The following is a 52,718-nucleotide window of genomic DNA, read 5'->3' on the forward strand; positions in this document are numbered from 1 at the left end:
CGGGGGGGGGGGGGGGGGGGGGGGGGGGGGGGGGGGGGGGGGGGGGGGGGGCGGGGGGGGGGGCCGGCCGGGGGGCCCGGGGGGGGGGGGGGGGGGCGCGGAGCCGCGCCCGGACGGCCGACGGCGGAGCCGCCGCCCGTCTCCCGGGCGCAGCTCCGCCGCTGCACCAACTGTGACAGAGAGCGTGCGCGCACGCAACTAAAACGGGATCCGGCACCTGGGAAATCCCGCCGAACGCCCCTGACCTGCGGTGATGTCTATCCGATCGGCCGCGACGGCGGATAGGTTGGCCGTCCCGACCCCCCCGAGGAGCCGCCCGTGTCCGCCGACCGCCCCCGCCTGCTCTACGTCACCGACCTCGCCTACCCGGCCCGCGGACGCCGCTACTGCGACGAGGACATCGACCTCACCGCCCGCCTCCGCGACTCCTTCGACCTCGCCCTCTGCCACCCCCGCGACGCCGCCGCCCTCATGGACGCCTTCGACGCCGTCGTCGTCCGCAACAGCGGGCCCGTCCTCCACCACCAGGAGGCGTACGACCGCTTCCGCGCCCGCGCCGCCGCCCGGGGCACCCGCGTCTACAACCCGCTCCACGGCCGCGGCGACATGGCCGGCAAGCAGTACCTCCTCGACCTCACCGCCGCCGGGCACCCCGTCATCCCCACCGTCGACCGCCCCGAGGACCTCGGGCTCCTCCCCGAGTCCCCGCTCTACGCCGTCAAGCCCAAGGCCGGCGCCGACTCCATAGGGCTGCGCTTCCTCCCGTACGGGGAACTCGCCGGCCTGCCCGGGGACGGCAGCCTCCTCCTCCAGCCGCGGATCGACTTCGCGTACGAGGTCTCCTTCGTGTTCGTCGACGACCTCTTCCAGTACGCGCTCCACGCCCCCGACCCCGAGCGCCGCTGGGAACTGGTGCCGTACGAACCCACCCCGGAGGACCTCGACTTCGCGCGCGGCTTCATCGCCTGGAACACCCTGCGCCACGGCATCCAGCGGGTCGACGCCTGCCGCGCCCCCGACGGGCGGCTGCTCCTGGTGGAGCTGGAGGACCTCAACCCGTACCTCTCCCTCGACCGCGTCGGCGAGGACGTCCGCAGCCGCTTCACCGAGACCCTGACCCGCTCCCTCCACGCCTTCCTGGAGGCATGAGAAAGCGCCCCGTGTCCGTCCTCGGACACGGGGCGCTCGGTGGGCGCTCGGTGGGGGCGCTCGGTGGGGGTGCTCGGTGGGCGTGCTCGGTGGGCGTGCTCGGATCAGGCGGTACGGGGCCGGCGGCGGGCCGCCCGCTCCGCCGCGAAGACGTCCTCCAGGCGGAAGAGCTGCGCCCGCCCCGCCCGTCCCGCGGCGCGCAGATGGCCCAGCTGGACCCACTTGCGGATGGTCGCGGGGGCGACCCCCGCCTCCTCGGCGGCGAGCGGTCCCGGGATCAGCGCCGGGAGGTGGGGCGAGCTCAGCATGCGGTCTCCTCCGTGTCGTCCATCGCCGCCTCGATCTCCTCCGTACGGGCCCCGGAGGCTTCCGCGAGCTCCCGCCACGCGTCCTCCCGCCACAGGTGCCGGTAGGCGGGGTCGTCCTGGCAGCCGCACACCGGATCGACGCACACACAGGCGGGGTTCACGCACAGCACCGCCCGGCGGTCCGGGAAGGCGCGCAGCGAGACCGAGTCGCACCACGGGCAGCGGCCGGCCACCCGCACCACCGACTCCGCCTCGCCCAGCGTGCGCGCGCAGCGGCGGGCCATCCGCCGCACCTCGTCGCGCACGTGGCGGGCGAGGTCCGGGTGGGCCGCGATCCCGTCGAGGAGCCCGGCGACCCGGCGGAGCCGGTCGGTCACCCCGGCCCTGGGCGGGCGCGGCAGCCCGAGCCGGGCGCACACCGCCTCCTCCAGCTCCACCACGCCGTCGGTGACGTCCCGGATGCAGTCGGAGACGTGCAGCCGGATCGGCGCGGCGCCGTGCCCGGGGACGGCGAGGCCGTGCCGCTGCTCCAGGAGCAGCGCCTCCCGCCGCTCCTGGCGGAGGAGTTCGGCGTCGCCGGCGCGCGGGCCGGCGGGGGCGGTGCCCGCGGGGGAGCGGCGGCCGGGCGCCAGCTCCTCGGCGAGCTCGGGGAAGTGCCGTACGAGGGCGGCGGTCCAGAGCACGGCGTCCCGCAGGACGGCCTCGGCGGCGCTCCCGCTCACGCGGTCCCCCCGGGGGACGCAGCGGCGGCGAGCACGGCGTCGAGCTGCGCGGCGACGGTACGGGGGGTGAGCGGCTCCGGCCCCGGGTCCGGGCGGCCCGGGGCGAGGGGCTCTGGCTCCGGGCGGCCGGAGGTGAGCGGCTTCGGCTCCGGGCGGCCCGAGGTGAGCGGCTCCGGGTCCGGGCGGCCCGGGGCGAGCGGTCCGAGCGGGTCGGCGGCGCCCGGCTTCGCGTAGCGGGGGGAACGGGGCTTCACGGGGCGTCCGTTGCGCCAGAGGCGGCCCGCGCAGACGCCGTCGAACCAGCTCTCGGCGGGGGCGACGGCCGCCTCGCACTCGCGGGGGACGGGGCAGGCGGCGCAGGCCCGCAGGGCGGGGGCCGCCTGTCGCTCGCGGCGGGCGAAGACGACGGACGGGGAGAGGCCGGCGCACGCGGCGCCGGCCTGCCATGGGGTCGGGTCGGGCTGGGACAAGACGGTTCTCTCCACGGTCCGGGGCCGCCGGGCCGCCGGAGCGCCCCGAGGGGGCCCGGCGGCCGGGGCCGGCGAGTGCGGCGGGGAGCAGACTTACATGTTGCGTGCGAGCTCGCAACTAGCGATGTGGAGGGGTCTTCATCGATTCGACACGATTGCGTGCCCGAAAGCACGTAATTCCGTGCGCGCAAGCACGCTAGAGTGAGGGGCCCGGAAGGGTGGGGATGATGAGGGAGCGGTAGAGCATGAACAGTCAAGGGCTCGACGAGTTCGCCGGCTGGGTCGAAGGTCTGATGAGACGGCGCGGCTACGACATCGACAGTCCCCGCGGCGGCGGGAAGTCCCGGATCGCCGACGAGGCCGGGGTCCACCGGGCCGCGGTCACCCGCCTGCTCCAGCGGCAGAGCATGCCCGACCTGGAGACCATGCGCCGCATCGCCCCGCTCCTCGGGGTCTCGGTGCGCGACATGCTGATCCGCTCCGGCCGGGTCACCCCCGAGGAACTTCCCCTCGCGGCGGACCTGCTCCCGCCGACCGACTGGCAGCCCACCATGGAGGACTTCGCCCGCTGGCTCGGTGTCCCCGACGAACGCATGACCGTGTTCGTCAAGGTCGTCAGCCAGTTCCTGGAGCCCGACACCGGGGCCGAGGCCGAGGAGTCGCGCGCCGAAACCCGCCGTATCGCCCGCGATTGACAGCGGGCCCCCTCTGTGCTGTCCCGGGACGGGCCAAGATCCACCGTCGGCCCGTCCCGGCGGCGTGGGCTTTTCTTTTGACCGCAGTCCGTGCGATAGGTACGCTCATGCCTTGTGCCTGGGGTGTGCCTGGGCTCCTGTGCGTGTCCACAACCGCACGGTGAGTCCGACATCGGCCGCCGTGATCCGCGCCCCTTCCGCTTTCCGCGGAGGTCTGCCGGGTCCGACACACCCGACCGCGTGGGTCGGTGAATGTTCCAGGTTAGTAGTACTTACGGCACACAGAAACCGGAGAAGTAGTGCCTACGATCCAGCAGCTGGTCCGGAAGGGCCGGCAGGACAAGGTCGAGAAGAACAAGACGCCCGCTCTCGAGGGTTCGCCCCAGCGCCGTGGCGTCTGCACGCGTGTGTTCACGACCACCCCGAAGAAGCCGAACTCGGCCCTCCGTAAGGTCGCGCGTGTGCGTCTGACCAGCGGCATCGAGGTCACGGCCTACATCCCGGGTGAGGGACACAACCTGCAGGAGCACTCCATCGTGCTCGTGCGTGGTGGCCGTGTGAAGGACCTGCCTGGTGTTCGTTACAAGATCATCCGCGGTTCCCTCGACACCCAGGGTGTCAAGAACCGCAAGCAGGCCCGCAGCCGCTACGGCGCCAAGAAGGAGAAGTAAGAATGCCTCGTAAGGGCCCCGCCCCGAAGCGCCCGGTCATCATCGACCCGGTCTACGGTTCTCCTCTTGTCACGTCGCTGATCAACAAGATCCTGCTCGACGGCAAGCGCTCCACCGCTGAGCGCATCGTCTACGGCGCCATGGAGGGCCTGCGCGAGAAGACCGGCGCCGACCCGGTCGTCACGCTGAAGCGCGCCCTCGAGAACGTCAAGCCGGCTCTCGAGGTCAAGTCCCGCCGTGTCGGTGGCGCCACCTACCAGGTGCCGATCGAGGTCAAGCCCGGTCGTGCCTCCACCCTCGCGCTGCGCTGGCTCGTCGGTTACTCCCGCGCCCGCCGCGAGAAGACCATGACCGAGCGCCTCATGAACGAGCTCCTGGACGCCTCCAACGGCCTGGGTGCTTCGGTCAAGAAGCGCGAGGACACGCACAAGATGGCCGAGTCCAACAAGGCCTTCGCGCACTACCGCTGGTAGTCGCAACCCCCATCGAGACCGAGAGAAGACTGAAGCCTTATGGCTACCACTTCGCTTGACCTGGCCAAGGTGCGCAACATCGGCATCATGGCCCACATCGACGCGGGCAAGACGACCACCACCGAGCGGATCCTGTTCTACACCGGCGTTTCGTACAAGATCGGTGAGGTCCACGACGGCGCTGCCACGATGGACTGGATGGAGCAGGAGCAGGAGCGTGGCATCACGATCACGTCCGCTGCCACCACCTGCCACTGGCCGCTCGAGAACGTCGACCACACGATCAACATCATCGACACGCCGGGTCACGTCGACTTCACCGTCGAGGTGGAGCGTTCCCTGCGCGTGCTCGACGGTGCTGTCACCGTGTTCGACGGCGTGGCCGGCGTCGAGCCCCAGTCCGAGACCGTCTGGCGTCAGGCGGACCGCTACGGCGTTCCGCGTATCTGCTTCGTCAACAAGCTCGACCGCACGGGTGCCGACTTCTTCCGCTGCGTCGACATGATCGTGAGCCGCCTCGGCGCCACTCCGATCGTCATGCAGCTCCCGATCGGTGCCGAGGCCGACTTCGAGGGCGTCATCGACCTCGTGAAGATGAAGGCCCTCGTCTGGTCCGCCGAGGCGACCAAGGGCGAGATGTACGACGTCGTCGACATCCCGGCCGACAAGCAGGAGCTCGCGGACGAGTACCGCGCCAAGCTCGTCGAGGCCGTCGCCGAGAACGACGAGGAGCTCATGGAGCTCTTCCTCGAGGGCGTCGAGCCCACCGAGGAGCAGCTCTACTCCGCGATCCGTCGCATCACCATCGCCTCCGGCAAGGGCGGCGACACCACGGTCACCCCGGTGTTCTGTGGCACCGCGTTCAAGAACAAGGGCGTCCAGCCCCTGCTCGACGCCGTCGTCCGCTACCTGCCGTCGCCCCTCGACGTCGAGGCCATCGAGGGCCACGACGTCAAGGACGCCGAGCTCGTCGTCAAGCGCAAGCCGTCCGACGACGAGCCGCTGTCGGCCCTCGCGTTCAAGATCGCGAGCGACCCGCACCTCGGCAAGCTCACCTTCGTCCGGATCTACTCCGGTCGCCTGGAGGCCGGCACCGCGGTGCTGAACTCCGTCAAGGGCAAGAAGGAGCGCATCGGCAAGATCTACCGCATGCACGCGAACAAGCGTGAGGAGATCGACTCGGTGGGCGCCGGCGACATCGTCGCCGTCATGGGCCTGAAGCAGACCACCACCGGTGAGACGCTGTGCGACGAGAAGAACCCGGTCATCCTGGAGTCCATGGACTTCCCGGCGCCGGTCATCCAGGTCGCGATCGAGCCCAAGTCCAAGGGTGACCAGGAGAAGCTGGGTGTCGCCATCCAGCGTCTCGCGGAGGAGGACCCCTCCTTCCAGGTGCACTCGGACGAGGAGACCGGCCAGACCATCATCGGTGGTATGGGCGAGCTCCACCTCGACATCCTCGTCGACCGCATGCGTCGCGAGTTCAAGGTCGAGGCCAACGTCGGCAAGCCGCAGGTCGCGTACCGCGAGACGATCCGCAAGGCCGTCGAGCGCGTGGACTACACCCACAAGAAGCAGACCGGTGGTACCGGTCAGTTCGCCAAGGTGCAGATCGCGATCGAGCCCATCGAGGGCGGCGAGGCGTCGTACGAGTTCGTGAACAAGGTCACCGGTGGCCGCATCCCGAAGGAGTACATCCCTTCGGTCGACGCGGGTGCGCAGGAGGCCATGCAGTTCGGCATCCTGGCCGGCTACGAGATGACGGGCGTCCGCGTCATTCTTCTCGACGGTGCCTACCACGAGGTCGACTCCTCCGAGCTTGCGTTCAAGATCGCCGGTTCGCAGGCCTTCAAGGAGGCCGCGCGCAAGGCTTCTCCCGTGCTCCTTGAGCCGATGATGGCCGTCGAGGTCACCACGCCCGAGGACTACATGGGCGAGGTCATCGGCGACATCAACTCCCGCCGTGGCCAGATCCAGGCCATGGAGGAGCGTCACGGTGCCCGCATCGTGAAGGGCCTCGTGCCCCTGTCGGAGATGTTCGGCTACGTCGGCGACCTCCGCAGCAAGACCTCGGGTCGCGCAAGCTACTCGATGCAGTTCGACTCCTACGCCGAGGTTCCGCGGAACGTCGCCGAGGAGATCATCGCGAAGGCCAAGGGCGAGTAGACGCACCGCGTTCCACGCACCGCGTCCACACGCTTTAGGCTTGACACCGACCGGTGGGGGGCCGTCCCGAGAGGGATACCCCCTGCCGGGCGGCACCCCAGCAAAGATCACCTGGCGCCGATGAAGCAAGGCGTTCAGAACCACTCCACAGGAGGACCCCAGTGGCGAAGGCGAAGTTCGAGCGGACTAAGCCGCACGTCAACATCGGCACCATCGGTCACATCGACCACGGTAAGACGACCCTCACGGCCGCCATTACCAAGGTGCTGCACGACGCGTACCCGGACCTGAACGAGGCCTCGGCCTTCGACCAGATCGACAAGGCTCCCGAGGAGCGCCAGCGCGGTATCACGATCTCGATCGCGCACGTCGAGTACCAGACGGAGCAGCGTCACTACGCTCACGTCGACTGCCCGGGTCACGCCGACTACATCAAGAACATGATCACGGGTGCCGCGCAGATGGACGGCGCCATCCTCGTGGTCGCCGCCACCGACGGCCCGATGCCGCAGACCAAGGAGCACGTGCTCCTGGCCCGCCAGGTCGGCGTTCCGTACATCGTCGTCGCCCTGAACAAGGCCGACATGGTGGACGACGAGGAGATCCTGGAGCTCGTCGAGCTCGAGGTCCGTGAGCTCCTCTCCGAGTACGAGTTCCCGGGCGACGACCTTCCGGTCGTCCGTGTCTCCGCGCTCAAGGCCCTCGAGGGCGACAAGGAGTGGGGCGAGAAGCTCCTCGGCCTCATGAAGGCCGTGGACGAGTCCATCCCGCAGCCCGAGCGTGACGTCGACAAGCCGTTCCTGATGCCGATCGAGGACGTCTTCACGATCACCGGTCGTGGCACCGTCGTCACCGGTCGTATCGAGCGTGGTGTCCTCAAGGTCAACGAGACCGTCGACATCATCGGCATCAAGACCGAGAAGACCACCACCACGGTCACCGGCATCGAGATGTTCCGCAAGCTGCTCGACGAGGGCCAGGCCGGTGAGAACGTCGGTCTGCTCCTCCGTGGCATCAAGCGCGAGGACGTCGAGCGCGGCCAGGTCATCATCAAGCCGGGTTCGGTCACGCCGCACACCCAGTTCGAGGCCCAGGCCTACATCCTGTCGAAGGACGAGGGTGGCCGTCACACCCCGTTCTTCAACAACTACCGCCCGCAGTTCTACTTCCGTACCACGGACGTGACCGGCGTCGTGACCCTCCCCGAGGGCACCGAGATGGTCATGCCGGGCGACAACACCTCCATGACCGTCGAGCTGATCCAGCCCGTCGCCATGGAGGAGGGCCTCAAGTTCGCCATCCGTGAGGGTGGCCGGACCGTCGGCGCCGGCCAGGTCGTCAAGATCACTGCCTGATCTTGAACTGACCTGGTGGCTCCCAGGAGCCGCTGAGCAGTAGGGGAAGGCCCCGCACCGAGAGGTGCGGGGCCTTCTCGCGTACCCGGGCCTTTCCCGCGTACCCGGGCGCCTTCTCGCGTACCCGGGCCCGCTACGGACGCCAGGACCAGAGCCGGCCGTCCGGGCCGAGGCCCACCACCGTCACCCCGCGCGCGCCCACGTGGAGCGCCGTCTCCACCCCGGCCGGGCCGCCCGCGCGGGTACGCAGCCGCCCGCCCGCCCGGACGCACGGCCGCCCCGCGGCGTCCGTCCCCAGCAGCACCGTGCCCAGCTCCGCCGAACGCGCCGCCCGCACCTCCCCGAAACCGTCCAGGCCCGCGTCCGCGCCGTCCGGACCGACGAGCCGCGCCGAGGCCGGCGCCCGGTGGTAGAGACGCCCGCCGGCGCTCGCCACCGTCGACCCCGACAGCGGCTGCACGGCCGGCGCCTCCCGGCCGTCCACCCAGTGCCGTACGGACTCCCGGCCCGCCGCGTACACGTGCGTCCGCCCCGCCCCGTCCAGCGACACGGCGAGACCGTCCTGCACCACCCCGTCCCCCGGCAGCGCCCGCCACGGCCCCCAGCTCCCGTCCGGCTCCCGCACCCGCTCGGCCACGCCCCGGCCCGCGTCCCGCACGTAGAGCCGCACCCGCCCGTCCGGAGCCGCCACCGCCACCGGCGCGCCGAGCCGCCGGCTGCGCTCCGCCCCCCGGTCCGGGCCGCCGAGCCCCCGCCAGGCCAGGAACGGGCCGCCGGGGGAGCGCTGCTCCAGGAGCACCACCTCCCGCCGGTTCGGCCCGCCCCGCCCCGCCAGGGCCGCGAACCGCACCCCGAAGAGCAGCACCCGCCCGTCCGGCAGCACCGCCGAGCCGAGCGCGGGGGCCAGCGGGCCGCCGCCCAGGTCCTCGGGCCCGCTCCACACCCCGGGCGCCGTCTCCCGCCGCCGCACCGCCCGCAGCCCGAGCACCCCGTACGCGGCCAGCCGCCCGTCCGGCTCCTCGGCGAGCGCGAGCCCCGGTCCCGGCCAGCGGTGGTGGGTGGAGCGGACCCAGCCCTTGCGGTTGGTCAGCGGCCGGTCGCCGCCCACCCCGTAGTCGCCGCACCCCGAAGGATTCCCGCACCGCCAGGACGGGTCGCCGCCGTACGGCACCAGACGTGCCGCCTTCCCCGCGAGCACCGCCGGCGGCAGGTTCTTCGGCCAGTGCCGGTTGTAGTAGCCGCGGAAGGCGGTCGCCGTGAAGGCCGGTACCGGCGCCCCCGCCCGCACCTCCTCCGCCACCCAGCGCACCAGCGCCGCCCAGGCGAAACAGCCCGCCGCCGTGTGGTCCCCGTGGTCCGAGTACCCCGGCTGCTCCGAGTTCCGCCGGCGCGTCGCGTCGTCGCCCGGCTGCGCGTCCGGATCCGGGTCGAGCGTGTGCACCACGGTCGGCCGGTAGCGGCGCAGCAGCCCGGTCAGTGCCGCCACCAGACCCTCGTGGTCGTAAGGACCCGGACGGGAGACGGGGGAGCCCGCCGAGCGGTGCGCCGACAGCTCCAGCGCCCGGTCCTCCCACAGCGCGGGCAGCGCCATGTACCGGCGCGGGGTGTGCATCGGCAGGTCCAGGAAGACCAGCTCCACCCGGCGCCCGCCGTGCGCCAGGACGGCCCGCTCGGCCGTCCGGCCGCCGCCGAGCGCCAGCGCCTCGCGCCGCCAGGGCGCGAACAGCGGCAGCCCGAGCGCCGCCGCGTAGCTCTGCCGCAGGCCCTGGCGGCGGGCCGAGGAGTACGCGGCCCGGTCCGGCGGCGTCTCCGGCATGCCCTTGATCCGGTTGACGCCGGTGTGCTCCCCGGCCGTCACGTAGACGGAGACCAGCGGCACCCGGGCGTCGAGGAGGCGCTGCGCGTCCGGGTTCATGAAGTACAGGTCGTCGTCCGGGTGCGCCACGATCTGGAGCAGCAGCGCCCGGCCCGGCTCCCCGCCGGCGAAGGGCCTGCCCGGTGCCGGGTCCGCCGCCGGGGCGGGCCGGCGCGGAGCGGGTACGGAGCAGCCCGCGGTCAGCGCCGCGGTGACGGCGGCGGCCAGGAGCGTACGGCGGGACGATATGTGCACGGTGGACGGGCCTTCCCCGGGATCGGTCCCTGGCTAGACGCGCCCCGCGGGGCCGGGGTTGCCCACCGGGCGGGAGTCCGCCGCCGTCTCGTATGCCGTACGGGTCGGGGCCTTCTTGCGTAGCCGAGGCGTGGTGCTCTCGGCGAGCGCCGGTTTCACCCGGCAGGGTGACTGACAGTGCCTCTGCGAATGCGTAGGCTGCAACCGTGCGTTGCGAGAACCAAGCGCGCACACCGTGTTGCGTGAAAACCAAGCCGACACAGCAACGCTTTCGTTGCGGTACCAAACCGGGCAGGTTCCGTCCCGGCTGGTGTTGATCGTGTAGGAGCTGGCGGTCGCTGACCGGTAGCCGGCGTGAGCCAGGGATCCCTCTGCTCCAGCAAAGGGAGGGTTCAAATGGATGTAACACTGCGGTCGGCGCGGCGGTTCGCGTCGTTCATCCGACTCCGATCCCGGGGCCAGGTCCGAAGGGGCTGGGCCCCGGGGACGGTTCGCCAGGGTGAGACGTCTACAGACAGCCTCCCTCCCTCGGCCCCTACAAGGGCGGGCTGCGCTTCCACCCCTCGGTGAACCTCGGCATCGTGAAGTTCCTGGGCTTCGAGCAGATCTTCAAGAACGCCCTCACCGGCCTCGGCATCGGCGGCGGCAAGGGCGGCAGCGACTTCGACCCGCACGGCCGCAGCGACGCCGAGGTCATGCGCTTCTGCCAGTCCTTCATGACCGAGCTGTACCGCCACCTCGGCGAGCACACCGACGGCCCCGCCGGCGACATCGGCGTCGGCGGGCGCGAGATCGGCTACCTCTTCGGGCAGTACCGGCGGATCACCAACCGCTGGGAGGCCGGCGTCCTCACCGGCAAGGGCACCGGCTGGGGCGGCTCCGCCATCCGGCCCGAGGCCACGGGTTACGGCAGCGTCCTCTTCGCCGCCGCCATGCTCCGCGAGCGCGGCGAGGACCTGGAAGGCCAGACCGCCGTCGTCTCCGGCTCCGGGAACGTGGCCCTGTACACGATCGAGAAGCTCCTCGCCCTCGGCGCCAACCCGCTGACCTGCTCCGACTCCAGCGGTTACGTCTACGACGACAAGGGCATCGACCTCGACCTGCTCAAGCGGATCAAGGAGGTCGAGCGGGGCCGGGTCGCCGACTACGCCGAGCGGCGCGGCGCCTCCGCCCGCTTCGTGCCCGGCGGCCGGGTCTGGGAGGTCCCCGCCGACGTCGCGCTGCCCTCCGCCACCCAGAACGAGCTGGACGAGAACGACGCCGCCGCGCTGGTCCGCAACGGTGTCAAGGCCGTCGCCGAGGGCGCCAACATGCCCACCACCGCGGAGGCCGTCCACCTCCTCCAGGCGGCCGGCGTCGCCTTCGGCCCCGGCAAGGCGGCCAACGCGGGCGGGGTGGCGGTCAGCGCCCTGGAGATGGCCCAGAACCACTCCCGTACGTCCTGGTCCGCGGCCCGCGTCGAGGAGGAGCTCGCCGGGATCATGACCGACATCCACCGCACCTGCCACGAGACCGCCGAGCGGTACGGTGCCCCCGGCGACTACGTCACCGGCGCCAACATCGCCGGCTTCGAGCGGGTCGCGGACGCGATGCTCGCGCAGGGCGTGATCTGACCCGCGCGCCCGGGGGGATCCTCTTCCGGGATTCCTCCGGGCGGTGCCGGGGCCGGCCCAGAGGCGCCCCTGCGTGTACCCGTACGTGACGTGGGGTACAGTCTTCGACCCCGATTGGCGGGCGGTAGGGGCGGTATGGCAGACTAGCGGGGTTGCTCGGTTGAGTGCCGATGCTGCGCGCCTCCCGCCGGGAGGACCGGAAGCGAGTCCCACAGTACTCGTCGCCCCTTCTCAGGGGCGGACGTACGGGAATCTTCCGGGAAGCGTCAGCGGGGTACCAGCCAGGCGCCCGGTGGGTGTTCACCCCCGTTCCGCGGTCCTCGGCCCGCACCCCCTTGGTTGGGAAATCCTTCGGGACTTCTTCGTAGAGGGAGTGCGACACGCCCGACCGCGTGGGTCGGAGGAGAACGCGAACCGACCGGGTTCCAGAGCGTTAACAAAGAGACAGGACTACTGAGTAGCCATGGCGGGACAGAAGATCCGCATCCGGCTCAAGGCCTACGACCACGAGGTCATCGACTCCTCGGCGAAGAAGATCGTCGAGACGGTGACCCGCACTGGTGCGTCGGTCGCGGGCCCGGTGCCGCTGCCCACTGAGAAGAACGTGTACTGCGTCATCAAGTCGCCGCACAAGTACAAGGACTCGCGCGAGCACTTCGAGATGCGCACGCACAAGCGCCTCATCGACATCCTCGACCCCACGCCGAAGACGGTTGACTCGCTGATGCGTCTCGACCTGCCGGCTGGCGTCGACATCGAGATCAAGCTCTGAGGTGACGCGCGAGATGGCTAAGAACATCAAGGGCATCCTGGGCGAGAAGCTCGGCATGACGCAGGTCTGGGACGAGAACAACCGGGTCGTCCCGGTGACCGTCGTCAAGGCCGGCCCGAATGTCGTGACCCAGGTGCGTACGAACGACGTCGACGGCTACGAGTCGGTCCAGATCGCCTTCGGCGAGATCGACCCGCGCAAGGTGAACAAGCCCCTCAAGGGCCACTTCGCCAAGGCCGACGTCACCCCGCGCCGTCACCTTGTCGAGATCCGTACCGCCGACGCCGGCGAGTACACCCTCGGCCAGGAGATCACCGCCGAGGTCTTCGAGGCGGGCATCAAGGTCGACGTGACCGGCAAGAGCAAGGGCAAGGGCTTCGCCGGTGCCATGAAGCGCCACAACTTCCGTGGTGGCAAGGCTTCCCACGGTGCCCACCGCGTGCACCGCAAGCCCGGTTCGATCGGTGGCTGCGCCACCCCGGGCCGCGTCTTCAAGGGCATGCGCATGGCCGGCCGCATGGGCAACGAGCGCGTGACCACCCAGAACCTGACCGTTCACGCCGTTGACGCGGAGAAGGGCCTGCTGCTCATCAAGGGCGCGGTTCCTGGTCCGAACGGCGGCCTCGTCCTGGTCCGCACCGCGGCCAAGGGGGCCTGAGGATATGAGCACCATTGACATTCTGTCGCCCTCCGGCGACAAGACCGGGACCGTCGAGCTCCCGGCCGAGATCTTCGACGCCAAGATCAGCGTCCCGCTGATCCACCAGGTCGTCGTCGCGCAGCTTGCGGCCGCCCGCCAGGGCACCCACAAGACCAAGACGCGTGGCGAGGTCCGCGGTGGTGGCAAGAAGCCGTACCGCCAGAAGGGCACCGGCCGCGCCCGTCAGGGTTCGACCCGCGCCCCGCAGTTCGCCGGTGGTGGCGTCGTGCACGGTCCCGTGCCGCGTGACTACTCGCAGCGGACCCCCAAGAAGATGAAGGCCGCCGCCCTCCGCGGTGCCCTCTCCGACCGGGCGAACCACTCCCGCATCCACGTCGTCTCCGGCGTGGTCGAGGGTGACGTCTCCACCAAGGCCGCCAAGGTCCTGTTCGGCAAGATCTCGGAGCGCAAGAACCTGCTCCTGATCGCCGAGCGCTCCGACGAGGCCGCGTGGCTGTCCGCCCGCAACCTGCCCCAGGTGCACATCCTGGAGCCGGGCCAGCTGAACACGTACGACGTGATGCGATCCGACGACGTGGTCTTCACCCAGGCCGCCTTCGAGTCCTTCGTGTCTGGCCCCAAGGCCGACGACAACGAGGGGAACGACGCCTGATGGCCGAGATCACCAGCAAGACCTTCACGGACCCGCGCGACGTCCTCGTCAAGCCGGTCGTCTCCGAGAAGAGCTACGCCCTGCTCGACGAGAACAAGTACACGTTCATCGTCGCGCCCGGCTCCAACAAGACCCAGATCAAGCAGGCCGTCGAGGCGGTCTTCTCGGTCAAGGTCACCGGGGTCAACACGATCAACCGTCAGGGCAAGCGCAAGCGCACCCGCACCGGTTTCGGCAAGCGCGCCAACACCAAGCGCGCCATCGTGACCCTGGCCGAGGGCAACCGAATCGACATCTTCGGCGGCCCGACCGCCTGACGGCGGTCGAGTCGTCCGATATCGGACGAGGACTGAGAAATGGGTATCCGCAAGTACAAGCCGACTACGCCGGGCCGTCGTGGCTCCTCCGTAGCCGACTTCGTCGAGATCACGCGGTCCACGCCGGAGAAGTCGCTGGTCCGCCCCCTGCACAGCAAGGGCGGCCGTAACAACACCGGTCGTGTGACCGTCCGTCACCAGGGCGGTGGCCACAAGCGCGCCTACCGCGTGATCGACTTCCGTCGTCACGACAAGGACGGCGTGCCGGCCAAGGTCGCTCACATCGAGTACGACCCCAACCGCACCGCGCGCATCGCGCTGCTCCACTACGCGGACGGCGAGAAGCGCTACATCATCGCTCCCAAGGGTCTGACGCAGGGTGACCGCGTCGAGAACGGCCCGGGCGCGGACATCAAGCCCGGCAACAACCTGGCGCTCCGCAACATCCCGGTCGGTACCACGATCCACGCGATCGAGCTCCGTCCCGGCGGTGGCGCCAAGTTCGCCCGCTCCGCGGGTGCTTCCGTGCAGCTGCTTGCGAAGGAGGGCACCATGGCCCACCTCCGCATGCCGTCCGGCGAGATCCGTCTGGTCGACGCCCGCTGCCGCGCCACCATCGGCGAGGTCGGCAACGCCGAGCAGTCGAACATCAACTGGGGCAAGGCCGGCCGCAAGCGCTGGCTGGGCGTCCGCCCGACCGTTCGCGGTGTGGCGATGAACCCGGTTGACCACCCGCACGGTGGTGGTGAGGGCAAGACCTCCGGTGGTCGCCACCCGGTCTCCCCGTGGGGTCAGAAGGAGGGTCGTACTCGTTCGCCGAAGAAGGCTTCGAACAAGTACATCGTCCGCCGCCGCAAGACGAACAAGAAGCGCTAGGAGCGGGTTTAGATGCCGCGCAGTCTCAAGAAGGGACCCTTCGTCGACGGCCACCTCATCAAGAAGGTGGACGCTCAGAACGAGGCCGGTACCAAGAACGTCATCAAGACCTGGTCCCGTCGCTCCATGATCATCCCGGCGATGCTCGGGCACACGATCGCGGTGCACAACGGCAAGACCCACGTCCCGGTGTTCGTCACCGAGTCGATGGTCGGTCACAAGCTCGGCGAGTTCTCGCCGACGCGTACCTTCCGGGGCCACGTCAAGGACGACCGGAAGTCGAAGCGCCGCTAACAGCGGATCGCATTCAGACACGTAAGTAACTGAGAGGGACAACCATGGAAGCCAGGGCCCAGGCGCGGTACATCCGCGTCACGCCCATGAAGGCCCGCCGCGTGGTGGACCTGATCCGTGGCATGGACGCCACGGAGGCTCAGGCTGTTCTGCGATTCGCTCCGCAGGCAGCCTCCGTGCCGGTCGGCAAGGTGCTCGACAGCGCCATTGCCAACGCCGCGCACAACTACGACCACACGGACGCCTCTTCGCTGGTCATCAGCGAGGCGTACGTCGACGAGGGCCCGACCCTGAAGCGGTTCCGTCCGCGTGCCCAGGGCCGTGCCTACCGGATCCGCAAGCGGACCAGCCACATCACCGTGGTCGTCAGCAGCAAGGAAGGAACCCGGTAATGGGCCAGAAGGTTAACCCGCATGGGTTCCGGCTCGGCATCACCACGGACTTCAAGTCCCGCTGGTACGCCGACAAGCTGTACAAGGACTACGTCAAGGAAGACGTCGCCATCCGTCGGATGCTGACGTCCGGCATGGAGCGCGCCGGCATCTCGAAGGTTGAGATCGAGCGCACCCGCGACCGCGTCCGCGTGGACATCCACACCGCTCGTCCGGGCATTGTCATCGGTCGCCGTGGCGCCGAGGCCGACAAGATCCGCGGCCAGCTGGAGAAGCTGACCGGCAAGCAGGTCCAGCTGAACATCCTCGAGGTCAAGAACCCCGAGGTCGACGCTCAGCTCGTGGCCCAGGCCGTCGCCGAGCAGCTCTCCTCCCGCGTCTCCTTCCGTCGGGCCATGCGCAAGAGCATGCAGTCCGCCATGAAGGCCGGCGCCAAGGGCATCAAGATCCAGTGTGGTGGCCGTCTCGGCGGCGCCGAGATGTCCCGCTCGGAGTTCTACCGCGAGGGTCGTGTGCCGCTGCACACGCTGCGCGCGAACGTCGAGTACGGCTTCTTCGAGGCCAAGACGACCTTCGGCCGCATCGGCGTGAAGGTCTGGATCTACAAGGGCGACGTCAAGAACATCGCCGAGGTCCGCGCCGAGAACGCTGCTGCCCGCGCGGGCAACCGCCCGGCCCGTGGCGGCGCTGACCGTCCGGCCGGCCGCGGTGGCCGCGGTGGCGAGCGTGGCGGTCGCGGTCGCAAGCCGCAGCAGGCTCCCGCTGCCGAGGCCCCCAAGGCCGAGGCCGCCGCCGCTCCGGCTGCTGAGAGCACCGGAACGGAGGCCTGACCGACATGCTGATCCCCCGTAGGGTCAAGCACCGCAAGCAGCACCACCCCAAGCGCTCGGGCATGAGCAAGGGTGGCACGCAGGTCGCGTTCGGCGAGTACGGCATTCAGGCCCTCACGCCGGCGTACGTGACCAACCGTCAGATCGAGGCCGCGCGTATCGCGATGACCCGCCACATCAAGCGTGGCGGCAAGGTCTGGATCAACATCTACCCGGACCGCCCGCTCACGAAGAAGCCTGCCGAGACCCGCATGGGTTCCGGTAAGGGTTCGCCGGAGTGGTGGATCGCGAACGTCAAGCCCGGTCGGGTGATGTTCGAGCTGTCCTACCCGAACGAGAAGATCGCGCGTGAGGCTCTGACTCGTGCGGCTCACAAGCTGCCGATGAAGTGCAAGATCGTTAAGCGCGAGGCAGGTGAGCTGTGATGTCGGCCGGTACCAAGGCGTCCGAGCTGCGCGAGCTGGGCAACGAGGAGCTTGTCGCCAAGCTCCGCGAGGCCAAGGAAGAGCTGTTCAACCTCCGCTTCCAGGCGGCGACGGGCCAGCTCGAGAACCACGGCCGTCTTCGGGCGGTCCGTAAGGACATCGCCCGGATCTACACCCTCATGCGAGAGCGTGAGCTCGGCATTGAGACGGTGGAGAACGCCTGATGAGCGAGAGCAACGTGACTGAGAAGACCGAGCGCAACGCTCGCAAGGTCCGCGAGGGCCTGGTCGTCAGCGACAAGATGGACAAGACCGTCGTCGTCGCCGTCGAGGACCGCGTCAAGCACGCGCTGTACGGCAAGGTCATCCGCCGTACCAACAAGCTCAAGGCTCACGACGAGCAGAACGCTGCCGGCATCGGCGACCGCGTCCTCCTGATGGAGACCCGGAAGCTGTCGTCGACGAAGCACTGGCGCGTCGTCGAGATCCTCGAGAAGGCCAAGTAATCCCTCCTAGGGGGACCCCCTAGGAACAGTTCCGCCAGGCTCGGCAGGGGCACTCCGGTGCCCCTGCCGGGAACCGGCAGACAATCAGGAGATAGACGTGATCCAGCAGGAGTCGCGACTTCGCGTCGCCGACAACACTGGTGCCAAGGAGATCCTTTGCATCCGTGTTCTCGGTGGTTCGGGTCGCCGCTACGCGGGCATCGGTGACGTCATCGTCGCCACCGTCAAGGACGCGATCCCCGGTGGCAACGTGAAGAAGGGTGACGTCGTCAAGGCGGTCATCGTTCGCACCGTCAAGGAGCGTCGTCGTCAGGACGGCTCGTACATCCGCTTCGACGAGAACGCCGCCGTCATTCTGAAGAACGACGGCGACCCTCGCGGCACCCGTATCTTCGGCCCGGTGGGCCGTGAGCTGCGCGAGAAGAAGTTCATGAAGATCATCTCGCTCGCGCCGGAGGTGCTGTAAGCATGAAGATCAAGAAGGGCGACCTGGTCCAGGTCATCACCGGCAAGGACAAGGGCAAGCAGGGCAAGGTCATCGCGGCCTACCCCGCCGACTCCCGCGTCCTGGTCGAGGGTGTCAACCGGGTCAAGAAGCACACGAAGGCCGGCCCGAACCAGGCCGGCGGCATCGTGACCACCGAGGCGCCGGTCCACGTCTCCAACGTCCAGCTGGTCGTGGAGAAGGACGGCAAGAAGGTCGTCACGCGTGTCGGTTTCCGCTTCGACGACGAGGGCAACAAGATCCGCGTTGCCAAGCGGACGGGTGAGGACATCTGATGGCTACCACCACTCCGCGTCTCAAGACGAAGTACCGCGAGGAGATCGCGGGCAAGCTGCGTGACGAGTTCTCCTACGAGAACGTCATGCAGATCCCCGGCCTCGTGAAGATCGTGGTCAACATGGGTGTCGGCGACGCCGCCCGTGACTCGAAGCTGATCGAGGGCGCCATCCGCGACCTCACCACGATCACCGGTCAGAAGCCGGCCGTCACCAAGGCCCGCAAGTCCATCGCGCAGTTCAAGCTGCGCGAGGGCCAGCCGATCGGTGCCCACGTCACCCTCCGTGGCGACCGCATGTGGGAGTTCCTGGACCGCACCCTGTCGCTCGCGCTGCCGCGCATCCGCGACTTCCGCGGCCTGTCCCCGAAGCAGTTCGACGGCCGGGGCAACTACACCTTCGGTCTCACGGAGCAGGTCATGTTCCACGAGATCGACCAGGACAAGATCGACCGTACCCGGGGTATGGACATCACCGTGGTCACCACGGCGACCAACGACGACGAGGGCCGCGCGCTTCTCCGTCACCTCGGCTTCCCGTTCAAGGAGGCGTAAGCGAGATGGCGAAGAAGGCTCTCATCGCGAAGGCTGCCCGCAAGCCCAAGTTCGGTGTGCGTGCGTACACGCGCTGCCAGCGCTGCGGCCGCCCCCACTCCGTGTACCGCAAGTTCGGCCTCTGCCGCGTGTGCCTTCGTGAGATGGCTCACCGTGGCGAGCTGCCGGGCGTGACCAAGAGCTCCTGGTAATTCCCCTTCGCCCTCTGGGCGTTGGTGAATGACCGGAGTCTCTCGGTAAGCATTGGGATGGCGGACTCCCACCCCCGCATGGCTTAGGCTAGTGGGGTTGGGCGTCCGCCGCCCTTACGACTTACTACGCCGTAGGTCCACCGCACCGCACCCGCCCCGTCTCGGATCGGGGAGAGGGATGGTGCACCAGGAAACCCCGGCGAGAGAGGCCGAAGGCCAATTCATGACCATGACTGATCCGATCGCAGACATGCTCACGCGTCTGCGTAACGCGAACTCGGCGTACCACGACACCGTGACGATGCCGCACAGCAAGATCAAGTCTCACATCGCGGAAATCCTCCAGCAGGAGGGCTTCATCACGGGCTGGAAGGTCGAGGACGCCGAGGTCGGCAAGAACCTCGTCGTCGACCTCAAGTTCGGTCCGAACCGTGAGCGCTCCATCGCGGGCATCAAGCGGATCTCGAAGCCGGGCCTCCGGGTTTACGCGAAGTCCACCAACCTGCCGAAGGTCCTCGGCGGCCTGGGCGTGGCGATCATCTCCACGTCCCACGGTCTCCTGACCGGCCAGCAGGCGCAGAAGAAGGGCGTGGGTGGGGAAGTCCTCGCCTACGTCTGGTAGTCGGGAACGGAGGAATAGCAATGTCGCGAATCGGCAAGCTCCCCATCACGGTTCCCGCCGGCGTGGACGTCACCATCGAGGGCCGCACGGTCACGGTGAAGGGTTCCAAGGGCACCCTGAGCCACACCGTCGCCGCGCCGATCGAGATCGTTAAGGGCGAGGAGGGCGTTCTCAACGTCACCCGTCCGAACGACGAGCGTCAGAACAAGGCCCTCCACGGCCTGTCCCGCACGCTGGTGGCCAACATGATCACCGGTGTGACCCAGGGATACGTCAAGGCGCTCGAGATCAGCGGTGTCGGTTACCGCGTGGCCGCGAAGGGCTCCGGTCTGGAGTTCCAGCTCGGTTACAGCCACCCGATCCTGATCGAGGCCCCCGAGGGCATCTCGTTCAAGGTCGAGTCCCCGACCAAGTTCTCGGTCGAGGGCATCGACAAGCAGAAGGTCGGCGAGGTCGCGGCGAACATCCGCAAGCTGCGGAAGCCCGACCCGTACAAGGCCAAGGGCGTCAAGTACGCCGGCGAGGTCATCCGCCGCAAGGTCGGAAAGGCTGGTAAGTAAGCCATGGCATACGGTGTCAAGATCGCCAAGGGCGACGCTTACAAGCGCGCCGCGAAGGCGCGTCGTCACCTGCGCATCCGCAAGAGCGTGTCGGGTACGGCGGAGCGTCCGCGCCTCGTCGTGACGCGTTCCAACCGCGGCATCACCGCGCAGGTCATCGATGACCTGAAGGGCCACACCGTGGCGTCGGCGTCCCACCTGGACGCCTCCGTCCGCGGCGGCGAGGGCTCCAAGTCCTCGCAGGCCCAGCAGGTCGGCGCCCTGGTCGCCGAGCGCGCCAAGGCCGCCGGTGTCGAGGCCGTCGTGTTCGACCGTGGTGGCAACAGGTACGCCGGGCGCATTGCCGCTCTGGCTGACGCCGCCCGCGAAGCCGGGCTGAAGTTCTAAGCCCCGGTTCCGGGACTAACGGACGTAACAGAGAGAGGTAATCCAATGGCTGGACCCCAGCGCCGCGGCAGCGGTGCCGGTGGCGGCGAGCGGCGGGACCGGAAGGGCCGCGACGGTGGCGCTGCCGCCGCCGAGAAGACCGCGTACGTTGAGCGCGTAGTCGCGATCAACCGCGTCGCCAAGGTTGTCAAGGGTGGTCGTCGTTTCAGCTTCACCGCGCTGGTCGTGGTGGGCGACGGTGACGGCACCGTGGGTGTCGGTTACGGCAAGGCCAAGGAGGTGCCGGCCGCCATCGCCAAGGGTGTTGAGGAGGCCAAGAAGCACTTCTTCAAGGTCCCCCGTATCCAGGGCACCATCCCGCACCCCATCCAGGGTGAGAAGGCCGCGGGCGTCGTCCTGCTCAAGCCGGCTTCCCCCGGTACCGGCGTCATCGCCGGTGGCCCGGTGCGTGCCGTGCTCGAGTGCGCCGGCGTGCACGACATCCTGTCGAAGTCGCTCGGCTCCGACAACGCGATCAACATCGTGCACGCGACCGTGGAGGCCCTGAAGGGCCTGCAGCGTCCCGAGGAGATCGCGGCTCGCCGTGGTCTGCCCCTCGAGGACGTCGCCCCCGCGGCTCTGCTTCGTGCGCGTGCGGGAGCGGGTGCGTAATGGCTCGCCTCAAGATCACGCAGACGAAGTCGTACATCGGCAGCAAGCAGAACCACCGCGACACGCTGCGTTCGCTCGGGCTCAAGCGCCTGAACGACGTGGTCGTCAAGGAGGACCGCCCCGAGTTCCGCGGAATGGTGCACACCGTCCGCCACCTCGTGACGGTTGAGGAGGTCGACTGATCATGGCGGAGAACAACCCGCTCAAGATCCACAACCTCCGTCCCGCCCCGGGCGCCAAGACCGCCAAGACCCGTGTGGGTCGTGGTGAGGCGTCGAAGGGTAAGACGGCCGGTCGTGGTACCAAGGGCACCAAGGCCCGTTACCAGGTTCCGGAGCGCTTCGAGGGTGGCCAGATGCCCCTCCACATGCGTCTCCCGAAGCTCAAGGGCTTCAAGAACCCGTTCCGCACCGAGTACCAGGTCGTGAACCTGGACAAGCTGGCCGCGCTCTACCCGCAGGGTGGCGAGGTCACGGTGGCCGATCTGGTCGCCAAGGGTGCGGTTCGTAAGAACCAGCTCGTCAAGGTGCTCGGCACCGGCGAGGTCTCCGTGGCGCTGCAGGTGACGGTCGACGCCGTCTCCGGCTCCGCCAAGGAGAAGATCGCCGCCGCCGGCGGCACCGTCACCGAGCTCGTCTGAGACGACTCGATGGCCTGAACATCCGACCGGGGATGCCTCCCAAAAGGGGCATCCCCGGTTGGTCGTTCCTAGGGGGGCATGGTCGCCGGTAAGGTGGCGTGCACCGTCCATGCTCATGCGGTATAGACCGCGGAGCCGGGACTGATCCAACTCAGTCATTGTCGAATCACAAGACCGTCACCTCTGACGCATAGCGCGGGGGTCGCAGGAGGCACCGTGCTCACCGGCTTCGCCCGGGCGTTCAAGACGCCCGACCTGCGCAAGAAGCTGCTCTTCACGCTGGCGATCATCGTGCTGTACCGCCTCGGGGCCCACATCCCGGTCCCCGGTGTCAGCTACGAGGCCGTCCAGATGTGCGTGGACCAGGCGAGCGAGGGCAACAACAGCCTGTTCGGCCTGGTGAACATGTTCAGTGGCGGCGCACTGCTGCAGATCACCATCTTCGCGCTCGGCATCATGCCGTACATCACGGCGAGCATCATCCTGCAGCTGCTCACCGTCGTGATCCCGCGTCTCGAAGCCCTCAAGAAGGAGGGCCAGAGCGGTACGGCGAAGATCACGCAGTACACCCGTTACCTGACGATCGCGCTCGCGGTCCTCCAGGGCACGGGTCTCGTGGCCACCGCCAAGAGCGGTGCCCTCTTCAGCGGCTGCAGCGTGGCCAACCAGGTCGTGCCGAACCCCACCATCTTCACCATCGCCGTCATGGTCATCACCATGACCGCGGGCACCGCGATCGTGATGTGGCTCGGCGAGCTCATCACCGACCGCGGCATCGGCAACGGCATGTCGATCCTGATGTTCATCTCGATCGCCGCCGGCTTCCCGGGTGCCCTGTGGGCCATCAAGGAGAGCGGCAAGCTCGCCCAGGGCTGGATCGAGTTCGGCACCGTCATCCTCATCGGCTTCGTCATGGTGGCCCTCGTCGTCTTCGTCGAGCAGGCCCAGCGCCGCATCCCGGTGCAGTACGCGAAGCGCATGATCGGCCGCAGGTCGTACGGCGGTACGTCCACTTACATCCCGCTGAAGGTGAACCAGGCAGGTGTGATTCCTGTCATCTTCGCCTCGTCGCTGCTCTACATCCCGGCGCTGATCGCGCAGTTCTCCAGCTCCACCGCGGGCTGGAAGACCTGGATCGAAGCCCACTTCGTCAAGGGTGACCACCCCTACTACATCGCGACGTACTTCCTCCTGATCGTGTTCTTCGCCTTCTTCTACGTGGCGATCTCGTTCAACCCCGAGGAAGTCGCCGACAACATGAAGAAGTATGGTGGCTTCATCCCGGGTATCCGGGCTGGTCGACCTACTGCCGAGTACCTGAGCTACGTGCTCAACCGGATCACTTGGCCGGGCTCGCTGTACTTGGGTCTGATCGCTCTTGTGCCGACGATGGCGTTGGCAGGCTTCGGCGGTGCCAATGCCAACTTCCCCTTCGGCGGGACGAGCATCCTCATCATCGTGGGTGTGGGGCTGGAGACCGTGAAGCAGATCGAGAGCCAGCTCCAGCAGCGCAATTACGAAGGGTTCCTCCGCTGATGCGAATCGTCCTCGTCGGACCGCCCGGGGCCGGCAAGGGAACGCAGGCCGCGTTCCTTGCCAAGAACCTGGCCATCCCGCACATCTCCACGGGTGACCTGTTCCGTGCCAACATCTCGCAGGGCACGGCGCTGGGCCTGGAGGCGAAGGGTTACATGGACCGGGGCGAGCTCGTCCCGGACGAGGTGACCATCGGGATGGCCAAGGACCGCATGGAGCAGGCCGACGCCGTCAACGGCTTCCTGCTCGACGGGTTCCCGCGCAACGTGGCTCAGGCCGAGGCCCTGGATGTCGTGCTGAAGGCCGACGACATGCAGCTGGACGCGGTCCTGGACCTGGAGGTCCCCGAGGACGAGGTCGTGAAGCGGATCGCGGGTCGCCGCATCTGCCGCAACGACTCCGCGCACGTCTTCCACGTGACGTACAACGCCCCCAAGACCGAGGGCGTCTGCGACACCTGTGGTGGCGAGCTCTACCAGCGCGGGGACGACTCCGAGGAGACCGTCCGCAAGCGGCTGGAGGTCTACCACACGCAGACCGAGCCGATCATCGACTACTACCGGGCGCAGAACCTGGTCGTGACGATCTCGGCGCTCGGCAAGGTGGACGAGGTCACGGCGCGTGCGATGTCCGCGCTGAACAAGTAACCCCACGCTCACGCGGTACGGCCGCGGTGCCCCTCACGGGCGCCGCGGCCGTATCGTTGTTCTGTCCCCGTACTCGCAGGAAAGGCCCCCGTCACGATGGTGCAGATCAAGACCCCGGAGCAGATCGCGAAGATGCGCGAGGCGGGGCTGGTCGTCGCCGCCATCCACGCGGCGACCCGCGAGGCGGCGGTGCCGGGCGCGACGACGAAGGACCTGGACGAGGTCGCCCGCAAGGTGATCGCCGACCACGGGGCGAAGTCGAACTTCCTCGGGTACGGCGGGTTCCCCGCGACCATCTGCACCTCCGTCAACGAGGTCGTCGTCCACGGCATCCCCGACGAGAAGACCGTCCTCAAGGACGGCGACATCATCTCGATCGACGCCGGCGCGATCGTCGACGGCTGGCACGGCGACGCCGCGTACACCGCCTTCGTCGGCACCGGTCACGCCCCGGAGCTCGTCGAGCTCTCCCGGGTGACCGAGGAGTCGATGTGGGCCGGCATCGCCGCGATGCGGGTGGGCGCGCGCCTGGTCGACATCTCGAAGGCGATCGAGACGTACATCAAGCGCCAGCCGCGGCCGGCCGTCGGCGACCACAGCCTCGGCCGGTACGGCATCGTCGAGGACTACGGGGGCCACGGCATCGGCACCGAGATGCACATGGACCCGCACCTCCTGAACTACGTCTCCCGCAAGCGCGGCAAGGGCCCGAAGCTCGTCCCCGGCTTCTGCCTGGCGATCGAGCCGATGGTCTCCCTGGGTACGCCGCGGACGGAGGTCCTGGAGGACGACTGGACCGTCGTCTCCACCGACGGCACCTGGTCCTCCCACTGGGAGCACTCCGTCGCCCTGACGGAGGAGGGCCCCCTGGTCCTGACCGCCGTCGACGGCGGCAAGGCGAAGCTGGCGGAGCTGGGCGTGACGGCGGCGCCGGACCCGCTGGCGTAGACCGTGTGCCTCCGGCCCCGAACTGGGGCGGTGCTCCGGGGTCGGCCTCGGCCCGCTCCGGCGGTCGGAGGCCGCCGCAGCGCCGCGAAGCCTGTGAGGCGCCCCGGCGCCGAGCCCGCGAGCGGTGCGTGAGGGGGGGAAGCCCCGCTGGCGTAGTCGCCTTCCCGCGGGGCGAGCCCGGGGTGCACCTCGGCGTCCGGCATCGGCCCGCTCCGGCGGTCGGAGGCCGCCGCAGCGCCGCGAAGCTTGTGAGGCGCCCCGGCGCCGAGCCCGCGAGCGGTGCGTGAGGAGGGGAAGCCCCGCTGGCGTAATGATCTTCCGCGTTGGGCAGATTCCTCGGATTCGTCTTTTCGAGGGGCCTGACGTAGACTGATGCGTCGGCTCTCGTGTACCCGTGTGTCCGCACCGGGGAGTGAGAGTCGATCAAGGTAGCCGATTCGAAGGGCGAAGCGTGGCCAAGAAGCAAGGTGCCATCGAGATCGAGGGCACCGTGATCGAGTCCCTGCCGAACGCCATGTTCAAGGTGGAGCTCCAGAACGGTCACAAGGTCCTCGCGCACATCTCCGGCAAGATGCGGATGCACTACATCCGCATCCTCCCGGACGACCGGGTCGTCGTGGAGCTGTCTCCGTACGACCTGACGCGTGGCCGGATCGTCTACCGGTACAAGTAGATCTTGCCCGCACCCCGCCTCCGCGCGCGGGTGGTGGCACTGACCCGGAGAACCTCACATCCCATGAAGGTCAAGCCGAGCGTCAAGAAGATCTGCGACAAGTGCAAGGTGATCCGCCGTCACGGCCGGGTCATGGTCATCTGCGACAACCTGCGCCACAAGCAGCGCCAGGGCTGACGCACGCCGACCGACCTGCAACTTCGCAGTTCTTCGCGCGACGCATAGCAACACGTACATACGCAGAGCCCGTCCGGCCGTGATCCACGGCTGACGGCACCTCCGGCGGGGGCCGGGGACCCGATCTGTACCTCATACGGCAGCCGGGAACGGTTCTGCAGCAGACCCCCGAGAACACAGGAGCCATTGAATGGCACGCGTTTCCGGTGTTGACATCCCGCGCGAAAAGCGTGTGGTGGTCGCACTCACCTACGTCTTCGGCATCGGGCGTACCCGGTCCGAGGAGATCCTCGCCGCGACCGGCGTGAACCCGTCCACCCGTGTCCGCGACCTTGCCGAGGAAGACCTCGTCAAGATCCGCGAGTACGTGGACGCCAACCTCCAGACCGAGGGTGACCTCCGCCGCGAGATCGCCGCCGACATCCGCCGCAAGGTCGAGATCGGCTGCTACCAGGGCCTCCGCCACCGTCGTGGCCTGCCCGTCCGCGGCCAGCGCACCAGCACGAACGCTCGTACCCGCAAGGGCCCGCGTCGCGCCATCGCCGGCAAGAAGAAGCCGGGCAAGAAGTAGTCCTCAGCGGACGCTTGACCAAGCGGTCTTCGCTGTAGGACCGACCACCTCCCGTAGGAGTAAGAGATGCCCCCCAAGGGACGTCAGGGCGCTGCCAAGAAGGTGCGCCGCAAGGAAAAGAAGAACGTCGCTCACGGCCACGCGCACATCAAGAGCACGTTCAACAACACGATCGTCTCGATCACGGACCCCTCGGGCAACGTGATCTCCTGGGCCTCCGCCGGCCACGTCGGCTTCAAGGGCTCGCGCAAGTCCACCCCCTTCGCCGCGCAGATGGCCGCCGAGTCGGCCGCCCGCCGCGCGCAGGAGCACGGCATGCGTAAGGTCGACGTCTTCGTCAAGGGTCCCGGCTCCGGCCGTGAGACCGCGATCCGCTCCCTCCAGGCCACCGGCCTCGAGGTCGGCTCGATCCAGGACGTCACCCCCACGCCGCACAACGGCTGCCGTCCCCCCAAGCGCCGCCGCGTCTGACGCACGGGCTGCTTGAGCAGGACTTTCGGGCGGTGCGCCCCCTTCCGGGGTCGTACCGCCCGTACCCTTGTTGCTGTAACACCATCGGGCTCCGCCCGGTGGCCGTCGGACGTCAAATAGTGGGCGTCCACGACTGAAGGAACACACATGCTTATCGCTCAGCGTCCGTCGCTGACCGAAGAGGTCGTCGACGAGTTCCGCTCCCGGTTCGTCATCGAGCCGCTGGAGCCGGGCTTCGGCTACACCCTCGGCAACTCGCTCCGCCGCACCCTCCTCTCCTCGATCCCGGGCGCCGCTGTCACCAGCATCCGGATCGACGGTGTCCTGCACGAGTTCACCACCGTGCCGGGCGTCAAGGAGGACGTCACCGACCTCATCCTCAACATCAAGCAGCTGGTCGTCTCCTCGGAGCACGACGAGCCGGTCGTGATGTACCTGCGCAAGCAGGGCCCGGGTCTGGTCACCGCCGCCGACATCGCGCCCCCGGCCGGTGTCGAGGTGCACAACCCTGACCTCGTCCTGGCGACCCTGAACGCCAAGGGCAAGCTGGAGATGGAGCTGACCGTCGAGCGCGGTCGCGGCTACGTCTCCGCCGTCCAGAACAAGCAGGTGGGCCAGGAGATCGGCCGTATCCCGGTCGACTCCATCTACTCGCCGGTTCTCAAGGTCACCTACAAGGTCGAGGCGACCCGAGTCGAGCAGCGCACCGACTTCGACAAGCTCATCGTCGACGTCGAGACCAAGCAGGCCATGCGCCCGCGCGACGCCATGGCGTCCGCCGGCAAGACCCTGGTCGAGCTGTTCGGTCTCGCCCGCGAGCTGAACATCGACGCCGAGGGCATCGACATGGGCCCGTCCCCGACGGACGCCGCCCTCGCCGCCGACCTCGCGCTGCCGATCGAGGAGCTGGAGCTCACGGTCCGCTCGTACAACTGCCTCAAGCGTGAGGGCATCCACTCCGTGGGTGAGCTCGTGGCGCGCTCCGAGGCCGACCTGCTCGACATCCGCAACTTTGGTGCGAAGTCGATCGACGAGGTCAAGGCGAAGCTGGCCGGCATGGGCCTCGCGCTCAAGGACAGCCCGCCCGGATTCGACCCGACCGCCGCGGCCGACGCCTTCGGCGCCGACGACGACGCGGACGCCGGGTTCGTCGAGACCGAGCAGTACTAAGGGCTCGGGCCTTCGGGTCCGTACTTCGGCGCGGGTGCGCTGTGCTTGATCGCGCAGTTCCCCGCGCCCCCTCCGGGGCGCGAGCCCCGGTCTCCGACGGGTGACCGCCCGCTCGGACACTGACACCGGTACCTCATACGGCCGGTGCAGATCACAAGGAGAAACACCATGCCGCGTCCCGCGAAGGGTGCCCGCCTCGGCGGTTCCGCCGCTCACGAGAAGCTGCTGCTCGCCAACCTGGCGAAGTCGCTGTTCGAGCACGGCCGCATCACGACGACCGAGGCCAAGGCCCGCCGTCTGCGTCCCGTCGCCGAGCGCCTGATCACCAAGGCGAAGAAGGGCGACATCCACAACCGTCGCCTGGTGCTGCAGACGATCACCGACAAGGGCATCGTCCACACCCTCTTCACCGAGATCGCCCCGCGCTACTCGGAGCGTCCGGGTGGCTACACCCGCATCACCAAGATCGGCAACCGTCGTGGCGACAACGCCCCGATGGCCGTGATCGAGCTGGTCGAGGGCGAGATCGCCAAGAAGGCGACCGTCGCCGAGGCCGAGGCCGCCACCAAGCGCGCCGTCAAGGAGGCCGACGAGGCCCCCGCCGCCGAGGCGACCGAGGACGAGGCGAAGGACGCGTAAGCGTTCCCGCGACGTTTCTCGCGGACGGGCCCGTACCCCCTGGGGTGCGGGCCCGTTCCCGTGTGTCTGAGAGGATTTTCTGGTGAGTGATGACGTGCAGCCCGGGTTCGTACGGGTGCGGCTGGACCTTTCGTACGACGGCCGGGACTTCTCCGGGTGGGCCAAGCAGGCCCGCGGGCAGCGGACGGTGCAGGGCGAGATCGAGGACGCGCTGAAGACCGTGACCCGGTCCCCGGAGACGTTCGAGCTGACCGTCGCCGGCCGGACCGACGCCGGGGTGCACGCGCGCGGGCAGGTCGCGCACGTGGACCTGCCGGAGGAGCTGTGGCGGGAGCACCGCGAGAAGCTGCTGCGGCGGCTCGCGGGGCGCCTCGCACACGACGTCCGGGTGTGGAGGGTCAGGGAGGCCCCCGAGGGCTTCAACGCCCGTTTCTCGGCGATCTGGCGGCGGTACGCGTACCGGGTCACCGACCACCCCGGCGGTGTCGACCCGCTGCTGCGCGGTCACGTGCTGTGGCACGACTGGACGCTCGACATGGACGCCATGAACGAGGCGGCGGCCGCGCTGGTCGGCGAGCACGACTTCGCCGCGTACTGCAAGAAGCGCGAGGGCGCCACCACCATCCGCACCCTCCAGGAGCTGCGCTGGGAGCGGCGGCCCGACGGGATCCTGGAGGCCACGGTCAAGGCCGACGCCTTCTGCCACAACATGGTCCGCTCGCTCGTCGGCGCGCTGCTCTTCGTCGGCGACGGGCACCGGCCGGTGGAGTGGCCGGGGAAGGTGCTGGCCGCGGGCGTGCGGGACTCCGCCGTCCACGTCGTCCGCCCGCACGGCCTCACCCTCGAAGAGGTCGGCTACCCCGCGGACGACCGGCTGGCCGCCCGCAGCCGCGAGGCCCGCAACAAGCGGACCCTCCCCGGCGCGGGCTGCTGCTGAGACCCGGTCCCGCTACCGCGGCGGGGCGGAGGAGGCGGCCGCCGCCCTCGCCTGGCTCTTGCCGCGGGCGTAGATCTGGTTGAAGGCGAAGGTGCCGAGGTCGTCACTGGCCTGGAAGACCGGCTTGTCCTTGGTGGTGACCTTGGTGCCGTCGGCGAAGCCGGCCTGGGTGAAGTAGGCGTAGCGGCCGACCGAGTTGGCGCGGCGCAGGCAGACGGTGGCGTGGCAGAAGTTCTTCACGCCCTTGCCCGCGAGGGGCGCGATACCGCCGGTGGCCTGCTTCTTGGCGGCGAGGGCGGCCTTCTCCGAGGGGAAGACGGCCACGCCGACGGTGATCGCCACGCCGTCCTTGACGTAGGTGGCGCGCAGGACGCGCTCGCAGCCGTTCTTCTTCAGGACCGGGCCGAGGCCGCCGGTGGTGACCGAGGCGCAGTTCTTCGTCGAGGAGGTCGCGCCCTTCTTGTAGGGGCGGCCGAACATGGTGAGCTTCGTGCCCGGGTACAGCCCCTCGGCGGTCAGCGGCGCCGTGTCCTTCTTCGGGTCGGTGATGTAGTCCTTCGGGTCCGGCGGGGGCGGCGGCGCCACGGAAGAGAAGGTCGGGGCGGGGGTGGGGGAGGCCGTCGTGGTGACGGCGCCCGTCGGGGTGGGGCCGCCGCCGTTCTTGGCCTCGTCGTTCTTCTTGTTCGTCGCCACGACGGCGGTCGCGACGATCGCGCCGACGGCGACGGTCGCCAGGACCCCGCCCGCGACCATCAGCCGGCGCTTGCGACGGCCGCCCGCCGCGGAGGCGTCCGCGAGGGCGCCCCAGTCAGGGGTGTCGCCGCCGCCCTGGCCGCCCGCCGCCGGGCTCGCGAAGGGGTCCTGCGGCGGCGGGTAGCCGTACCCGTGCCGCGGCTGCTCGTACGCCCCCTGCGGCGGCGGGTACCCGTACCCGTGCTGCTGTCCCTGTCCCTGCTGCCCCTGCTGCGGCGGCGGGTATCCGTACCCGTCGGGCCGTCCCTGCCCCTGCTGCTGCGGCTCCTGTGGCCACTGCGGTCCCCCAAAGCTCATGCCGCGCATCCTAATCCGCTTGGGGGAAGGGGACGCGGGCGGTGACAATGCACCTCATGGGACATGTCGAGGCCGCGCATCTGGAGTACTACCTTCCCGACGGGAGGGTCCTGCTCGGGGACGCCTCCTTCCGGGTGGGGGAGGGCGGCGTCGTCGCGCTCGTCGGGGCCAACGGCGCCGGCAAGACCACCTTGCTGCGGATGATCGCGGGGGACCTCCAGCCGCACGGCGGCTCCGTCACCGTCAGCGGCGGGCTCGGTGTGATGCCGCAGTTCATCGGCTCCGTACGGGACGAGTCGACCGTCCGTGACCTGCTCGTCTCCGTGGCGCACCCGCGGATCCGGGAGGCCGCGAAGGCGGTCGACGAGGCCGAGCACCTGATCATGACCGTCGACGACGAGGCCGCGCAGATGACGTACGCGCAGGCGCTCGCCGACTGGGCGGAGGTGCAGGGGTACGAGGCGGAGACGCTGTGGGACATCTGCACCATGGCCGCGCTCGGCGTGCCGTACGACAAGGCGCAGTTCCGGCAGGTGCGGACGCTCTCCGGCGGTGAGCAGAAGCGGCTCGTCCTGGAGTCGCTGCTGCGCGGCACCGACGAGGTGCTGCTCCTGGACGAGCCGGACAACTACCTCGACGTGCCGGGCAAGCGGTGGCTGGAGGAGCGGCTGCGGGAGACCCGCAAGACGGTGCTCTTCATCTCCCACGACCGGGAGCTGCTGTCGCGGGCCGCGCAGAAGATCATCGCGGTGGAGCCCGGCGCGGCCGGTTCCGACGTGTGGGTGCACGGCGGCGGCTTCGACACCTTCCACGAGGCGCGGCGGGACCGTTTCGCGCGCTTCGAGGAGCTGAAGCGGCGCTGGGAGGAGAAGCACGCGCAGCTGAAGAAGCTGGTCGTCAACCTGCGGCAGGCGGCGTCGGTCAGCCACGACATGGCGTCCCGGTACGCCGCCGCGCAGACGCGGCTGCGGAAGTTCGAGGAGGCCGGCCCGCCGCCGGAGCCGCCGCGCGAGCAGGACATCCGGATGCGGCTGCGCGGCGGGCGCACCGGCGTCCGTGCCGTGACCTGCGAGAACCTTGAGCTGACCGGGCTGATGAAGCCCTTCTCGCTGGAGATCTTCTACGGGGAGCGGGTCGGCGTGCTCGGCTCGAACGGCTCCGGCAAGTCGCACTTCCTGCGTCTCCTGGCCGGGGACGCGTCGGTGGCCCACACGGGTACGTGGAAGCTGGGCGCGCGGGTGGTCCCCGGGCACTTCGCGCAGACCCACGCCCACCCGGAGCTGGCCGGCCGCCCGCTGGTCGACATCCTGTGGACCGAGCACGCCAAGGACCGGGGCGCGGCGATGTCGATGCTGCGCCGGTACGAGCTGGAGCGGCAGGGCGACCAGCCCTTCGACAAGCTCTCCGGCGGCCAGCAGGCCCGCTTCCAGATCCTCCTCCTGGAGCTGGCCGGCACCACGGCGCTGCTCCTGGACGAGCCGACGGACAACCTGGACCTGGAGTCGGCCGAGGCCCTCCAGGCGGGCCTGGAGTCGTACGACGGGACGGTGCTGTCCGTGACGCACGACCGGTGGTTCGCGAAGAGCTTCGACCGCTTCCTGGTCTTCGGCTCGGACGGGGTCGTCCGGGAGTCGAGCGAGCCGGTGTGGGACGAGCGGCGGGTGGAGCGGGCGCGGTGAGCCGGGGCGGTCGGCCGGGCCCGGGGCGGGCGGGCGCGGTGAGCTGGGGCATCGCGGCATTTTGACCCGTCGGGGGTGGCGCGGGTACTGTTGCGGTTTGTTATGCGTATTGGCTTCGTCGTTCTCACGCGAGGGGCCGTTGCGCAGGTTCCCTGGAGCAGTTACCAGTGGCTCGCATACGGGCGATGACCCGGCAGTGCAAGCCCCAGCTGCATGATCGCTTCAGGTGTGTCTGGACTCCATCCACTGAAGAAGCGAAGGCTACGAAGTGCGTACGTACAGCCCCAAGCCCGGCGATGTCACTCGCCAGTGGCACATCATCGACGCGCAGGACATCGTCCTGGGCCGTCTGGCGACCACGGCTGCGAACCTCCTGCGAGGCAAGCACAAGCCGGTCTACGCCCCCCACATGGACATGGGCGACTTCGTCATCATCATCAACGCTGACAAGGTCCACCTGTCCGGCAACAAGAAGACCCAGAAGATGGCCTACCGCCACTCTGGCTACCCGGGTGGTCTGCGCTCCGTCCGCTACGACGAGCTGATGGACAAGAACCCCGAGAAGGCCGTCGAGAAGGCCATCAAGGGCATGATCCCCAAGAACTCCCTGGGCCGTCAGATGCTCTCGAAGCTGAAGGTCTACGCGGGCGAGAACCACCCGCACGCTGCCCAGCAGCCGGTCCCGTTCGAGATCACCCAGGTCGCGCAGTAGTTCCGGCCACACCCCCTAAGAACGAAAGAAATCTGAGGAGCATCGTGGCCGAGACCACCCCTGAGACCCCCGTCGACGAGTTCGAGGGCGTCGAGGAGTACACCACCGAGACCGAGGTCGTGGAGGGTGACTACACCTCCGAGTCCCTGGCCTCCCGCTTCGGCGACCCGCAGCCGGCCGCCGGCCTGGGCCGTCGCAAGAACGCCATCGCCCGCGTCCGGATCGTCCCGGGCACCGGCAAGTGGAAGATCAACGGGCGTACGCTCGAGGACTACTTCCCGAACAAGGTCCACCAGCAGGAAGTCAACGAGCCCTTCAAGGTGCTCGAGCTCGACAACCGCTACGACGTCATCGCCCGCATCGCGGGTGGCGGTGTCTCCGGCCAGGCCGGCGCCCTGCGTCTCGGTGTCGCCCGCGCCCTGAACGAGGCCGACGTCGAGAACAACCGCCCGGCGCTGAAGAAGGCCGGCTTCCTCTCCCGTGACGACCGCGCGGTCGAGCGGAAGAAGGCCGGTCTCAAGAAGGCCCGCAAGGCTCCGCAGTACAGCAAGCGTTAATCGCCTGCCAGCACTGCTTGTACGTACGCCCCGGCGCACTGCGCGTGCCGTCGGGGCGTACGTTTTTTCTTAACCTTTTTCACCCCTGGACTTTTTCCACCTTTGGGCACGCATTTTCGGAGGACAGCTGTGGGACGACTCTTCGGCACCGACGGCGTACGCGGCGTCGCCAACGCCGACCTGACGGCGGAGCTCGCGCTCGGCCTGTCGGTCGCGGCGGCGCACGTGCTCGCCGAGGCGGGGACCTTCGAGGGCCATCGGCCGACCGCCGTGGTCGGGCGTGACCCCCGCGCGTCCGGAGAGTTCCTGGAGGCGGCCGTCGTCGCCGGTCTCGCCAGCGCCGGTGTCGACGTGCTGCGCGTCGGCGTCCTGCCGACCCCGGCCGTCGCCCACCTCACCGGCGTCCTCGGCGCCGACCTCGGCGTGATGCTCTCCGCCAGCCACAACGCCATGCCCGACAACGGCATCAAGTTCTTCGCCCGCGGCGGCCACAAGCTCGCCGACGACCTGGAGGACAGGATCGAGGCCGTCTACGAGGAGCACCGCACCGGCGCTCCCTGGGACCGCCCGACCGGCGCCGGCGTCGGCCGCGTCCGCGACTACGACGAGGGCTTCGAGACCTACGTCTCCCACCTCCTGTCCGTGCTGCCCAACCGCCTCGACGGCCTGAAGATCGTCCTCGACGAGGCCCACGGCGCCGCCGCCCGCGTCTCCCCGGAGGCGTTCACCCGCGCCGGCGCCCAGGTCGTCACGATCGGCGCCGCCCCCGACGGCCTCAACATCAACGACGGCTGCGGCTCCACCCACCTGGAGCTGCTCAAGGCCGCCGTCGTCGAGCACGCCGCCGACCTCGGCATCGCCCACGACGGCGACGCCGACCGCTGCCTCGCCGTCGACCACACCGGCGAGGAGGTGGACGGCGACCAGATCCTCGCCGTGCTCTCCCTCGCCATGCGCGAGGCCGGCACGCTCCGCGGCGAGACCGTCGTCGCCACCGTCATGTCCAACCTGGGCTTCAAGCTCGCCATGGAGCGCGAGGGCCTCACCCTCGTCCAGACCGCGGTCGGCGACCGCTACGTCCTGGAGTCCATGAAGGAGCACGGCTACGCCCTCGGCGGCGAGCAGTCCGGGCACGTCATCGTGCTCGACCACGCCACCACCGGCGACGGCACCCTCACCGGCCTCATGCTCGCCGCCCGGGTCTGCGCCACCGGCAAGTCCCTCGCCGAGCTGGCCGCCGTCATGGAGCGGCTGCCGCAGATCCTCATCAACGTCAAGGACGTCGACAAGTCCCGTGTCACCACGTCCGGTGAACTCGCCGCGGCCGTCGCCGACGCCGAGCGCGAGCTCGGCACCACCGGCCGTGTGCTGCTCCGCCCCTCCGGCACCGAGCCGCTGGTCCGCGTGATGGTCGAGGCCGCCGACATCGAGCAGGCCCGTTCGGTCGCGCAGCGCCTCGCCGACGTCGTGAAGTCCGCGCTGGGCTAGGGCGTGTGGGAAGGGCCCCGCGCACTCCGGTGCGCGGGGCCCTTCGCCGTATCCCGGGGGTCAGGCCCTCCGCAGCCGGCGCCTGAGCTTGCCGCGCTGCGTCCGCCACAGCTTCTTCTGGAGGGCGAGGGTCGCGGTGCCCGACACCATGAGGGCCGCCAGGTTGAGCAGCAGCTGCTCGATCGAGCCCCACATCTGGCCGACCTCGCCGTAGCTGAGCGCCACCGCCGCGTTGGCGGCGGCGGGCACGGTCGTCACCGAGATGGCCACGCCCACCAGGGCGCCGGACTTGGACGAGGTCAGCGACAGGGTGCCCGCCGCGCCCGCGAGCAGCGCCACCACCAGCGAGAACGGGTCCGGCTGCCAGATGAAGCCGGTCTGCGGCCGCTCCCCGTCCAGCAGCTCCTCGCTGAACAGGTCCAGCCGGTCCATGACCAGGCTGAACAAGGTCGTCACCGCGATCGCCGCCACGAAGCCGATCAGCAGGGCGATCAGCGAGCGGGCGGCCAGTCGCGGCGCCCGCTGCACGATCGCCGTGCACACCCCGGCGATCGGGCCGAACTCCGGGCCGACCGCCATGGCGCCCACGATGAGGATCGCGTTGTCCAGGACGACACCGCAGGCGGCGATCATCGTGGCCAGGAGCATGAACGACAGGTAGGTGACGGAGAGCGTCGACTCCTCGTGGGACGCCTCCGCCAGCTGCTCCCAGATCACCGCGTCCGCGCCCTCGCCGGGGGCGTCCTCCTCGGCGGCGTCGGCCCGCTCCGACATCGACAGGTCGATGTTCTCGACCGCGATCGACCCGTCCTGATCCAGCTTCAGGCCCCGCAGTCCGTGCAGGAGTTCGTCCCCCGCCTCGCGGGCGACGTCACACATCACCACGTCACCGGCGGGGTCCCGGGCCGCTCCCGGCAGCACCACCAGATGGGTGGTGCCGACCGTCGACCCGATCAGCGCGGTGACGTCCTCGGTGCGGTCCGGGGGAACGATCATGCGGAGGTGCAGCATGGTCAGAGCTTACGGAGACTCAGCCTCTGCACCTTGTGATCCGGGCCCTTGCGGACGACGAGCGTCGCCCGGCCTCGCGTCGGCGCCACGTTCTCCAGCAGGTTCACCCGGTTGACGGTCCGCCACATCGTGCGGGCGTAGTCCAGGGCCTCCTCCTCGGAGACCTGCGTCCACCGCCGGAAGTACGACGACGGGTCCTGGAACGCGGTCTCCCGCAGCTTGCGGAAGCGGTTGAGGTACCAGCCCTCGATGTCCTCCGCCCGCGCGTCCACGTACACCGAGAAGTCGAAGTAGTCCGCCAGACCCACCCGGGTCCGCCCGTCCTTGCCGGGCAGCGCCGGCTGGAGCACGTTCAGCCCCTCGACGATCAGGATGTCGGGGCGGCGCACCACCAGCTGCTCGCCCGGTACCCGGTCGTAGATGAGGTGCGAGTAGACGGGGGCGGTGACCTCCTCCTTGCCCGCCTTCACGTCGGCGACGAACCGGGTCAGCGCCCGGCGGTCGTACGACTCGGGGAAGCCCTTCCGGGACATCAGCCCGCGCGCCTTCAGCTCCTCCATCGGGTAGAGGAAGCCGTCGGTGGTGATCCGCTCCACCCGGGGGTGCTCCGGCCAGCGGGCGAGCAGTGCCTGGAGGAGGCGGGCCACCGTCGACTTGCCGACGGCGACCGAGCCGGCCACCCCTATGACGAAGGGGGTGCCGCGCTGCTCGGCCTTCTCGCCGAGGAAGGTGTTCAGCGCCCCGCGCAGTCCGCTGGTGGCCTGCACGTACAGGTTGAGCAGCCGGGAGAGCGGCAGATAGACGTCCCGGACCTCGTCGAGGTCGATGACGTCCCCGAGGCCCTGGAGGCGCTCGACCTCGTCGGCGGTGAGGGGGAGCGGGGTCTTGTCGCGCAGGGCGCTCCACTCGGCGCGGGTCAGGTCGACGTACGGCGTCGGCTCGGCGGCCCGGCGGGGCCCTCCGTTCCCGGCACCGTTGCCGTTGGCGCTTCGTGGCGGCGAAGTGATCACCCCGCCATTGTCCCGGCTTCCCGCGCGCCGTGGGCCGTGGGGTGGGTCACGTGCCGGGCGGTTGACGGCTGCCGCCCCGACTCCGTGCGGGGTCCGGGACGGGCGCCCGGTTCGGCCGTAGGCTGCCGCCATGTGCGGAATCGTGGGTTACGTCGGCGGGCAGTCGGCGCTTGATGTGGTCGTCGCGGGGCTGAAGCGGCTGGAGTACCGGGGGTACGACTCGGCCGGGGTCGCCGTGCTCGCGGACGGCGGGCTCGCCGCCGCGAAGAAGGCGGGCAAGCTCGTCAATCTGGAGAAGGAGCTGGTCGAGCGGCCGCTGGCCGGCGGCTCCGTCGGCATCGGGCACACCCGGTGGGCCACCCACGGCGGCCCCACCGACGCCAACGCCCATCCGCACCTCGACAACGCGGGCCGGGTCGCCGTCGTCCACAACGGGATCATCGAGAACTTCGCCGCCCTGCGCGAGGAGCTCGCCGAGCGCGGCCACACACTGCTCTCCGAGACCGACACCGAGGTCGTCTCCCATCTGCTGGCGGAGGAGTTCTCCTCGGTGGGCGACCTCGCCGAGGCCATGCGGCTGGTCTGCGGGCGGCTCGACGGGGCCTTCACCCTCGTCGCCGTCCACGCCGACCAGCCCGACGTCGTCGTCGGCGCCCGCCGCAACTCGCCGCTCGTCGTCGGCGTCGGCGAGGGCGAGAACTTCCTCGCCTCCGACGTCTCCGCCTTCATCGCCCACACCCGGTCCGCGATCGAGCTGGGCCAGGACCAGGTCGTCGAGCTGACCCGGGACGGCGTGACCGTCACCGACTTCGACGGCGCGCCCGCCGAGGTGCGCGCCTTCCACGTCGACTGGGACGCCTCCGCCGCCGAGAAGGGCGGCTACGACCACTTCATGCTCAAGGAGATCGCCGAGCAGCCGAAGGCGGTCGCCGACACCCTCCTCGGCCGGATCGACGCCGCCGGGCGGCTCACCCTCGACGAGGTGCGGATCCCCGACGCGGTGCTCCGCGAGGCCGACAAGGTCGTCATCGTCGCCTGCGGCACCGCCTTCCACGCCGGCCTCATCGCCAAGTACGCCATCGAGCACTGGACCCGCATCCCCTGCGAGGTGGAGCTGGCCAGCGAGTTCCGCTACCGCGACCCGATCCTCGGGCAGCGGACGCTGGTGATCGCGATCTCGCAGTCCGGCGAGACCATGGACACCCTGATGGCGCTCCGGCACGCCCGCGAGCAGGGCGCCAAGGTGCTGGCCGTCTGCAACACCAACGGCTCCACGATCCCGCGCGAGTCCGACGCGGTGCTGTACACGCACGCGGGGCCCGAGGTCGCGGTCGCGTCCACGAAGGCGTTCCTCACCCAGCTCGTCGCCTGCTACCTGCTCGCCCTGTACCTGGGCCAGGTGCGCGGCACCAAGTGGGGCGACGAGATCCGCGCCGTCGTCCGCGAGCTCGCCCGGATCGGCGAGGAGGTCGAGCGGGTCCTGGAGACGATGGAGCCGGTCCGGGCCCTCGCCCGCTCCCTGGCGGACAAGGACACGATCCTCTTCCTCGGCCGGCACGTCGGCTACCCGGTCGCCCTGGAGGGCGCGCTGAAGCTGAAGGAGCTGGCGTACATGCACGCCGAGGGCTTCGCGGCCGGCGAGCTGAAGCACGGGCCGATCGCCCTCATCGAGGAGGACCTGCCGGTCGTCGTCGTGGTGCCCTCGCCGAAGGGCCGCTCGGTCCTGCACGACAAGATCGTCTCCAATATCCAGGAGATCCGGGCCCGGGGTGCCCGGACGATCGTGATCGCGGAGGAGGGCGACGAGGCCGTCGTCCCCTTCGCCGACCACCTCGTCCGGATCCCCGCCACGCCCACGCTGCTCCAGCCGCTCGTCTCGACGGTGCCGCTCCAGGTCTTCGCCTGCGAGCTGGCCACCGCCCGGGGCAACGAGGTGGACCAGCCGCGCAACCTGGCCAAGTCCGTGACGGTGGAGTGAGTGAGCAGATGATCATCGGGGTGGGGATCGACGTGGCGGAGATCGACCGGTTCGCCGCGTCGCTGGAGCGGACGCCGGCGCTGCTCGACCGGCTGTTCGTGACGGAGGAGCTGCTTCTGCCGAGCGGGGAGCGGCGCGGTCCCGCCTCCCTCGCGGTGCGCTTCGCGGCCAAGGAGGCGCTGGCGAAGGCGCTCGGTGCGCCGGGCAACCTGCTCTGGACGGACGCCGAGGTGTACGTCGAGTCCACCGGCCGGCCCCGGCTGCGGGTGCGCGGCACGGTGGCGGCCCGCGCCGCCGAGCTGGGCGTGCGGCACTGGCACGTGTCGCTGAGCCATGACGCGGGGGTGGCATCGGCGGTGGTGATCGCCGAGGGCTGAGCCGTACGGGTACGAGAGCGGGGCCCGGCCGCGGGGAGGCGGTACCGGGCCCCGTTCCGTGCCGCGCGCGGCTGCCAGGGCCGGCGGTGATCGCGAGTGCCGCGCGCGGGGTCTTCGGGGGTCTCCTAGAAGGCGGGTTCCTCCTCGGTGCGCTGCCGGCGGCGGGCGAGGGCGACGGCGGCGCCGCCGAGGGCGGCGAAGCTCGCCGCCGCGAGGGTGAGGGTGAGGGTCCGGCCGCCGGTGGAGGCGAGGGCGGAGCCGGTGGTCGAGCCGGTGGTGACCGGGTCGGAGCCGGCCGCCTGGAGGGAGCCGCCGCCGCCCGAGCCGGTGCCGCTGCCCGAGCCGGTGCCGCCGCCGGTGCCTGAGCCGCTGCCCGAGCCGGTGCCCGAGTCGCTGTCCGAGTCGGTGTCGGTGTCGGTGCCCGTGCCCGTCGTCGCGTCGGGAGCGGTGGGGCCGGTGCCGGTGGGGTCCGGTTCCGCGGTGTCCGTCGGCGCGGGGGTACCCGTAGGGGTGTCCGTCGGGGTCGGGGTCGGGGCCGGGTCGGTGGTGTCCGTCGGGGTGGGGGAGGCCGTGCCCGTGGGCTCGCCGGTCGGTTCACCCGTCGGTACGCCCGTGGGCGTGTCCGTCGCCGTCGGGGTCGGCTCGCCCGTGGGTGTCGGGGTCGGTTCCGGGGTCGGCTCCGGGGGTGTCCTCCGGACCGTCTGGGTGACCGCCCCGCCCGCCACCGTGTAGACCGTGTGGTCCTCGGGGTCCAGCGCGAGGGCCGCCGGGCGTTCGCCGGTCGGGATCGTCTCGGTGACCTCGCCCTTCGCCGGGTCGACGACGGCCACCGACGAGCTGCCGGTCTGCGCCGCGTAGAGGGTGGTGGTGCCGGGGTCGTACGCGAGCGCCTTCGGGTTGCCGGGGACCGGGAGCGTGCCGGTGACCCGTTCGGCGGCGAGGTCCACGACCGAGACCGTGCCGGCGGCCAGGTTGGCGACGTAGCCGGTGCGGGTGGCCGGGTCGACGGTGACGCCCATGGAGCCGAGGGCGGTGGAGCCGAGGCTGACGCTGCCGGTGAGGCGGCCGGTGGCGCCGTCGACCGCGTTGAGGACGTTCTTGTAGACGACCGAGCCGTTCTCGACGGCGCCGCCGACATACGTGGCGTACCCGGTGTGCCGGGTGGTGTCCACGGCGAGCCCGGCCGGGTGGAACGGCAGGACGACGGGGTCGCCGACGGGCGCGCCGGTGGCCGTGTCGTACACGGTCACCGACTTCGCGGCCTGGTTGCCGACGTACAGCCGGCCCTGGGCGGGGTCGGCGGCGAGGAGGGTGACGCTGCCGGTGACCGGGATCCGGTCGTCGGTGAGGGTGCGGGTCGCCGGGTCGAAGACGGCGATCCGGGTGGAGAGGCCGAGGTGGAGCCTGCCGCCCGGGCCGAGCGCGAGGACGGTCGCCGGGGCGGGCAGCGGGACCGGGTCGCCGACGGCGGCGCCGGTGGCCGTGTCGTACACGGTGAGGTGGTGGGAGCCGCCGTCGCTGCTGCTCACGTAGAGGCGGTCGGCGGCCGGGTCGACCTCGGCGTCCAGGGCGGCCCCGGCGGGCGGGGTGATCGTGCGGAGCGTCTCGTGGTGCGGGCCGGCCGGGGCGGGGGCCGCCGCCGCGCCCGTGAGGGCGAGCGCGGCGGCGGCCGTCAGAAGGGCTGTTCTCACTGGAACGTGACCGGGACGTAGACGTCGTACTTACGGTCGGAGCTGTCGAAGTGGTCGGCGCGGGTGACGATCGCGCAGGTCACGCCGGACTGGCCGCAGGTGACGGTGGAGGAGAGCTGGGCCTTGACGTGGATCTGGACGGAGAAGGAGCCGAGGCCGCCGGACTCGGTGAACGGGGAGGAGTTGGACGGGGACATCCAGTACCAGTCGCTGTTCACCCAGTGGGAGGCGCCGGTCGTGCCGGTCTCGTCCTGGCCGCCGAGGCAGGGCGTCGGCTTGCTGTTCCAGGTGGAGGGGTCGGCCGTGTTCACGCCCGCCGGTATCGCGCACAGGCCGACGTAGACGCCCTGGTCGGGGTTGTAGCCGGAGCCGGTGACGGTGACGTTGGTGCCGGTCGCCGCGGCGGTGCTCGGGGCGGTGAGGGAGAGCGTGTAGCTGCGGGTCCCGTCGGTGACGGTGCGGCCGGCGGTGGCGGCCGAGGCGGAGGAGGCGAGCCCGAGGGTGAGGGCGCTCGCGGAGGCGAGGGCGAGGGCGGAGGTGAGGGCGGTACGGGTGCGGGTGCGCATGGCGGAGCCGACCTTCCGGGGCAGGGCTGGTTAGGTAAGGCAAACCTAAATTGATCGTCGACGGGGCGTCAACCCGCGCTTTTCGGCCGCCTCTTGGGGGCCGCCCCCGCCCGGCCCTCCCGCCCGGCCCTCCCGGCGGGCCTCTCCCCGTGGGGCCCGGGAACCGCCCGCCCGGCCCTCCCGGCGGGCGCCCCGCACCTGCGGCAGACTGCTGACCATGCGTACCGCTCACCACGTGGAGACCGTCCGGGCCGCCGAGGCCGAGCTGATGGCCCGTCTGCCCGAAGGCGCGCTGATGCAGCGGGCCGCCGCCGGACTCGCCGCCGCCTGCTGCTCCCTGCTCGGCAGGGGCCGGGTGTACGGATCCCGGGTCGTCCTGCTCGTCGGCAGCGGCGACAACGGCGGCGACGCCCTCTACGCCGGCGCCCGGCTGGCCCGGCGCGGCGCCGCGGTCACCGCCGTGCTGCTCGGCGCCCGCGCCCACGGAGCCGGACTCGCCGCGCTCCGGGCGGCCGGCGGGCGCGTCACCGAGGACCCGTACGAGGCGCTGGCCGCCGCCGACCTTGTCCTCGACGGCATCACCGGCATCGGCGGGCAGGGCGGACTGCGCCCCGAGGCCGTGCCCGTCGCCCGCGCCGCGCGCGGCTCCGACGCGGTCGTCGTCGCCGTCGACCTGCCCTCCGGCGTCGACGCCGACACCGGAGAGGTCACCGGGGAGGCCCTGCGCGCCGACGCCACCATCACCTTCGGCACGTACAAGCCGGGACTGCTCGTCGACCCCGCACGTGAGTACGCGGGCGCGCTGCGCCTGGTGGACATCGGGCTCGCCGCCACCCTCCCGTCCGTGCCCGACGCCGAGGCGCTCCAGCACCAGGACGTGGCCCGGCTGCTGCCCGTGCCCGGCGCGGAGAGCGACAAGTACCGGCGGGGCGTCCTCGGGGTCGTCGCCGGCTCCGCCCGCTATCCCGGCGCCGCCGTCCTCGCCGTCGCGGGCGCGCTGCGCGGCGGCGCCGGGGCCGTCCGGTACGTGGGCCCCGCCCGCGAGGCGGTGATCGCCGCCCACCCGGAGACCCTGGTGCACTCGGGTCCGCCGGACAAGGCGGGACGCGTCCAGGCGTGGGTCGTCGGGCCCGGCCTCGGCGACGGGCCGGGCGCGGAGGTCGCCGTCGCCGAGGTCCTCGACTCCGACGTGCCCGTCCTCGTCGACGCGGACGGGCTGCGCGCCCTCGAACCGGAGGCCGTGCGGGCGCGCACCGCGCCCACCCTGCTCACCCCGCACGCCGGCGAGGCGGCCGCCCTGCTCGGCACCGACCGGGCGGCCGTGGAGGCCGGCCGGCTCGCCGCCGTCCGCGAACTCGCCGGCCGCTACGGCGCCACGGTCCTCCTCAAGGGCTCCACCACCCTGGTCTGCGGCCCCGGCGGCACCGGCCCGGTGCGGGTCAACCCGACCGGCACCCCCTGGCTCGCCACCGCAGGCTCCGGCGACGTCCTCTCCGGCCTGGCCGGCTCCCTCCTCGCCGGCGGACTCGGCCCGGTCGACGCCGCCTCCTGCGCCGCCTACCTGCACGGCCTCGCCGCCCGCCGGGCCGCGGGCGGCACCGGCCCGATCACCGCGACCGAGGTCGCCGCCGCGCTCCGCGCCGCCTGGCAGGACGTCAGGGAGCCCTAGGGCGTGTCTGACAATTCCCGTCGGGACCGGCCCGGCCCTCCCCGCCAGGACCGGCCCGTGGGTGCCGCCGGCCGGTCCCCGCGACACGCCGGGGCCCGCGAGGGTGACCGGGGCTACGGCCGGGGGGCGCGGCCCGGACTCCGGTCACCTGAGAGACTGGGCGCGATGACTGAGACAGCACCGCCGCCCAGCCGAGCCCGCGCCGAGATCGACCTCGGGGCGCTGCGCGCCAACGTCCGCGCGCTGCGCGCCCGCGTCGCGCCCCACGTCCGGGTCATGGCCGTGGTCAAGGCCGACGCGTACGGACACGGCGCCGTGCGCTGCGCCCGCGCCGCCCTCGACGCGGGCGCGACCTGGCTCGGCACGGCCACCCCGCAGGAGGCGCTGGCCCTGCGCGCCGCCGGGATCACCGACGTGCCCGTGCTGTGCTGGCTGTGGACCCCCGGCGACCCGTGGGACGCCGGCGTCGAGGCCGGTCTCGACATCGCGGTCAGCGGCCGGTGGGCCCTCGACGAGGTCACCGCCGCAGCCCGCCGCACCGGCGGCACGGCCCGTATCCAGCTCAAGGCCGACACCGGCCTCGGCCGCAACGGCTGCCAGCCCGCCGACTGGCCCGCGCTCGTCACCGAGGCGCTGCGGGCCGAGAAGGAGGGGCTGGTCAGGATCACCGGCCTCTGGTCCCACTTCGCCTGCGCGGACGAGCCCGGCCACCCCTCGATCGCCGCCCAGCTCGACGTCTTCCGCTCGATGCTCGACTACGCGGAGAAGGCCGGCGTCGAGCCCGAGGTCCGGCACATCGCCAACTCGCCCGCCACGCTCACCCTGCCCGAGGCCCACTTCGACCTGGTCCGGCCCGGCATCGCGATGTACGGCGTCTCGCCCGCGCCCGAACTGGGCACCTCCGCCGAGCTGGGGCTGCGCCCGGTGATGGCGCTGAAGGCGAGCGTCGCCCTGGTGAAGGAGGTCCCGCCCGGCCACGGCGTCTCCTACGGGCACCACTACGTCACCGGCGGCGAGACCACCCTCGGCCTGATCCCCGTGGGCTACGCCGACGGCGTCCCCCGGCACGCCTCGGGCCGCGGCCCCGTCCTCGTCGACGGGAAGGTCCGCACGGTCGCCGGGCGGGTCGCCATGGACCAGTTCGTGGTGGACCTCGGCGGCGACCGGCCCGCGCCCGGCACCGAGGCCGTCCTCTTCGGCTCCGGCGAGCACGGCGAACCGACGGCCCAGGACTGGGCGGAGGCCGCCGACACCATCGCGTACGAGATCGTCACCCGGATCGGCGCCCGCGTGCCGCGCGTCTACGTGGGGGAGTAGCCCGCCATGGGGGAGGGGAGCGCGGGGAGCGGCTGGCGGCGCGCGGGCTTCGCCGGCGCGGCGCTGGGCGTGCTGGCCGCCGGCGCGGCGGCCGGAGTGGCGGTCGAACGGCTCACGGTGGGCCGCTCGGTACGCCGGAAGGCCCGGCTCGCGCTCGACGCCACCGGCCCGTACGGCACCCTCCGCGGCACCCCTGGCCGCGCCCTCGCGGACGACGGCACCGCCCTCGCGTACGAGGTCGACGAGGTCGGGGGTTCCCCCGTCACCGTCGTGTTCTCCCACGGCTTCTGCCTCGGCCAGGACTCCTGGCACTACCAGCGCGCCGCCCTGCGCGGCCGGGTGCGGACCGTCTTCTGGGACCAGCGCGGGCACGGCCGCTCCGCCCGCGGCGCCTCCCAGACGGGACCCGACGGGGTGCCCGTCACCATCGACCGGCTCGGCCGCGACCTGCGGGCCGTCATCGACGCCGCCGCGCCCGAGGGGCCGCTCGTCCTCGTCGGGCACTCGATGGGCGGGATGACGGTGATGGCGCTGGCGGAGCGGTACCCGGAGCTGGTCAGGGACCGGGTCGCCGGCGTCGCCCTGGTCGGCACCTCCTCCGGCCGCCTGGAGGAGGTCTCGTACGGGCTGCCGCTCTCCGGCGTCAACGCGGTCCGCCGGGTCCTGCCCGGGGTGCTGCGGGCCCTGGGCTCCCAGGCCGAGCTGGTCGAGAGGGGCCGCCGGGCCACCGCCGACCTCTTCGCCGGGCTGGTGAAGAAGTACTCCTTCGCCTCGCCGGACGTCGATCCGGCCGTCGTCCGCTTCGCCGAGCGGATGATCGAGTCGACCCCCGTCGACGTGGTCGCCGAGTTCTACCCGGCCTTCGGCGAACACGACAAGCGGCTCGCCCTCGCCGCCTTCCGGGACCTGCCGGTGCTGGCCCTCGCCGGGGACCGGGACCTCGTCACGCCCGCCTCGCACACCGAGGCGATAGCCGCCGAGCTGCCCGGCGCCGATCTCGTCGTCGTCCCCGACGCCGGCCACCTGGTGATGCTGGAGCGCCCGGAGGCCGTCGACGAGGCGCTCGCCGGCCTCCTGGCCAGGGCCGGGGCGGAGACCGGGGCCGTGGCGCCGGGCGCGGGAGCGGGGCCCGGGAACGGATAGGTTGGCGGGTATGGAAGCAGCGCACCCGTCCGTCTCCGGCGCCACCCTCTCCGTCGACTCCCCCGCGCGGATGCAGGAGCTCGGCCGCCGGCTCGCGAAACTCCTCCGCCCCGGCGACCTCGTCATGCTCACCGGCGAGCTGGGCGCGGGGAAGACCACCATGACCCGCGGCCTCGGCGAGGGCCTGGGCGTCCGCGGCGCGGTCACCTCGCCGACCTTCGTCATCGCCCGCGTCCACCCGTCGCTCGTCGACGGCCCCGCCCTGGTGCACGTGGACGCCTACCGGCTCGGCGGCGGACTCGACGAGATGGAGGACCTGGACCTCGACGTCTCGCTGCCCGAGTCCGTGGTGGTCGTGGAGTGGGGCGACGGCAAGGTCGAGGAGCTGACCGACGACCGGCTGCACGTGCTCATCCACCGCGTCACCGGCGACACCGACGACGACCGGCGCACGGTCGTGCTGCGCGGGATCGGCGGACGGTGGGCCGACGAGGACCTCGCGCTGCTCTGAACCTCACGTAGCTTCCGACAGCATGTCGGGAAAATGTTGCGCCGCCGCTCCGGACCGTGGTGACATGGAGGCACGAGCTGGTTAGGTGTACCTAACCTACGGGAGGCATGCATGGCGACGCAGATGCCGGAGCGCGACGACCGCACCGCCGAGGAGCGCGTCTCGATGAGCGAGCTGCTGGCCGCCTGCGCCGCGGCCAGCGCCGTATCGACCCCGCCGGGACGCGAGCACCCGCCCGTGGAGGCGGAGCGGGAAGAGGAACTCAGGGACGAGGCCGCGTAACCCGTACGGGGGTCGCGCCCCGGTACCGGGATGACCCTCCCGGGCGGCGCGCGCCGGCACCGGGACGACCCGCGGGCGTCGCGCGCCGGTACCGGGATGACCCTCCCGGGCGTCGCGCAGGCGTCCTCCGTGGACGTCCTCCGGCTCAGGGGACGACGACGACCTTCGCGCCGATCGACGCGAAGGTCCACATCGCGTCGCCGTCCGCCCGCTTCATCCGGACGCCGCCGGTCTTCCTCGACCGGTCCGGCGACGGCATCGAGCCGTCCACCGCCGCGCTGAAGCCGACCGTCACGTCCTGCACGGTCGCGAAGCGGACCACGTGCTCGATCTGCACCCCGTCCGAGCCGGTCACCGAACCCGACCGCGAGGTCACCGCGTACGCGCCGGGCTCCGGGCTCACCGTGCTCGGCGCCACCGGGAACGTGCGGATCGCCTTGTTCTTCCCGTCGACCAGCCACACCCGGCGGTCCTTCAGCGCGTACACCACCCGCTCGCCCGTCCCCGAGGCCGCCGGCACCGCCAGCGGGTTCTTCGAGGGCTTCTTCGCCCCGGCAGACGCCGAGGCCGAGGGGGCGACCGTGCCGGGCGCCTTCGGCGGCTCCGCGAGGTCGGCCGGCACGCTCGCCGACGCCTGGTAGGCGAGGAAGGCGACCACGGCGACGGCCGCCGCGGTGAGCCCGGCCACGAATCCCGAGCTGCTCCTAGCCACCGTCTCCACCTCTTCGTACGTACGTGCCGAGCCTGACGAGCTGTCCGCCCGACGGTAGCAGCCGGGCACCCGGAGGGCCGCGCGCCGCAGCGCCCGCTCGTGGCGCCGTAGGCTGTTCGCGTGCTGTTGCTCGCCATGGATACCGCCACCCCCGCCGTCACCGTCGCCCTCCACGACGGCACGGCCGTCGTCGCCGAGTCGACCTCCGTCGACGCCCGCCGCCACGGGGAGCTGCTGCTCCCCGCCGTCGACCGGGTCCTGAAGGAGGCCGGGACCGCGCTCGACGCGGTGACCGGCATCGTCGTCGGGGTCGGCCCGGGCCCCTACACCGGCCTCCGGGTCGGGCTCGTCACCGCCGTCGCCTTCTCCTCCGCCCTCGGCGGGGTGCCCGTGCACGGCCTGTGCACCCTCGACGGCCTCGCGTACGCCTCCGGCCTCGAAGGGCCCTTCGCCGTGGCGACGGACGCCCGCCGCAAGGAGGTCTACTGGGCGCGGTACGACGACGCCCGCACCCGGGTCACCGACGCCTCCGTCGACCGGCCCGCCGACATCGCCGCCGAGCTGGCCGGGCTGCCGGTCGTCGGCGCGGGCGCCCTGCTCTACCCGGACGCCTTCCCCGACGCCCGCGGCCCCGAGCACCAGTCGGCCGCCGCGCTCGCCGCCCTCGCGGCCGAGCGGATCGCGGCCGGTGGCGAGGGCTTCCTCGACCCGCTGCCGATGTACCTGCGGCGCCCCGACGCCCAGGTGCCGAAGAACTACAAGGTGGTCACCCCCCAGTGAGCGGGGAAGCGGTGACCGGGGAAGCGGTGACCGGCGGGGCCGTCCTGCGCGAGATGCGCTGGTGGGACCTGCCGGAGGTGCTCGCCCTGGAGGCGGACCTCTTCCCCGAGGACGCCTGGTCGGAGGGGATGTTCTGGTCCGAGCTGGCGCACGCGCGCGGGCCCCGGGCCACCCGCAGGTACGTCGTCGCCGAGACCCCCTCGGGCCGGCTGGCGGGGTACGCGGGCCTGGCCGCGGCCGGCGGGCTCGGCGACGTCCAGACCATCGCCGTCGCCCGCGAGCAGTGGGGCACCGGGCTCGGCGCCCGGCTCCTCACCGACCTCCTCCAGCACGCCACCGCCTTCGAGTGCGACGAGATCCTCCTCGAAGTGCGCGTGGACAACACCCGGGCACAGAAGCTGTACGAGCGCTTCGGCTTCGAGCCCATCGGCTTCCGGCGCGGCTACTACCAGCCGGGCAACATCGACGCGCTCGTGATGCGACTGACCGTTCAAGGAACTGGGACCGATATCTGATGGCTGCTGACGAACCACTGGTCCTCGGCATCGAGACCTCCTGCGACGAGACCGGCGTCGGCATCGTCCACGGCACCACCCTGCTCGCCGACGCCGTGGCCTCCAGCGTCGACACCCACGCCCGCTTCGGCGGCGTCGTGCCCGAGATCGCCTCCCGGGCCCACCTGGAGGCGATGGTCCCGACGATCGAGCGGGCCCTGAAGACCGCCGGCGTCTCCGCGAAGGACCTCGACGGCATCGCCGTCACCGCGGGCCCCGGACTCGCGGGCGCCCTGCTCGTCGGCGTCTCCGCCGCCAAGGCGTACGCCTACGCGCTGGGCAAGCCGCTCTACGGCGTCAACCACCTGGCCTCGCACATCTGCGTCGACCAGCTGGAGCACGGCAAGCTGCCCGAGCCGACGATGGCCCTCCTCGTCTCCGGCGGGCACTCCTCGCTGCTGCTCTCCGCCGACATCACCTCCGACGTGCGGCCGCTGGGCGCCACCATCGACGACGCCGCCGGCGAGGCGTTCGACAAGATCGCCCGCGTCCTCGACCTGGGCTTCCCCGGCGGACCCGTCATCGACCGGCTCGCCCGGGAGGGCGACCCGGCCGCCATCGCGTTCCCGCGCGGCCTGAGCGGCGCCAAGGACCCGGCGTACGACTTCTCCTTCTCCGGTCTGAAGACCGCCGTGGCCCGCTGGATCGAGGCGAAGCGGGCGGCCGGCGAGGAGGTGCCGGTCCGGGACGTGGCCGCCTCCTTCCAGGAGGCCGTCGTCGACGTCCTCACCCGCAAGGCCGTTCGGGCCTGCAAGGACGAGGGCGTCGACCACCTGATGATCGGCGGCGGCGTCGCCGCCAACTCCCGGCTCCGCGCCCTCGCGGAGGAGCGCTGCGAGCGGGCCGGGATCCGGCTCCGGGTGCCCCGGCCGGGACTCTGCACCGACAACGGCGCGATGGTCGCCGCGCTCGGCGCCGAGATGGTCGCCCGCAACCGGGCCGCCTCCGACCTGGAGCTGTCGGCGGACTCCTCGCTGCCGGTGACGGACCCGCACGTGCCCGGCGCCCACGCGCACGCCCACGCCCACGACCACGACCACGTGCACGAGATCAGCAAGGAGAACCTGTACTCGTGAGGGTCACGCTCATGTGGGAGGCCCGCGCCGTGCAGGGCCGGGGTCCCGAGCTCCTGGAGTGGGCGCGGGCGCGGGCCCGGGTCCTGGCGCGCGAGCCGCTGCGCCGCGAGGTCTTCCGGGCCCCCCAGGACCGGGTCCTCGTCCTCACCTGGTGGGAGGCGGACGCCCTCGACGCCGAGCTGCCGGAGCTGCCCGAGCCGGACGCCGAGCTGATCACCCGGCCGGTCCACCGCTGGCGCTTCGAATCGGTGGAATAGCCGGTCCGTTCGACCACCTCCGTCCGGCTGTCTGATTTGTTCGACGGTCGGGCAACCTTTCGAGCCGTACGGGCATCCCACAGCCCGTGAAGAAGCAGATCGCGGTGTGGGCGGCGCTGACCGCCGTGACGCTCCTGGTGACGGGCTGCACGGCCGAGGCCCCGGCCGCCGCCCCGGCCCCGGCGCCGTCCCCGACGAAGGCCGCCGCCCCGGAGCCGGCCCGCGCCCCCGAGGCCGCGCGGGCCGCCGCGTACCGGAAATGGGGCCTGAAGCCCTTCCCCGCGCCGCCCGCCCCGCCCGCCGTCAAGCCGGTGAAGCGGGCGCCCGGCGGCCCGGTCCCGGTGATCAGCGAGATACCCACCCGGGACAAGGTCGTCTTCCTCACCATCGACGACGGGGCCGAGAAGGACCCCGCCTTCGTGCGGATGATGGACGAGCTCGACGTCCCCTTCACCATGTTCCTCACCGACTCGGTGATCAGCGGGAACTACGGCTACTTCGACCCGCTCGTCCGGCAGGGCCACGGCGTCGCCAACCACACCCTCACCCACCCGAACCTGCGCACCCTCTCCCCGGAGGCCCAGCGCCGCGAGATATGCGGCCAGCAGGAGAAGCTGCGCGCGCGGTACGGCACCGCCCCGCGCCTCTTCCGCCCGCCCTTCGGCAACTGGAACGAGGCGACCCGCGCGGCGGCCGGGAGCTGCGGCGTCGACGCGATCGTCCTCTGGCGCGAGTCCATGCAGATCACGAACATGCAGTACCAGCGCGGCGACCGGAAGCTCCACCCCGGCGACATCGTCCTCGCTCACTTCCGCGGCCCCGCCGAGCTCAAGGGCCGCACGATGACCGAGATGACGGCGACGATGCTCCGCAGGATCCGGGAGCAGGGCTTCACGGTGGCGCGCCTGGAGGACTACGTCTGAGATTTCTCCGGCGCGGTGTCGATGCGGGCCCGGCCCGTTCGACGTAGAGGTGTAGGGCGGGGAACGTCCCCGCCGCCGCACCACCGAGGAGTCACCATGCCCCGCTTCCTCTCCCTCGTCCGCATCGAGGAGAACACCATCGACATGGAGAGCGCCGACGCCGGCTTCGAGCAGCGCATGGGCGCCCTCTTCGAGGAGATCACCAAGGCAGGCGCCATGGTGGACACCGCCGGTCTCAAGCCGACCGCCGAGTCCACCCGCATCACCTGGGAGGGCGGGAAGCTGTCCTTCACCGACGGGCCCTTCACCGAGACCAAGGAGGTCGTCGGCGGCTACGCGATGCTCCAGTGCAAGGACATGGCCGAGGCCGTCGAGTGGGGCAAGCGGTTCCTCGCCGTGCACCCGCCGCACTGGAAGGTCGGCCTGGAGGTCCGCGAGGTCGAGGAGATGCCGGAAGGCTGAACCGCGCCGTGCTCTCATGTGAACCGTGACGACGGTGGAGAGCACGCTGGAGACGGTCTTCCGGATGGAGTCGGCGCGGATCATGGCCACCGTGGCGCGGATCGTCCGGGACGTCGGCATCGCGGAGGAACTCGCCCAGGACGCCCTCGTCGCCGCACTCGAACAGTGGCGGCGCGAGGGCGTCCCGGACAACCCGGGCGCCTGGCTCACGGCCACTGCCAAGCACCGTGCCGTCGACCTCGTCCGGCGCCGCGAGACCTACGCGCGCAAGCTCGCCGAGGTCGGCCGGACGCTGCCGGAGGAGTCGTACGACCCCGAGCCCTCCGGCCCCGGCGACATCGACGACGACGTGCTCCGGCTCGTTTTCACCACCTGCCACCCGGTGCTCTCCGCCGAGGCCCGGGCGGCGCTCACCCTGCGGCTGGTCGGTGGGCTGCGGACCGACGAGATCGCCCGCGCCTTCCTCGTCCCGGAGGCGACCGTCGCCGCCCGGATCACCCGCGCCAAGAGGGCGCTCGCGAAGGCGGGCGTGGAGTTCGAGGTGCCGTACGGGGCGGAGCGGGCCGCCCGGCTCGGCTCCGTCCTGGAGGTCGTCTACCTGGTCTTCAACGAGGGGTACGCGGCCACCGCGGGGGACGACCTGCTGCGGCCCGGCCTCTGCGAGGACGCGCTCCGGCTGGCCCGCGGCCTCGCCGCCCTGATGCCCGGCGAGAGCGAGGTGCACGGCCTCGCCGCCCTCCTCGAACTCCAGGCGTCCCGGGTCCCCGCCCGGACCGGACCCGGCGGGCGGCCCGTGCTCCTCGCCGAGCAGGACCGGGGGCGCTGGAACCGGCTCCTCGTGCGGCGCGGTTTCGACGCGCTCGCCCGGGCCTGGGGGTCCCCCCGGACCGAGTCCGGGGGAGGGCGCTCGTACGGCCCCTACGCCCTCCAGGCCGCGATCGCCGCCTGCCACGCGCGGGCCGGGTCCTACGCGGAGACGGACTGGGCGGTGATCGCCGGGCTGTACGGGCGGCTGATGGAGCTGGCCCCGTCGCCGGTGGTCGAGCTGAACCGGGCGGTGGCCGTGTCGATGGCCGAGGGGCCGGCCGCCGCGCTCCCGCTCGTCGACGCGCTCGCCGCCGAACCGGCCCTGGAGCGCTACCACTTGCTGCCGAGCGTCCGCGGCGACCTGCTGGCCCGGCTGGGGCGCGCGGACGAGGCACGGGCGGAGTTCGCGCGGGCCGCGGAGCTGACGCGGAACGAGCGCGAGCGGGCGTTGCTGCGGGGCCGCGCAAGGGAGTTGGAGGGCGGGGCCTAGGCTTCT

65 protein-coding genes and 1 pseudogene are annotated in these 52,718 nt (G+C 71.1%); 56 read left to right on the forward strand and 10 right to left on the reverse strand.

Features of this window, described 5'->3' with window-relative positions; all coding sequences use genetic code 11:
- Positions 1–318: 318 nt before the first annotated feature.
- Positions 319–1,149 carry a hypothetical protein gene (locus ACIGHB_RS05380; RefSeq protein ID WP_399909727.1) on the forward strand — a complete coding sequence of 277 codons (831 nt, stop codon included), beginning with the start codon at positions 319–321 and terminating at the stop codon, positions 1,147–1,149.
- Between the two features lie 104 nt (positions 1,150–1,253).
- On the opposite strand, the gene ACIGHB_RS05385 is transcribed toward ACIGHB_RS05380, so the two are convergent.
- The 3 genes from ACIGHB_RS05385 to ACIGHB_RS05395 are packed head-to-tail and all read right to left on the reverse strand — an operon-like array spanning position 1,254 to position 2,649.
- Positions 1,254–1,457 carry a hypothetical protein gene (locus ACIGHB_RS05385; RefSeq protein WP_030759416.1) on the reverse strand — a complete coding sequence of 68 codons (204 nt, stop codon included), beginning with the start codon at positions 1,455–1,457 and terminating at the stop codon, positions 1,254–1,256.
- Complete coding sequence (locus ACIGHB_RS05390) at positions 1,451–2,179, reverse strand: hypothetical protein (protein WP_399909730.1); 729 nt, start codon at positions 2,177–2,179, stop codon at positions 1,451–1,453. Before ACIGHB_RS05390 ends, ACIGHB_RS05385 begins: the two co-directional genes overlap by 7 nt.
- Complete coding sequence (locus ACIGHB_RS05395) at positions 2,176–2,649, reverse strand: WhiB family transcriptional regulator (RefSeq protein WP_399909732.1); 474 nt, start codon at positions 2,647–2,649, stop codon at positions 2,176–2,178. The genes ACIGHB_RS05390 and ACIGHB_RS05395 overlap by 4 nt, the downstream gene beginning before the upstream one ends.
- 245 nt (positions 2,650–2,894) lie before the next feature.
- Between ACIGHB_RS05395 and ACIGHB_RS05400 the strand changes: the two genes are divergently transcribed.
- The 5 genes from ACIGHB_RS05400 to tuf all read left to right on the forward strand — a co-directional run bounded on the left by ACIGHB_RS05400 (position 2,895) and on the right by tuf (position 8,009).
- Positions 2,895–3,344: a helix-turn-helix transcriptional regulator gene (locus tag ACIGHB_RS05400; RefSeq protein WP_360309005.1), complete on the forward strand. Its 450-nt coding sequence runs from the start codon at positions 2,895–2,897 to the stop codon at positions 3,342–3,344.
- Between the two features lie 299 nt (positions 3,345–3,643).
- Positions 3,644–4,015, forward strand: a complete 372-nt coding sequence (gene rpsL / locus ACIGHB_RS05405) for a 30S ribosomal protein S12 (RefSeq protein WP_003948652.1) — start codon at positions 3,644–3,646, stop codon at positions 4,013–4,015.
- 2 nt (positions 4,016–4,017) lie between these two features.
- Positions 4,018–4,488, forward strand: a complete 471-nt coding sequence (rpsG, locus tag ACIGHB_RS05410) for a 30S ribosomal protein S7 (protein WP_030494244.1) — start codon at positions 4,018–4,020, stop codon at positions 4,486–4,488.
- Between the two features lie 39 nt (positions 4,489–4,527).
- Positions 4,528–6,654 (forward strand): elongation factor G, encoded by a 2,127-nt coding sequence (fusA, locus tag ACIGHB_RS05415; protein ID WP_360309003.1) that lies wholly within the window; start codon positions 4,528–4,530, stop codon positions 6,652–6,654.
- A gap of 161 nt (positions 6,655–6,815) precedes the next feature.
- Complete coding sequence (gene tuf, locus ACIGHB_RS05420; RefSeq protein WP_360309001.1) at positions 6,816–8,009, forward strand: elongation factor Tu; 1,194 nt, start codon at positions 6,816–6,818, stop codon at positions 8,007–8,009.
- Between the two features lie 133 nt (positions 8,010–8,142).
- Here the strand turns inward: tuf and ACIGHB_RS05425 are convergent, their stop codons facing one another.
- Positions 8,143–10,119, reverse strand: coding sequence for a PIG-L family deacetylase (locus ACIGHB_RS05425; RefSeq protein ID WP_399909735.1), 1,977 nt, complete (start codon positions 10,117–10,119; stop codon positions 8,143–8,145).
- Positions 10,120–10,643: 524 nt separating this feature from the next.
- Here ACIGHB_RS05425 and gdhA point away from each other — a divergent pair.
- The 32 genes and pseudogenes from gdhA to truA form a co-directional block, all read left to right on the forward strand.
- A pseudogene (gene gdhA / locus ACIGHB_RS05430) lies at positions 10,644–11,732 on the forward strand (NADP-specific glutamate dehydrogenase); the annotation flags it as partial.
- 463 nt (positions 11,733–12,195) lie between these two features.
- Positions 12,196–12,504, forward strand: a complete 309-nt coding sequence (rpsJ, locus tag ACIGHB_RS05435) for a 30S ribosomal protein S10 (protein ID WP_003948644.1) — start codon at positions 12,196–12,198, stop codon at positions 12,502–12,504.
- A 13-nt stretch (positions 12,505–12,517) separates the two neighbouring features.
- The gene (gene rplC, locus ACIGHB_RS05440; RefSeq protein ID WP_030494251.1) at positions 12,518–13,162 is read left to right on the forward strand and encodes a 50S ribosomal protein L3; all 645 of its coding nucleotides are present in this window, start codon (positions 12,518–12,520) and stop codon (positions 13,160–13,162) included.
- 4 nt (positions 13,163–13,166) lie between these two features.
- Positions 13,167–13,817 (forward strand): 50S ribosomal protein L4, encoded by a 651-nt coding sequence (rplD, locus tag ACIGHB_RS05445; protein ID WP_360308996.1) that lies wholly within the window; start codon positions 13,167–13,169, stop codon positions 13,815–13,817.
- A complete protein-coding gene (gene rplW / locus ACIGHB_RS05450) occupies positions 13,817–14,134 on the forward strand; it encodes a 50S ribosomal protein L23 (protein WP_030759382.1) in 318 nt (105 codons plus the stop codon). The genes rplD and rplW overlap by 1 nt, the downstream gene beginning before the upstream one ends.
- Before the next feature lie 39 nt (positions 14,135–14,173).
- Positions 14,174–15,010 carry a 50S ribosomal protein L2 gene (rplB, locus tag ACIGHB_RS05455; protein ID WP_030494254.1) on the forward strand — a complete coding sequence of 279 codons (837 nt, stop codon included), beginning with the start codon at positions 14,174–14,176 and terminating at the stop codon, positions 15,008–15,010.
- A 12-nt stretch (positions 15,011–15,022) separates the two neighbouring features.
- Complete coding sequence (gene rpsS, locus ACIGHB_RS05460; RefSeq protein WP_043230274.1) at positions 15,023–15,304, forward strand: 30S ribosomal protein S19; 282 nt, start codon at positions 15,023–15,025, stop codon at positions 15,302–15,304.
- A 44-nt stretch (positions 15,305–15,348) separates the two neighbouring features.
- Positions 15,349–15,696, forward strand: a complete 348-nt coding sequence (rplV, locus tag ACIGHB_RS05465; protein WP_004571827.1) for a 50S ribosomal protein L22 — start codon at positions 15,349–15,351, stop codon at positions 15,694–15,696.
- Positions 15,696–16,526 (forward strand): 30S ribosomal protein S3, encoded by an 831-nt coding sequence (rpsC, locus tag ACIGHB_RS05470; protein WP_030759375.1) that lies wholly within the window; start codon positions 15,696–15,698, stop codon positions 16,524–16,526. The genes rplV and rpsC overlap by 1 nt, the downstream gene beginning before the upstream one ends.
- A gap of 5 nt (positions 16,527–16,531) precedes the next feature.
- A complete protein-coding gene (gene rplP, locus ACIGHB_RS05475; RefSeq protein ID WP_015035580.1) occupies positions 16,532–16,951 on the forward strand; it encodes a 50S ribosomal protein L16 in 420 nt (139 codons plus the stop codon).
- Positions 16,951–17,175: a 50S ribosomal protein L29 gene (gene rpmC, locus ACIGHB_RS05480; protein WP_030494258.1), complete on the forward strand. Its 225-nt coding sequence runs from the start codon at positions 16,951–16,953 to the stop codon at positions 17,173–17,175. Before rplP ends, rpmC begins: the two co-directional genes overlap by 1 nt.
- Positions 17,175–17,456, forward strand: a complete 282-nt coding sequence (rpsQ, locus tag ACIGHB_RS05485) for a 30S ribosomal protein S17 (RefSeq protein WP_024755411.1) — start codon at positions 17,175–17,177, stop codon at positions 17,454–17,456. Before rpmC ends, rpsQ begins: the two co-directional genes overlap by 1 nt.
- Before the next feature lie 97 nt (positions 17,457–17,553).
- The gene (gene rplN, locus ACIGHB_RS05490) at positions 17,554–17,922 is read left to right on the forward strand and encodes a 50S ribosomal protein L14 (RefSeq protein ID WP_003956455.1); all 369 of its coding nucleotides are present in this window, start codon (positions 17,554–17,556) and stop codon (positions 17,920–17,922) included.
- 2 nt (positions 17,923–17,924) lie between these two features.
- Positions 17,925–18,236, forward strand: a complete 312-nt coding sequence (gene rplX, locus ACIGHB_RS05495; protein WP_043230276.1) for a 50S ribosomal protein L24 — start codon at positions 17,925–17,927, stop codon at positions 18,234–18,236.
- On the forward strand, positions 18,233–18,790 hold the full coding sequence (gene rplE / locus ACIGHB_RS05500) for a 50S ribosomal protein L5 (RefSeq protein WP_360309124.1): 558 nt from the start codon (positions 18,233–18,235) through the stop codon (positions 18,788–18,790). The genes rplX and rplE overlap by 4 nt, the downstream gene beginning before the upstream one ends.
- Before the next feature lie 5 nt (positions 18,791–18,795).
- Positions 18,796–18,981, forward strand: coding sequence for a type Z 30S ribosomal protein S14 (locus tag ACIGHB_RS05505; RefSeq protein WP_003956452.1), 186 nt, complete (start codon positions 18,796–18,798; stop codon positions 18,979–18,981).
- A gap of 223 nt (positions 18,982–19,204) precedes the next feature.
- On the forward strand, positions 19,205–19,603 hold the full coding sequence (rpsH, locus tag ACIGHB_RS05510) for a 30S ribosomal protein S8 (RefSeq protein ID WP_030759363.1): 399 nt from the start codon (positions 19,205–19,207) through the stop codon (positions 19,601–19,603).
- A 20-nt stretch (positions 19,604–19,623) separates the two neighbouring features.
- Positions 19,624–20,163: a 50S ribosomal protein L6 gene (gene rplF, locus ACIGHB_RS05515; RefSeq protein ID WP_043230278.1), complete on the forward strand. Its 540-nt coding sequence runs from the start codon at positions 19,624–19,626 to the stop codon at positions 20,161–20,163.
- A 3-nt stretch (positions 20,164–20,166) separates the two neighbouring features.
- Positions 20,167–20,550, forward strand: coding sequence for a 50S ribosomal protein L18 (gene rplR, locus ACIGHB_RS05520; RefSeq protein ID WP_360308990.1), 384 nt, complete (start codon positions 20,167–20,169; stop codon positions 20,548–20,550).
- 45 nt (positions 20,551–20,595) lie between these two features.
- Entirely contained in the window at positions 20,596–21,201 is a 606-nt protein-coding gene (gene rpsE / locus ACIGHB_RS05525) for a 30S ribosomal protein S5 (protein ID WP_030201551.1), read from the forward strand.
- Positions 21,201–21,383: a 50S ribosomal protein L30 gene (gene rpmD / locus ACIGHB_RS05530; RefSeq protein ID WP_005313525.1), complete on the forward strand. Its 183-nt coding sequence runs from the start codon at positions 21,201–21,203 to the stop codon at positions 21,381–21,383. The genes rpsE and rpmD overlap by 1 nt, the downstream gene beginning before the upstream one ends.
- Positions 21,384–21,385: 2 nt before the next feature.
- Complete coding sequence (gene rplO, locus ACIGHB_RS05535) at positions 21,386–21,841, forward strand: 50S ribosomal protein L15 (RefSeq protein WP_030494264.1); 456 nt, start codon at positions 21,386–21,388, stop codon at positions 21,839–21,841.
- Positions 21,842–22,057: 216 nt separating this feature from the next.
- Positions 22,058–23,377, forward strand: a complete 1,320-nt coding sequence (gene secY / locus ACIGHB_RS05540; protein ID WP_360308986.1) for a preprotein translocase subunit SecY — start codon at positions 22,058–22,060, stop codon at positions 23,375–23,377.
- Positions 23,377–24,024, forward strand: a complete 648-nt coding sequence (locus tag ACIGHB_RS05545) for an adenylate kinase (RefSeq protein WP_360308983.1) — start codon at positions 23,377–23,379, stop codon at positions 24,022–24,024. The genes secY and ACIGHB_RS05545 overlap by 1 nt, the downstream gene beginning before the upstream one ends.
- 96 nt (positions 24,025–24,120) lie before the next feature.
- Positions 24,121–24,972, forward strand: a complete 852-nt coding sequence (gene map / locus ACIGHB_RS05550; protein ID WP_360308980.1) for a type I methionyl aminopeptidase — start codon at positions 24,121–24,123, stop codon at positions 24,970–24,972.
- Positions 24,973–25,423: 451 nt separating this feature from the next.
- The gene (infA, locus tag ACIGHB_RS05555) at positions 25,424–25,645 is read left to right on the forward strand and encodes a translation initiation factor IF-1 (RefSeq protein ID WP_003956442.1); all 222 of its coding nucleotides are present in this window, start codon (positions 25,424–25,426) and stop codon (positions 25,643–25,645) included.
- Between the two features lie 63 nt (positions 25,646–25,708).
- Positions 25,709–25,822, forward strand: coding sequence for a 50S ribosomal protein L36 (rpmJ, locus tag ACIGHB_RS05560; RefSeq protein ID WP_003956441.1), 114 nt, complete (start codon positions 25,709–25,711; stop codon positions 25,820–25,822).
- 190 nt (positions 25,823–26,012) lie between these two features.
- A complete protein-coding gene (rpsM, locus tag ACIGHB_RS05565; RefSeq protein ID WP_015035595.1) occupies positions 26,013–26,393 on the forward strand; it encodes a 30S ribosomal protein S13 in 381 nt (126 codons plus the stop codon).
- Positions 26,394–26,459: 66 nt separating this feature from the next.
- Entirely contained in the window at positions 26,460–26,864 is a 405-nt protein-coding gene (gene rpsK / locus ACIGHB_RS05570) for a 30S ribosomal protein S11 (protein WP_003956432.1), read from the forward strand.
- 147 nt (positions 26,865–27,011) lie between these two features.
- The gene (locus ACIGHB_RS05575) at positions 27,012–28,034 is read left to right on the forward strand and encodes a DNA-directed RNA polymerase subunit alpha (RefSeq protein ID WP_004946635.1); all 1,023 of its coding nucleotides are present in this window, start codon (positions 27,012–27,014) and stop codon (positions 28,032–28,034) included.
- Positions 28,035–28,202: 168 nt separating this feature from the next.
- Complete coding sequence (gene rplQ, locus ACIGHB_RS05580; protein ID WP_030759335.1) at positions 28,203–28,673, forward strand: 50S ribosomal protein L17; 471 nt, start codon at positions 28,203–28,205, stop codon at positions 28,671–28,673.
- 82 nt (positions 28,674–28,755) lie between these two features.
- A complete protein-coding gene (gene truA, locus ACIGHB_RS05585; RefSeq protein WP_399909742.1) occupies positions 28,756–29,610 on the forward strand; it encodes a tRNA pseudouridine(38-40) synthase TruA in 855 nt (284 codons plus the stop codon).
- 12 nt (positions 29,611–29,622) lie between these two features.
- Here truA and ACIGHB_RS05590 read toward each other — a convergent pair whose 3' ends face one another.
- The gene (locus ACIGHB_RS05590; protein ID WP_399909744.1) at positions 29,623–30,660 is read right to left on the reverse strand and encodes a hypothetical protein; all 1,038 of its coding nucleotides are present in this window, start codon (positions 30,658–30,660) and stop codon (positions 29,623–29,625) included.
- A gap of 56 nt (positions 30,661–30,716) precedes the next feature.
- Here ACIGHB_RS05590 and ACIGHB_RS05595 point away from each other — a divergent pair, with 56 nt between their 5' ends.
- The 4 genes from ACIGHB_RS05595 (at position 30,717) to glmM (ending at position 35,096) form a co-directional block, all read left to right on the forward strand.
- Positions 30,717–32,339 carry an ABC-F family ATP-binding cassette domain-containing protein gene (locus tag ACIGHB_RS05595; protein WP_399909746.1) on the forward strand — a complete coding sequence of 541 codons (1,623 nt, stop codon included), beginning with the start codon at positions 30,717–30,719 and terminating at the stop codon, positions 32,337–32,339.
- Positions 32,340–32,607: 268 nt separating this feature from the next.
- Complete coding sequence (rplM, locus tag ACIGHB_RS05600; protein WP_360308966.1) at positions 32,608–33,051, forward strand: 50S ribosomal protein L13; 444 nt, start codon at positions 32,608–32,610, stop codon at positions 33,049–33,051.
- Between the two features lie 44 nt (positions 33,052–33,095).
- Complete coding sequence (gene rpsI, locus ACIGHB_RS05605) at positions 33,096–33,608, forward strand: 30S ribosomal protein S9 (protein ID WP_030494273.1); 513 nt, start codon at positions 33,096–33,098, stop codon at positions 33,606–33,608.
- A gap of 129 nt (positions 33,609–33,737) precedes the next feature.
- Positions 33,738–35,096 carry a phosphoglucosamine mutase gene (gene glmM / locus ACIGHB_RS05610; RefSeq protein WP_399909748.1) on the forward strand — a complete coding sequence of 453 codons (1,359 nt, stop codon included), beginning with the start codon at positions 33,738–33,740 and terminating at the stop codon, positions 35,094–35,096.
- Positions 35,097–35,156: 60 nt separating this feature from the next.
- On the opposite strand, the gene ACIGHB_RS05615 is transcribed toward glmM, so the two are convergent.
- Both ACIGHB_RS05615 and coaA read right to left on the reverse strand, forming a co-directional pair.
- Positions 35,157–36,107 carry a DUF389 domain-containing protein gene (locus ACIGHB_RS05615; RefSeq protein ID WP_399909750.1) on the reverse strand — a complete coding sequence of 317 codons (951 nt, stop codon included), beginning with the start codon at positions 36,105–36,107 and terminating at the stop codon, positions 35,157–35,159.
- A gap of 2 nt (positions 36,108–36,109) precedes the next feature.
- On the reverse strand, positions 36,110–37,117 hold the full coding sequence (gene coaA, locus ACIGHB_RS05620) for a type I pantothenate kinase (RefSeq protein ID WP_360308957.1): 1,008 nt from the start codon (positions 37,115–37,117) through the stop codon (positions 36,110–36,112).
- Between the two features lie 130 nt (positions 37,118–37,247).
- Between coaA and glmS the strand changes: the two genes are divergently transcribed.
- Together glmS and ACIGHB_RS05630 are read left to right on the forward strand one after the other, a co-directional pair.
- Entirely contained in the window at positions 37,248–39,095 is a 1,848-nt protein-coding gene (glmS, locus tag ACIGHB_RS05625; RefSeq protein ID WP_360308954.1) for a glutamine--fructose-6-phosphate transaminase (isomerizing), read from the forward strand.
- A gap of 8 nt (positions 39,096–39,103) precedes the next feature.
- Positions 39,104–39,472 (forward strand): holo-ACP synthase, encoded by a 369-nt coding sequence (locus tag ACIGHB_RS05630; protein WP_360309122.1) that lies wholly within the window; start codon positions 39,104–39,106, stop codon positions 39,470–39,472.
- A gap of 125 nt (positions 39,473–39,597) precedes the next feature.
- Here the strand turns inward: ACIGHB_RS05630 and ACIGHB_RS05635 are convergent, their stop codons facing one another.
- Both ACIGHB_RS05635 and ACIGHB_RS05640 read right to left on the reverse strand, forming a co-directional pair.
- Positions 39,598–41,163, reverse strand: a complete 1,566-nt coding sequence (locus tag ACIGHB_RS05635) for a hypothetical protein (RefSeq protein ID WP_399909753.1) — start codon at positions 41,161–41,163, stop codon at positions 39,598–39,600.
- Positions 41,160–41,729, reverse strand: a complete 570-nt coding sequence (locus tag ACIGHB_RS05640; protein ID WP_399909755.1) for a hypothetical protein — start codon at positions 41,727–41,729, stop codon at positions 41,160–41,162. Before ACIGHB_RS05640 ends, ACIGHB_RS05635 begins: the two co-directional genes overlap by 4 nt.
- Positions 41,730–41,946: 217 nt before the next feature.
- Here ACIGHB_RS05640 and ACIGHB_RS05645 point away from each other — a divergent pair, with 217 nt between their 5' ends.
- The 5 genes from ACIGHB_RS05645 (at position 41,947) to ACIGHB_RS05665 (ending at position 46,651) form a co-directional block, all read left to right on the forward strand.
- The gene (locus ACIGHB_RS05645) at positions 41,947–43,398 is read left to right on the forward strand and encodes an NAD(P)H-hydrate dehydratase (protein WP_399909757.1); all 1,452 of its coding nucleotides are present in this window, start codon (positions 41,947–41,949) and stop codon (positions 43,396–43,398) included.
- Positions 43,399–43,563: 165 nt separating this feature from the next.
- Positions 43,564–44,715 carry an alanine racemase gene (alr, locus tag ACIGHB_RS05650; protein ID WP_399909759.1) on the forward strand — a complete coding sequence of 384 codons (1,152 nt, stop codon included), beginning with the start codon at positions 43,564–43,566 and terminating at the stop codon, positions 44,713–44,715.
- Between the two features lie 6 nt (positions 44,716–44,721).
- Positions 44,722–45,858, forward strand: a complete 1,137-nt coding sequence (locus ACIGHB_RS05655; protein WP_360308939.1) for an alpha/beta hydrolase — start codon at positions 44,722–44,724, stop codon at positions 45,856–45,858.
- 10 nt (positions 45,859–45,868) lie between these two features.
- Positions 45,869–46,369, forward strand: coding sequence for a tRNA (adenosine(37)-N6)-threonylcarbamoyltransferase complex ATPase subunit type 1 TsaE (gene tsaE / locus ACIGHB_RS05660; RefSeq protein ID WP_360308936.1), 501 nt, complete (start codon positions 45,869–45,871; stop codon positions 46,367–46,369).
- 111 nt (positions 46,370–46,480) lie between these two features.
- Positions 46,481–46,651 carry a hypothetical protein gene (locus ACIGHB_RS05665; RefSeq protein WP_399909762.1) on the forward strand — a complete coding sequence of 57 codons (171 nt, stop codon included), beginning with the start codon at positions 46,481–46,483 and terminating at the stop codon, positions 46,649–46,651.
- Between the two features lie 145 nt (positions 46,652–46,796).
- Here ACIGHB_RS05665 and ACIGHB_RS05670 read toward each other — a convergent pair whose 3' ends face one another.
- Entirely contained in the window at positions 46,797–47,363 is a 567-nt protein-coding gene (locus ACIGHB_RS05670; protein WP_360308930.1) for a L,D-transpeptidase, read from the reverse strand.
- 120 nt (positions 47,364–47,483) lie between these two features.
- Between ACIGHB_RS05670 and tsaB the strand changes: the two genes are divergently transcribed.
- The 7 genes from tsaB (at position 47,484) to ACIGHB_RS05705 (ending at position 52,712) form a co-directional block, all read left to right on the forward strand.
- On the forward strand, positions 47,484–48,143 hold the full coding sequence (tsaB, locus tag ACIGHB_RS05675) for a tRNA (adenosine(37)-N6)-threonylcarbamoyltransferase complex dimerization subunit type 1 TsaB (protein WP_399909764.1): 660 nt from the start codon (positions 47,484–47,486) through the stop codon (positions 48,141–48,143).
- A 53-nt stretch (positions 48,144–48,196) separates the two neighbouring features.
- Entirely contained in the window at positions 48,197–48,658 is a 462-nt protein-coding gene (rimI, locus tag ACIGHB_RS05680) for a ribosomal protein S18-alanine N-acetyltransferase (protein WP_360309120.1), read from the forward strand.
- Positions 48,658–49,773, forward strand: a complete 1,116-nt coding sequence (gene tsaD, locus ACIGHB_RS05685; RefSeq protein WP_399909767.1) for a tRNA (adenosine(37)-N6)-threonylcarbamoyltransferase complex transferase subunit TsaD — start codon at positions 48,658–48,660, stop codon at positions 49,771–49,773. The genes rimI and tsaD overlap by 1 nt, the downstream gene beginning before the upstream one ends.
- On the forward strand, positions 49,770–50,030 hold the full coding sequence (locus tag ACIGHB_RS05690; protein WP_388866453.1) for a hypothetical protein: 261 nt from the start codon (positions 49,770–49,772) through the stop codon (positions 50,028–50,030). Before tsaD ends, ACIGHB_RS05690 begins: the two co-directional genes overlap by 4 nt.
- Before the next feature lie 86 nt (positions 50,031–50,116).
- Positions 50,117–50,953 (forward strand): polysaccharide deacetylase family protein, encoded by an 837-nt coding sequence (locus tag ACIGHB_RS05695; protein ID WP_360308918.1) that lies wholly within the window; start codon positions 50,117–50,119, stop codon positions 50,951–50,953.
- A gap of 96 nt (positions 50,954–51,049) precedes the next feature.
- Positions 51,050–51,415: a YciI family protein gene (locus ACIGHB_RS05700; RefSeq protein ID WP_360308915.1), complete on the forward strand. Its 366-nt coding sequence runs from the start codon at positions 51,050–51,052 to the stop codon at positions 51,413–51,415.
- A 64-nt stretch (positions 51,416–51,479) separates the two neighbouring features.
- A complete protein-coding gene (locus ACIGHB_RS05705) occupies positions 51,480–52,712 on the forward strand; it encodes an RNA polymerase sigma factor (RefSeq protein WP_399910450.1) in 1,233 nt (410 codons plus the stop codon).
- The last annotated feature ends 6 nt before the right edge of the window (positions 52,713–52,718 follow it).

This window comes from Streptomyces sp. NPDC085460, assembly GCF_044541975.1.
GTDB lineage: Bacteria > Actinomycetota > Actinomycetes > Streptomycetales > Streptomycetaceae > Streptomyces.

What these genes read in the sequence shown, in the direction of transcription:
- fusA (WP_360309003.1), top strand. Translation starts at nt 4,528, where the DNA reads ATGGCTACCACTTCGCTTGACCTGGCCAAGGTGCGCAACATCGGCATC.
- rpsM (WP_015035595.1), top strand. Translation starts at nt 26,013, where the DNA reads ATGGCACGCGTTTCCGGTGTTGACATCCCGCGCGAAAAGCGTGTGGTG.
- rpsK (WP_003956432.1), top strand. Translation starts at nt 26,460, where the DNA reads ATGCCCCCCAAGGGACGTCAGGGCGCTGCCAAGAAGGTGCGCCGCAAG.
- ACIGHB_RS05595 (WP_399909746.1), top strand. Translation starts at nt 30,717, where the DNA reads ATGGGACATGTCGAGGCCGCGCATCTGGAGTACTACCTTCCCGACGGG.
- ACIGHB_RS05645 (WP_399909757.1), top strand. Translation starts at nt 41,947, where the DNA reads ATGCGTACCGCTCACCACGTGGAGACCGTCCGGGCCGCCGAGGCCGAG.
- rpsE (WP_030201551.1), top strand. Translation starts at nt 20,596, where the DNA reads ATGGCTGGACCCCAGCGCCGCGGCAGCGGTGCCGGTGGCGGCGAGCGG.
- rplO (WP_030494264.1), top strand. Translation starts at nt 21,386, where the DNA reads ATGGCGGAGAACAACCCGCTCAAGATCCACAACCTCCGTCCCGCCCCG.
- rpsQ (WP_024755411.1), top strand. Translation starts at nt 17,175, where the DNA reads ATGAGCGAGAGCAACGTGACTGAGAAGACCGAGCGCAACGCTCGCAAG.
- rpmC (WP_030494258.1), top strand. Translation starts at nt 16,951, where the DNA reads ATGTCGGCCGGTACCAAGGCGTCCGAGCTGCGCGAGCTGGGCAACGAG.
- rimI (WP_360309120.1), top strand. Translation starts at nt 48,197, where the DNA reads ATGCGCTGGTGGGACCTGCCGGAGGTGCTCGCCCTGGAGGCGGACCTC.
- ACIGHB_RS05545 (WP_360308983.1), top strand. Translation starts at nt 23,377, where the DNA reads ATGCGAATCGTCCTCGTCGGACCGCCCGGGGCCGGCAAGGGAACGCAG.
- rpsH (WP_030759363.1), top strand. Translation starts at nt 19,205, where the DNA reads ATGACCATGACTGATCCGATCGCAGACATGCTCACGCGTCTGCGTAAC.
- ACIGHB_RS05590 (WP_399909744.1), bottom strand. Translation starts at nt 30,660, where the DNA reads ATGAGCTTTGGGGGACCGCAGTGGCCACAGGAGCCGCAGCAGCAGGGG.
- tsaE (WP_360308936.1), top strand. Translation starts at nt 45,869, where the DNA reads ATGGAAGCAGCGCACCCGTCCGTCTCCGGCGCCACCCTCTCCGTCGAC.
- glmS (WP_360308954.1), top strand. Translation starts at nt 37,248, where the DNA reads ATGTGCGGAATCGTGGGTTACGTCGGCGGGCAGTCGGCGCTTGATGTG.
- ACIGHB_RS05615 (WP_399909750.1), bottom strand. Translation starts at nt 36,107, where the DNA reads ATGCTGCACCTCCGCATGATCGTTCCCCCGGACCGCACCGAGGACGTC.
- rplC (WP_030494251.1), top strand. Translation starts at nt 12,518, where the DNA reads ATGGCTAAGAACATCAAGGGCATCCTGGGCGAGAAGCTCGGCATGACG.
- rpsS (WP_043230274.1), top strand. Translation starts at nt 15,023, where the DNA reads ATGCCGCGCAGTCTCAAGAAGGGACCCTTCGTCGACGGCCACCTCATC.
- rplP (WP_015035580.1), top strand. Translation starts at nt 16,532, where the DNA reads ATGCTGATCCCCCGTAGGGTCAAGCACCGCAAGCAGCACCACCCCAAG.
- ACIGHB_RS05665 (WP_399909762.1), top strand. Translation starts at nt 46,481, where the DNA reads ATGGCGACGCAGATGCCGGAGCGCGACGACCGCACCGCCGAGGAGCGC.
- tsaD (WP_399909767.1), top strand. Translation starts at nt 48,658, where the DNA reads ATGGCTGCTGACGAACCACTGGTCCTCGGCATCGAGACCTCCTGCGAC.
- ACIGHB_RS05700 (WP_360308915.1), top strand. Translation starts at nt 51,050, where the DNA reads ATGCCCCGCTTCCTCTCCCTCGTCCGCATCGAGGAGAACACCATCGAC.
- rplV (WP_004571827.1), top strand. Translation starts at nt 15,349, where the DNA reads ATGGAAGCCAGGGCCCAGGCGCGGTACATCCGCGTCACGCCCATGAAG.
- ACIGHB_RS05705 (WP_399910450.1), top strand. Translation starts at nt 51,480, where the DNA reads ATGGAGTCGGCGCGGATCATGGCCACCGTGGCGCGGATCGTCCGGGAC.
- ACIGHB_RS05385 (WP_030759416.1), bottom strand. Translation starts at nt 1,457, where the DNA reads ATGCTGAGCTCGCCCCACCTCCCGGCGCTGATCCCGGGACCGCTCGCC.
- ACIGHB_RS05655 (WP_360308939.1), top strand. Translation starts at nt 44,722, where the DNA reads ATGGGGGAGGGGAGCGCGGGGAGCGGCTGGCGGCGCGCGGGCTTCGCC.
- alr (WP_399909759.1), top strand. Translation starts at nt 43,564, where the DNA reads ATGACTGAGACAGCACCGCCGCCCAGCCGAGCCCGCGCCGAGATCGAC.
- ACIGHB_RS05505 (WP_003956452.1), top strand. Translation starts at nt 18,796, where the DNA reads ATGGCGAAGAAGGCTCTCATCGCGAAGGCTGCCCGCAAGCCCAAGTTC.
- ACIGHB_RS05575 (WP_004946635.1), top strand. Translation starts at nt 27,012, where the DNA reads ATGCTTATCGCTCAGCGTCCGTCGCTGACCGAAGAGGTCGTCGACGAG.
- rplQ (WP_030759335.1), top strand. Translation starts at nt 28,203, where the DNA reads ATGCCGCGTCCCGCGAAGGGTGCCCGCCTCGGCGGTTCCGCCGCTCAC.
- rpsG (WP_030494244.1), top strand. Translation starts at nt 4,018, where the DNA reads ATGCCTCGTAAGGGCCCCGCCCCGAAGCGCCCGGTCATCATCGACCCG.
- ACIGHB_RS05640 (WP_399909755.1), bottom strand. Translation starts at nt 41,729, where the DNA reads ATGCGCACCCGCACCCGTACCGCCCTCACCTCCGCCCTCGCCCTCGCC.
- rplW (WP_030759382.1), top strand. Translation starts at nt 13,817, where the DNA reads ATGGCCGAGATCACCAGCAAGACCTTCACGGACCCGCGCGACGTCCTC.
- rplX (WP_043230276.1), top strand. Translation starts at nt 17,925, where the DNA reads ATGAAGATCAAGAAGGGCGACCTGGTCCAGGTCATCACCGGCAAGGAC.
- rplR (WP_360308990.1), top strand. Translation starts at nt 20,167, where the DNA reads ATGGCATACGGTGTCAAGATCGCCAAGGGCGACGCTTACAAGCGCGCC.
- rplF (WP_043230278.1), top strand. Translation starts at nt 19,624, where the DNA reads ATGTCGCGAATCGGCAAGCTCCCCATCACGGTTCCCGCCGGCGTGGAC.
- ACIGHB_RS05630 (WP_360309122.1), top strand. Translation starts at nt 39,104, where the DNA reads ATGATCATCGGGGTGGGGATCGACGTGGCGGAGATCGACCGGTTCGCC.
- rpmD (WP_005313525.1), top strand. Translation starts at nt 21,201, where the DNA reads ATGGCTCGCCTCAAGATCACGCAGACGAAGTCGTACATCGGCAGCAAG.
- rpmJ (WP_003956441.1), top strand. Translation starts at nt 25,709, where the DNA reads ATGAAGGTCAAGCCGAGCGTCAAGAAGATCTGCGACAAGTGCAAGGTG.
- rpsJ (WP_003948644.1), top strand. Translation starts at nt 12,196, where the DNA reads ATGGCGGGACAGAAGATCCGCATCCGGCTCAAGGCCTACGACCACGAG.
- rpsC (WP_030759375.1), top strand. Translation starts at nt 15,696, where the DNA reads ATGGGCCAGAAGGTTAACCCGCATGGGTTCCGGCTCGGCATCACCACG.
- rplD (WP_360308996.1), top strand. Translation starts at nt 13,167, where the DNA reads ATGAGCACCATTGACATTCTGTCGCCCTCCGGCGACAAGACCGGGACC.
- ACIGHB_RS05400 (WP_360309005.1), top strand. Translation starts at nt 2,895, where the DNA reads ATGAACAGTCAAGGGCTCGACGAGTTCGCCGGCTGGGTCGAAGGTCTG.
- map (WP_360308980.1), top strand. Translation starts at nt 24,121, where the DNA reads ATGGTGCAGATCAAGACCCCGGAGCAGATCGCGAAGATGCGCGAGGCG.
- rplB (WP_030494254.1), top strand. Translation starts at nt 14,174, where the DNA reads ATGGGTATCCGCAAGTACAAGCCGACTACGCCGGGCCGTCGTGGCTCC.